This window comes from Legionella busanensis (assembly GCF_900461525.1).
GTDB lineage: Bacteria > Pseudomonadota > Gammaproteobacteria > Legionellales > Legionellaceae > Legionella_C > Legionella_C busanensis.
Genome location: NZ_UGOD01000001.1, coordinates 1 through 57,671 on the forward strand (window position 1 = coordinate 1; position 57,671 = coordinate 57,671).

A 57,671-nucleotide genomic window follows, 5' to 3' on the forward strand; every position below is an offset into this window, starting at 1 on the left:
GTGTCTGCAATTGTTTGGCAGAAATGTGCAAAGCTTTTGGAAGAAGAATATCCTCCCCCACAATTTAATACTTGGTTACGGCCTCTACAAGCTGAACTACAAGAAAATTGCTTAATTCTTTTAGCCCCAAATAAATTTGTTGTAGATTGGGTTAAAAAGAATTTTTATAACCGTATTAAAGAGTTAGTACATCAGTTTGGGGGTGATTTAATATCGTCAGTGAGTATAGAGGTAGGAACTAAAATAGCTCAGCCAGTTACGGTTGATAAAGTACCAGTTTCTACAGTCTCAACTGCTACTTCCAAAGCGCCACCTAATAAAACTGCTGATTATAAAAATAGTTATTTAAATAAAAAATTTGTTTTCGATAGCTTTGTTGAAGGGAATTCGAACCAATTAGCTCGTGCTGCTTCTCTGCAAGTTGCTGAAAGACCAGGTGACGCCTATAATCCTTTGTTTATTTATGGTGGCGTTGGATTAGGGAAAACTCACTTAATGCATGCTATTGGAAATGCTATTTTAAAACATAATCCTGAAGCAAAAGTTCTTTATTTGCATTCTGAACGTTTTGTAGCAGATATGGTTAAGGCATTACAAACGAATTCTATTAATGAATTTAAACGTTTTTATCGTTCTTTAAATGCTCTATTAATTGATGATATTCAATTTTTTGCTGGTAAAGATCGCTCACAAGAAGAGTTTTTTCATACTTTTAATGCTCTTTTAGAAGGCCAACAACAAATTATTTTAACCAGTGATCGTTATCCTAAAGAAATAGAGGGCGTCGAAGAAAGATTGAAGTCGCGTTTTGGCTGGGGATTAACGGTCGCTGTAGAGCCGCCTGAATTAGAAACACGCGTAGCTATTTTGATTAGTAAAGCAGAGCAGTCAAATATCGAATTACCGTATGAAGTGGCTTTTTTTATTGCTAAGCGTATTCGCTCGAATGTGAGAGAGCTAGAGGGTGCTTTGCGACGTGTTATTGCTAATGCTCATTTTACCGGTAAACCTATTACTATTGATTTTGTCCATGAAGCGTTGCGTGATTTACTTGCTCTTCAAGATAAACTAGTCACCATTGAAAATATTCAGAAAACAGTAGCTGAATATTATAAAGTTAAGGTTGCTGATTTGCTATCTAAGCGCCGTAGCCGCTCTATTGCACGTCCGCGGCAAATGGCAATGGCTTTAGCTAAAGATTTAACTAACCATAGTTTGCCCGAAATTGGGGATCATTTTGGCGGACGAGATCATACAACCGTTATACATGCTTGTCGTAAAATTAAAGAATTAATCCAAATTGACAATGATTTTGCAGAGGATTTTAAAAATCTAATGCGCATTTTATCGTCTTAGTTGAGAATTATTATGTTTGAAATTGCTATTCCTAAGAATGAATTACTTCCACGTTTGTTAATGGTGGCAGGTGCTGTTGATAAACGCCAATCACTTGCAATTTTAGCTAATATTTTAATTTCGATTAAACAAAAACGCTTAGTACTAACCGCGACTGATTTAGAAATGGAAATCTCAGCCTTTTTAAATTGTAATGATTGCCTTACTGAAGGGGAGATTACAGTTCCAGCTAAGAAGTTTATTGATATTATTCGATCACTTGATGATGAAGCTATACCCACAATCAAGTTAGACGAAAATGCTGTAATTTTAAAGGCTGGACGTAGTAAATTTAAATTAGCAACTCTACCTGCAGAGCAATTTCCTAACAGTGATCAAGAACAGCCTGATATTGAACTTAAGTTACCTAGGGCGGAATTGCTTTGGTTGTTGCAATCAACTCATTTTGCTATGTCTCAGCAAGATGTTCGAGTTTTTTTAAATGGCTTACTTTTTGAGCTTGAAGGAAGTACGATTACTACTGTGGCAACTGATGGTCACCGGATGGCTATCTGTAAACATTTGTCGGATTTAAATTTCCCCAGTCAGCGCCTATTGATACCACGAAAAGGTATTCAAGAAATGCTTCGTCTTCTTAACTCTGTTGATGATGAAGAAATTAGTGTTATTGCTGGAAAAAATTACTTCTGTTTAATTACGGCCGATTATAAATTTAATTCAAAATTAATTGAAGCTAGATTTCCGCCTTATGTAAGAGCGATTCCTACCAATAATGATAAATTTATTTTAATTGAGAAGGATCTCTTAAAACGTTCGCTGCAACGAATAATGATTCTTGCTCATGAAAAATCACGAGCTGTTTTGCTTCATATACAACCTTCTGGTGTCACCTTAGTAGCAAATAATCAAGAAAAAGAAGAAGCAACCGAATCGCTTGAAGCTAATGTTGATGGACAAGAGCTTAAAATAGGTATTAATGCTGGTTATCTTTTAGATGTTTTAAACATCTTACCCGGTAATTTAGTTCGCTTATCCATGTCTACTACTGATCGCAGTATTTTAGTTGAGTCTCTAGAAGATGAACAATATCAATATATCATCATGCCTATGAAACTATGAAGCTCAATGCTATTCAAATAACAAATCTTCGTAATATTTCTCTCGCTAAATTAAATCTTCATTTACATTTGAATTTCATTACAGGTAATAATGGTAGCGGTAAAACATCTTTTCTTGAGGCAGTTTATCTTCTTGCTAGCGGACATTCTTTTAGGAGCCGAGAAATCTCGGCATTAGTTTCGCATGAGCAGGATAGTTTAGTTGTTTTCGCAAATACAATTGATAATCAATATATAAGTATTCAAAAATCACTACGTTCTCCCACTATGGCTCGTATTAATGGCCAACCTTGTCTAACTAGCAGTGAGCTCGCTTTTTTTTTACCTTGTCAGGTTATCTATCAAGATATTTTTCAAATTATTGATGCTGGCCCTACTGTGCGTCGAAGTTTATTAGATTGGGGATTGTTTCACGTGGAACATCCTTATCATACAATTTGGAAAGACTATCGGCGCGCATTAAAGCAACGTAATGCTTTATTAAAACAACGTGCAACAAATACAGCATTAATTCCGTGGAATAAAATACTTTCTACCCTTGCTGAGCAATTAAATAATTATCGGCAGAACTATTTTCTAAAACTAGTGGAAGCTTTTAAAATTATTTTACCGCAATTAACAAATGTTGAATGTTTGCTAAACTATTATAAGGGGTGGGATAAACGTGATGAAGGTAAAGATTTAGAAACTATACTTACTGCAAGTTATGATATTGATTTGGCTCGAGCCCAAACTCACTACGGTGCACATCAAGCTGATTTAACCATTACAAGTAATGATATAAAAGTAAAGCATTTCCTTTCCCGTGGTCAACAAAAAATGATTCTATTTGCGCTGAAATTTGCGCAAACTGGCTTGGTTAACGGCAGCTGTATTCATTTGATTGATGATTTTACTTCTGAGTTAGACGAAGAGCATTTGCAGCGTTTGTTAAACTATATTGTCCAAAGCGAAGATCAGTTTTTTATTACTTTACGAAAAGGATCAAAAATAATTGCGGATTTTGATTTCCCTCATCAAATTCTTCACATGGAGCAAGGTAAAATTACTAATCAAATAAAATAGCTAAAATGTTTCACGTGAAACAAATTAAATAAACTTGTTAAATAACGTTTTCAAAAAGATATTATCTCGCATAGTCAAATTGTTAGTAAGTGATATAAACCCTATATAAATAATGATATAATCACTTTTTGGTAAAATGTATATTAGGTAAGAGGATACTTATGGCCATTGATGCTAATTATGATTCGTCTAATATCAAAGTGTTAAAAGGATTAGATGCAGTAAGAAAGAGGCCTGGAATGTATATTGGCGATACCGATGATGGTACAGGCCTGCATCATATGGTTTTTGAAGTAGTGGATAATTCAATAGACGAGGCATTAGCCGGTTATTGTAAAGAAATCCATGTTATTATTCACGCTGATGAATCGATTACAGTAAGGGATGATGGTCGTGGTATTCCTGTTGACATACACCAAGAAGAAGGCCGCTCAGCAGCAGAAGTAATTATGACTGTTCTTCACGCTGGTGGAAAATTCGATGATAACTCTTATAAGGTCTCAGGTGGTTTACATGGTGTAGGTATTTCAGTAGTAAATGCCTTATCAGAAGAACTCCATTTATTAATTCGACGAAATGGTCAAACACATGAGCAACACTATCGGCATGGCGTGCCGGACGCTCCTTTATCAGTTACAGGCGAAGCATCTAACACAGGTACGCAAGTATGGTTTAAACCAAGCGCTGATACATTTAATAACATTGAGTTTCATTATGAGATTTTAGCAAAACGTTTAAGAGAACTCTCTTTTTTAAATTCAGGCGTTTGTATTCACTTATATGATGAGCGTACTGAAAGACGTGATACTTTTCGTTATGAAGGGGGTATAAAAGCATTTGTTGAGCATCTTAATCGCAATAAAACACCTATTATTCCTGTGGTTTTTTCATTTACTGCCGACAAAGAAGAGGTTGTAGTTGAGTTAGCTATGCAATGGAATGACTCCTTCCAAGAAAATATTTTTTGTTTTACCAATAATATTCCGCAACGTGATGGCGGCACGCATTTGGCTGGCTTTAGGGCCGGTTTAACTCGTACTTTGAATAATTATATTGAAAAAGAAGGGTTTGCAAAGAAAGCCAAAGTAGCTACCACTGGGGATGATGCACGTGAAGGATTGACGGCCGTTCTTTCTGTCAAAGTGCCTGACCCTAAATTTTCTTCGCAAACAAAAGATAAATTGGTTTCGTCTGAGGTGAAATCAATAGTTGAATCCCTTGTAAGTGAAAAATTTAATGATTTTTTACTTGAAAATCCAGCTTGTGCTAAAGCAATTGTAGGTAAAATGATTGATGCTGCTCGTGCGCGTGAAGCTGCGCGACGTGCTCGAGATATGACAAGGCGTAAAGGTGCATTAGATATAGCTGGGTTGCCTGGCAAGTTAGCCGATTGCCAAGAAAGAGATCCTGCACTGTCAGAACTATATATTGTAGAGGGAGATTCAGCAGGCGGTTCTGCTAAGCAGGGGCGAGATCGTAAATTTCAAGCTATTTTACCGCTTAAAGGAAAAATACTGAATGTGGAGAAAGCACGTTTTGATAAAATGCTATCTTCGCAAGAGGTAGCCACCTTAATAACTGCTTTAGGATGCGGTATTGGTCCAGATGAATATGATCCTGATAAAATTCGCTATCATCGCATTATTATCATGACAGACGCTGACGTTGATGGCTCACATATCCGTACTTTATTACTTACCTTTTTTTATCGTCAAACACCAGAGCTAATTGAGCGTGGATATATTTATATTGCTCAACCGCCACTTTACAAAATTAAACGCGGTAAACAAGAACAATATGTAAAAGATGACGAAGCGTTATTTGAGCACTTAACGCAAAGTGCACTTGATAATGCAGAGTTATATCCTTCTAAAGATGCACCATCGATATCAGCAAGAGCTTTAGAAGAATTAGTAATGCAGTTTAGGAAATTAGAAAAAATTATTAAAAGACTTGCTAAGCGTTATAACGAAAATCTTCTTAGACAACTAGCTTATTTACCAAGTTTACAAGGACAAGATTTTACTAAGAAAGAATCTGTTGCAGTTTGGGTTGAACAGTTAAATCACTATCTAATTACTATAAATAATAAAGCATTACAGTATCGAGCGGAAGTGATGCATTTAGCTGAGCAAGATATTTATCTACCGCAGGTTGTGATTACCCAACATGGTTTAGAAAACTATTCATTATTGACCGCGGAATTCTTTAGTTCTAAAGATTATCGAGAAATAGTTCAATTAGGTTCAAATTTAATAAATCTAATTGAAGAAGGCGCTTATGTAAAACGCGGTGATAAAGTCTTAGCTATTAAAAATTTTGCTGAAGCTTTAATGTGGCTTATGGACGAAGCAAAACGTGGTCAATCTATTCAACGTTATAAAGGTCTTGGTGAAATGAATCCAGAACAGCTCTGGGAAACTACAATGGATCCCACTGTTAGACGCATGTTGCAGGTTAGTATTGAAGATGCTATTTCAGCAGATGAAATATTTACAACCCTAATGGGGGATAATGTTGAACCACGGCGTGATTTTATTGAAAGTAATGCCTTAGAAGCTGAGAATATTGACGTCTAATTGGAGTATCAAGTAAAAAGCCGCATCCTTGCGGCGGAGCACATCCTGTACTGGTCCCTTATCTTTGACTTCCTGTCAGACAAATCCTTGTCATCCTTTATTGACAAGTATATGTATAATAATAAATTTAACCTAAAGTTAATTGCGGTTTAAACTATAAGAAATATCTCAAAAAAGGGCAGGTTACAGGCCTGATTACTGAAGTTGTCAAAAGATAGGTAAATTTATAGTTAAAATAATAATTTCATGTCTAAATTGGCGTAATTTTTAAATTAAGCAAGTTATGGCAATAGCCTGTAATACAATTTTTGTAAGATTGAAACTATAGCGTCTTTAGATAGAAAAAACTTTAAGTTATGTGAAACTTCAGCTAATTTTTATGCCTATATTTTATAATGCTAACTTTGAAACCAATAATCTGCTAAAGAAGTATTTTTATAATGATTAAGGTAAGTAAAAAAGAAATCCTGGGATTTTTGGTATTGATTCGTTTTTAATAAACAACTTAGAAATGTTTGCGTATAGATTTCATTCTGAGCGTCACTTCCACCTAGTTGAAAGCAGTTATGGATAGCAGGCTGCATTAATTCATAAGCAGTTTGATAGTCCTTTTCTGCAAAATGTTTAACACCAGAACTTAAAGGAAAAGCGATATTTTGCCATAAATTACGATCATGCTCCGAAGCTAATGTGGAAGCATAAGAGTTAATAGATTGTAATGACTGATTTGCTAAATCAATTTCACCAGCTCGAACTAAACAATAAATAAAATGCACATTATTAAAAGGTATATAATGTTCAAAAGGATGAGAGCCAAGGTAGGGCGTAATTTGCTGAAAATAGTTATCTTGTGGCAGGCCTGCTAAATCCATACGCCATAACAATGAAATAGCGTCAATTTGCTCTAAAACTGTATGAGGTAAACTACCAAAAATATAGGGGAAAAGTTCTAATACTTTCTCCTTATTGCGATTAGCCAGGTAAAATAATGCGAGATGCCATGTATTATGTCCTTTTAAAAGAGGTAAAATCTCTGAGTTAATTAAAGGTAAACTTTCTAAACAATGAATACCTTCCTCTATATTACCCTCCAACAAATAGGTATGCGCTAAAGTATGGTATGCCCAGGGGAAATTAGATTCACTTAAGTCTATAGCTTGTTTAGCAATTTTTTTAGCTTTTGTATAATGTCCACAAAGTTCTTGTGCAAACGAATAACTCGATAAAAAAGCAGGATCATGTTGGTTTTGTTGCACACAACTTTTACATAAATTAAGGAAGTAGCCACTTTGATAAGATTGCCCAGTGCAATAAAAAAGCCACTCCGCAAATTTTAATGCTAGGACATCTCGAGGAAATTGTTTAATAATACTAGTAAGTAAAGTGATTGCACACTCGTAATTTAAATCAGCCCAAGCACGGATTGCGTAATAGGTTAATCTTTCTCGTAAATTTGATTGATATAGCAGTTCTTCTGCTTCTTTAAGAATTTGTAGTGCTACTTTGGTAGCCGTATCTTCTTGCGCATAAAGATAAAAAGCAGCAGCATAGGTCTGAATAAGCAAATTATTATGATGCTCTTGGGCTGCTTTAAGAATAATGTCAGCATGAACTCCTGAATTTAAAATTTCATTATTAAACGAATCAATGGCTTCTATTACGTGTCGAGACTTAGTAGTAACATTTAAACCTCGTTGAGTTTTCATAATATATAATTTAATAAGAAGATATATAAAGAATCATAGCAGATAGAATAGACCTCTTGCCTAACCGGTCTATTTTACGCGATTATTGTGTTGCAAAGTTTTCTCCGGTGCTTATTTACTTCGTGTAAACGTCGTTCCTCAAAATCCTTGCGCTTTGCACTCACGCAAAATAAACCGGTTAGGCAAGAAGGTTTAATTAAGCTGTAGATAAAGACAATAATTGACTTAATTTAAAACATAGTAATTTATGTATTATTTTGCGATAATAATAACTGTTTTAGCCCAAGCTTTAATTCTTTAATTACTATTTAGTCACAGTTAATAAATTTACCATACTTGAAATCATAGTCATTTAATTATAAAGGGATAATAGTTTGATGGGTATGAAGTAACTTCCAATGAATTTTAGGTAGTGTGTTTTTTATGATGATATCGAACGTTGAGCAAAAATCGCTTACAGAGTTTACTGAAAAAGCTTATCTTGATTATTCTATGTATGTCATTTTAGATAGAGCTTTGCCAAATATTGCGGATGGTTTGAAGCCTGTACAAAGACGTATTGTATACGCTATGTCAGAACTTGGCCTTAAAGCAACAGCTAAACATAAAAAATCAGCGCGCACGGTTGGAGATGTATTAGGTAAATTTCATCCGCATGGTGACGTGGCTTGCTATGAAGCAATGGTATTAATGGCTCAACCATTTTCTTACCGCTATCCCTTTGTTGATGGCCAAGGTAACTGGGGGTCGCCTGATGATCCTAAATCTTTTGCAGCGATGCGTTATACGGAAGCTAAATTATCAGGCTATGCAGATTTATTACTAGCAGAGTTACAACAAGGGACTATTGATTGGGTAGATAATTTTGACGGTACATTAACAGAACCTTCTTTGTTACCAGCACGCCTACCAAATGTTTTATTAAATGGTGCAACCGGTATTGCTGTCGGTATGTCATCAGACATCTTACCACACAACTTAACTGAAGTTGCAAATGCTTGCGCCTATTTACTCGATCATCCAAATGCTAGCTTAGATAAAATTTGCAAACATATTAAAGCACCAGATTTTCCTACAAATGCTGAAATTATTACACCCACAGCTCAAATTCGAACAATGTATGAGACGGGAGTTGGCTCAATCAAAATGCGTGCCGTGTATAAAGTTGAACGACATCAAGTGGTAATAACAGCGCTTCCTTATCAAGTCTCAGGTGCCAAAGTAATAGAACAGATAGCCACGCAAATGCAACAAAAAAAACTTCCTTTAGTAGAAGATTTACGTGATGAATCTGATCATGAACACCCTACTCGTTTGGTTATTATCCCCAAATCGAATCGAGTTGATATTGATAGTATGATGTCACATCTTTTTGCTACAACAGATTTAGAGCGAAGCTATCGAGTTAATTTTAATATGATTGGCTTAGATGGTAAGCCTAAAGTAAAAAATTTATTAACTATTTTAACTGAGTGGTTAAGCTTTAGATTGACTACGGTTGAAAAAAGATTACGTTATCGTTTAAATAAGATATTAGATCGCATTCATGTTTTAGAAGGGCTACTCATCGCATTCCTTAATATTGATGAGGTCATCGCAATAATTCGCGAAGACGACAATCCTAAACAAGGTTTAATGAAACGATTTAAGCTAAGTGAACGACAGGCTGAAGCGATTCTTGAAATAAAACTACGCCACTTAGCGAAGCTTGAAGAAATAAAATTAAAAGGTGAGCTCGCTGAATTATCAGAGGAACGTGATTCAATTCAGGCAATTTTAGAAAGTGAAAATGCTTTAAAGCAGTTAGTTAAGAATGAAATTATTGCTGATCGAAATAAATATGGTGATAAGCGTAAATCGCCTCTAGTAGAGAGAAGCGAAGCACAAGCCTTGAAAGAAACTGATATCATACCGAATGAGCCAGTTACAATTATTTTATCTGAGAAAGGATGGATTCGTGCAGCTAAAGGTCATGATGTAAATGGACAAGATTTGAGTTATAAAGCTAATGATTCTTTTAAAACTCAAACAAATGCACGCAGTAATCAGCAGATTGTTTTTTTCGATAGTATAGGTAAAGTTTATACCTTGCCTGCGCATGTATTACCTTCAGCACGTGGACAGGGTGAACCCTTAACAGGAAAGTTAAATCCTGCTAATGGTGCTACTTTTGAAGCGGTTGTTGCTGGTGATCCACAAGATTACTTTTTAATTGCGAGTGATGCTGGTTATGGTTTTATAACGCAATTAAATGATTTATATGTTAAAAACCGCAATGGTAAAGCTTGTTTAAAAATGACTGAAAATAGTTTGGTGTTAACGCCACGTTTAATTAATCAACAGGAAGCAGCGAGTATAGCTTGTGTAACCAACGTTGGTCGATTATTAGTGTTCTTAGCAGAAGAATTACCCATTTTAAATAAAGGTAAAGGCGTTAAATTAATTAATATACCAAGTGCAAAATCTGTTCAACGTGAAGAATACTTAATTGACGTGCAAGTTTTAAGTAAAAAAGATCTTTTAACTGTTTATGCTGGCAAGCGTCATTACACCCTAAAGCCTGCTGACTTAGAGCATTATCAAGGCGAGCGAGGGCGGCGAGGTAACTGTTTACCCCGTGGCCTACAGAATGTGACTGCTTTGCGCGTGACTAAATCTGAAACTTAAAAACTATAGTGTTGTCCACTAAGCTTTTATACTTCGTTTCAAGTTCACTTAGTCATGTACTTTTTTGTACACTCCTTCGCCTTGCTCACTGATGTTTTGTCTCAAGATTAGGGAGCACTACTATAGCATGTTGAGAATTAAAATTAATTTTAAGTAAAAATTATTCAGTTAACATGTTAATCAATAAATTTTTTTGGGTTAATGATAGGTTAGTTAAAGGGAGTGTTTTTAATGAAAGTAATTTGTATAAGGATAGAGTTGGTAAATTTTTTTGTGCGTTAATATGTTTCGCGATGGTATTAATATCTCCTCTCACTAAAGGTCCTGTAAGGGCTGCTGTTAAACTAGGCGCGCATTGAATATTGGTAAGGCTTGTTTGCATTAAACGTGTAATAATTGGTTTGGCTTCTTGCTCAGCAATGCCAGCTGCAACAAATAATTCTATAGCTTGTGCTGCCAAGGTAACTAAATGGTTGGCAGCAAGAACAGCTGCTGCATGATAAAGTATTTTTTTACTTGCATCGACTGTAACTAGATTTGCCCCTAAAGGCTTAAACAGTGTTGATAAAATTACTATTGCTTGTTCGTCCCCTTCAATTGCGCAATCACAATTCTTAAAACAATTTTGATCAACCACATCTGCTCTGAACGCTTTTAATGGATGAAAGCTTGCAATATAACAGCCTTGCTCTTGCAAAGGTTTTAATACCTCAGAACTTAAAACACCACTACAATGGACAACTGTACTTCCTGGTCGGACGATTTTTTTTTGAGCAAGCTCTAAAGCAATAAGCGCAATATCATCATCAGGGGTTGTAATAAAAGTAATATCTGCTGATGGTAAATCCATTATAGAAATTAAAGGTTTGCCTTGATTAACGAGGGATTGAGTTTGTTCTGCACTAGAAAATTTCTTATTAAGAATTGCTCGCAAAGAAATTTGCCCTGAAGAAACTAAGCTAAGTGCTAGATTTTTTCCTAAACGGCCGGCACCAATTAGATTAAAAAATAAAGATTGCATTAATTAAAATTAATTCCTGAGCAAAAATTCAATTTAGTTGTATTAGTATAAAGAAGTTAAAAATTATTTCTAATTATTTCCGTAGAAGGGCCCGTTTAGCCGATCAAGCTTAGGCCTTTGTTAATAAAAGAGTATATAGACTTATAAGTATTCATTACTCTTACACCAAAAATTTCAAAAAAGTGGAGAGCAATTTTTTAGTTATTCGTGTAAGAATTAATTTATTTTTAGATCATACTAACATACTTCAGGCCAAAAAAGGGCCCATGGAAACCATAGCTACTAGAAGGAATTACATTGGAAGGAAGGCTAAGTGCTTGAAAATAATTAGTGGCCATGTATCCAGCATCTACAATAATTTTACTAATGGGTAAATTATAGGTATAGGCTAAACCTAATTTAGTGTCTAATTCAGGCACTATAGTTGTAGTAGATGAATTCAAGGGAGGATTGATATTTGCAGAAACATCAAGGGAGCTAGCGTCACCTATCAAGAGAGAGCTTGCAATATTACCAAAAACACTAAATACCTCATTAAAATGATACATTAAATCCATACCTACTCTTGGCCCTAGTCCTTCAAATTTCATGGTCTCATCATTATAGGAAGGTGTTAAGCTACCAGTTTCAGTGCTTATTATATTTACTGGGCCATATTCTTTAGTTTTTAAACGGGCATACTGTAAGCCAGCATGAAAGCGCACATCTTTAAAAATACCAAAATTTGTATGTTGGCCAAATTCAGCGTTAACCGCATCCCACTTATGGGTATTATCATCATAAGCAAAAGCTAAATTGCTACCCGATACGAGGCTAATGTATGTATTGCCACGCGTTGTAATATGATCATTTAAATGATACCAATTTATATTGAGGTCAGATCCAGTACCAAAATGATAAGAAACCTCTAGTTTAAAGCCCCACAACCAATCATCATTTTTCTCTAAGAATTTACCATTTGTATTATAGCCTAAATAGTTATCATAATAAGTATTTCCATTTAAAGCTGGACGTAAATATAAAGCATGAACACCAACATCAAAACCAGTAGCTTCACAAGGAACTGTTACTTGTCCTGGAGTACAAACAGGTCCCATAGCACCACCAAAAGCAACATTACCACTTAAAGCGAGTAAAGGTAAAAAAAACTTTTTCATTATTAAATATTATTCCCTACAAAATTATTTTTATTTAATCATTAATAAAAGGAGGCAATATATTATAATTACAACTATAAAATATGAAGTCTAAAGTCATTATTTAATTCTTCATTTGCTTAAAGTACTTATAGTTAGAGAAAGTATTATTTGGACTCTCTTGCGCTATAGTAGTTTCAATAAATGTTGGAGGCTCAAAAAAAACACCAATTGAATTGGCTTTTTTTTCAGGTTTATTTTGGGGCGTTTTTTCTTCCATCGATTTTTTTGGGTTTAAATTTTCTAATAAAGTAACTATTTCTTGCTGTTTTAAAAATTTTGCAAGCGCTAAAGGCGTTAATTCTAATTGTTTAGTTGTATCGTCAGGTTGCCTTAACTCATAGGTCGCTTTTGTTTCAAAATGACTATCAACGTTAAATTTAAGTAAGATCTTAACTTTATCGATGTCAGCTGTTAATACAGTATGATGTAGAGGCGTGCAATCTTTTGTATTAACTATATAAGCAGGATAATACGCTGAACTTAGATTACTTTGCTTCTTAGCTTCAATCGCTTTAATTATTCTTTCAACATCACCTAGTTTAGCTAAAATTATTTTTTCCTCGCTTTCCTTGTTAGGAAAAATATTAAAAATAGAAGTATTACTTTTATAAGCTAAAGTACAAGCTTTAGTCTCTCTATTTACATAATAGATACTCCAGTCCTTCGTTCTAACATAAGCAATTTTTGTCGGAAATGGCATAGATAATAGCTTGGTTTCATCAACAGGCGGCATTTCATGTAAGTAACATAAGCTACAAGGTTCTACTGTTTGTATTCTAGGGTAAGATATTTTTAAATTGAGTTCGCCATACTTTAGGTTACTTTCTAATTGCTTATTATCGCCAATATCAAGCCAGTAAAATATTCCCTTAATAACCTTATTTTCGGTTAGATCAGTAAAGTAAGATTTATAACTAAATTTTCTTACCCCCAGTTGATTCATATTAAAATAAGGAATAGCTGAAATAGTCTGGTTTGGGCTATCAAATGCATGTATATTTGGTGTTTTTTTCCACTCATTAAATACAATTAACATTCTTGGATCAGCACGAACTGGTGAATACATCATAAAAAAATCATTAGATCTCTGAAAGCCTGACCGAGCGGTAGTCACTTCACAATGCCCTAATAGGGATATCGTTTGCCCTTCCTTAGGAAAAACGTTGGTATCAAATACATAGTTTCCCTGGCTAATTAATAAAAATATAGTAAAAATATCTTTGCAGCTCACTCTACTAAAAATACTATCTAAATCATTTAGATTTTTAGCCATATACATTTGAACAAATTGTGCCAGTTCTTTTAATTGGCCATCCATGCATTCTTGATTTAATAAATCCTCAGTATTACATACCTCTATATCAACATCTTCTTCATTAAATTGCTTTTGGTAACTAGCTACATATTGCTTTAGACACCAAAATTTAATAGGGTTGCTAGGTTTACCTTTTGCTTGCGCTTTAAGTTCTCTAGCCATTTCAATAGGCCCAGCAATATCATGTCCTGCTATTGCAGTTAGCTCATTTTTAGTCGGCGGACCTATCCAAGAATAATGTATAGTTGGTAACTTCATAATAAAATACTATAAGTAAAAAAGAGCATAATTTGATCAACATTATATCATAAAGTTTAAATATTGTGCAAAATTAAATTAAGATTTATTGGTGTTAAATGAATTTTTATTTATATAAAGTTCGCAAGGCTATTTGGGTAGATAATATAGCTCATGATATAATAGATAAAGCCTTGACTATATATTGAATCATCAAGGCTACTTTAGTTAAGCCAGTCGATTAAATAATCCCTTTAAAAAGTTCTATATAATTAGGTCTGTTTTACCACATGAATCTTCTAGCAATGGCGTGTTGTATTTAATGTTGTTACTAGGATTATATACATCACCTTTCTTATATCCATCATCAAATGTTATTCGCCCATCCGGAATTAAAAATACTATAGGCTGTATTAAAGTAATAGCAGGTATACATAGTTTTGGAAATTTTGCTTCTTCTGCATAGGGGGCGACTTCATAAATTGAAATTTGGTCGGTGCGTGTTTTTCCTAGAACAATTTTAACATCTTGCATTTGGTCAAATAAACTTTGACTTAAATTTTTTACAAAATCTTGCATCTGTTCTTGAGAAATTTGTTTAGCCGCCTCCAAAGTTGCTTCAGTTATTTGGTTATTTGAATTAATAACAGGTACTGCCGCAATTAAGTGATGTAAAAAGTATTTTGCAAGTGATTGAAAGGCTTCGAGTGGAAAAACTTCTTGGGCAGGTTTTTCAACTTTGTTAAACATACGCATACAACAACTCCTCAACTTAGATTTCTTTGCTCATAAATAATGTAGTGAGGAGTATGATCTCTTAATTTCTTTAGAATTAATAGTAACTGATCATATTATTTTATGGTATATAGTTACTGAGGACGACCTCCTATCCTAGGTAAATAATACGGGACGACCCGACTTTTAACGAGAGTAAAATATGGCTTGGGTTTATCTCTTTCTTGCAGGGATCCTTGAAATAGTTTGGTCATTCATGATGAAGCAATCTGTTGGCTTTACGAAACTAATACCGTCTGTGGCAACTATTATCACAATGGTAGCTAGTTTCATTCTTTTATCTATCTCTATGAAAACACTTCCGCTAGGAACAGCTTATACAATATGGACAGGTATTGGAGCGGTTGGCGCATTTTTAATAGGGATTATAATTCTAGGTGAGCCAGCTAACGCATTACGAGTTATAGCTGCAGCCTTTATTATTTTCGGATTGGTAATGATGAAATTTTCTTCTACATAATAATTCGCGTAAGAGACAGCGTAGCATAATCAAGACTACACTGACTTTACCCTCTTTAACTATTAGGAAATTGATCAAATTTTTGAACCTCAGCTAAACTATCTTCCCATTTGGCTCTACTCTGATAAAAAATGTGCGCAGTAGGGGATATAGGCGGTTCGAATTCAATACTGCCAGCAGGTAAAACAAGCATTTTACCTTCGTACATGTAGGGTAAAGCGGAGCCACAGGTTTGGCAAAAACACTTTGTATGTCTTGTTCCCTCTAAATTATAAATTTTGGTATTTTCTTCCCCACTTAACCAATGAAGTTTTGCTGAATACGATATTAGATTTGCCCCATGTATCGTACCGGTATCCTTTTGGCAATATGTGCAATGGCAAAACAAAAATAGATCAAAATTGCCTTCAATTTCATAGTTGACTTGGCCACATAAGCAGGCGCCGATTTGTTTTTTTGCTTTACTGTTCAAGTTCATATAGAAGATTCCTACAAGGATAGATGACGATTATCTTTTGTTAGTGTGTTAAGCCCAAAAGTCAGGAGATATTAGGTGATGAGTATAACTCAGTATTAATTTACTGGAGGGCGGTTGATTCTAAATCGAATGCATGAACAAAGCTAGGGTCTTAATCATCGTTAGCATAAATATAATAGGCCACTTAAACCCATAAGAGATAAATAAATACAATGACTAGTAAAATGGGTACAACATATCGTATTAGAAATTGCCAAGTAGCAAATAATTTTGGCCCAAAATCTAATTCAGTTTGTGCTACTTTTTGATTTAGCCGCCAACCAACAAAGATAGCAATTAAAAATGCGGAAATAGGTGTTAAAATTTGCCCTGCAAGCTCTTGCACTACTTCACTCATAGGCCAGGTTACTGGCAGAAGGTGGGTTGTAAAAATAATAAGTGCACCAATAATTATAGCTAATAGAGTAATAATACTCGTAGCAATAAGTCGTTTTAGCGAAAAGCGCTCAATTATGGTAACGGCGGCGCTTTCAGCAAAAGCAATGGCAGGCATCCAAGAGGCAAGAACAGTACCTAATAGAAAAAATATAGCAATCCAAAAACCGCCAGAAAGCTGTAACATTGCTTGTAAAACCATGTCTAAATTTAAGTGAGAAAGCTGCGTTATATTACCTTTAGCCAATAATATGGGAAAAATAATAAAATAAGACAAAAGGGAAGCGATAAGATCAAAGCCAACAATAATTAAAGTGGATTTGCCCAACCGTGTAGTAGCTGGTAGATATGATCCATAAACAATCATCGAGCCCATTGCTGTATTGAGTTTAAAAAAAGCATAAGCTAAAGCTGAAAGTAGTAACTCAGAAGTGATGGGGTGAGTGAATTGAATTAAATAAAGAATTGCATTTTTAAAACTGCCAAAATAGGAGGCATAAAGGGCAAGTAGAAAAAATACAATAAAAAATAAAGGAACGGCAATACGAGAAATCTTCTCTAACCCGCGATTTATTCCTCGTGCAACAACCACCATGGTGAGCGCTAGAAAGATAAAGAAATATAAAAATGACAGCAGGGAGGTGATTGGACTAATTATTAAAAATTGGCCTATTTCTGCTCTTAACTGATTTAATCCAAATAAAGATGAAAGATAAGCTGAAACATTTAAACAGTAATAACCTAAAGTCAAAACAAGAATAGTAAAGCAAATCCACCCCAGCCACCGCCAGCGATAATTAGCGCCTGATTCCATTGCAAGAAGACTAAAGGCGCCTACGGGATTCTGTTTAGCTCGACGTCCAATAAAAAATTCTGCCAAAACAAGAGGAATGCTAATAAATAATTCGCAAAAGAAATAAACAAGAATAAAAATACCTCCAAATTTGGCTACAAAAAAAGGAAACTGGAAAATATTTCCAAGTCCAATGACCGAACCAATTGTCACCAGGAGGTAATCAGAATTTGAATCCCATTGTGCCCGGTATTTCAAAATTTTGTTATCCATAGTTTTCCAACTAGTTAAATTAAATGCTATTAAGCTCGCTTCCTTTAACCTATTGCCTTAATACTCTATCTTCGTTACCAATCTCTTTAACTGTAAATTTTTCATGTTGCTCAGTATGAGTAGATTTCACCTTTTCGCCAAAAAAGCCAAATAACTTACCCTTAGACTGGTGATTTTTCACAGAAATCAATTCATCATTAACGTAAATATTTAGGTTCTTGTTATTGTAGCCTACCTGAGAGATTGTTTGAGCTATTGCCTTTCCTACTTGTCCTTGAGAGGCATATATATAAATGGATTTAGCTTTCTTCATCTCTTTTATTGTACGATTTGCTACAAAGCTTCTAACATCATCCGTTAATTTTAAAGGAAGCTCATAGGCAGTATTATTTGGGGTTTTTGTAAATGTAAACTGTGCCTTTGTATCATCATTGTTGGCAACATACGTTGCCCCAGTTACTTTCTCCAAGTACGCTACATCTTCTATTGGGTTAGAGCTAACTAAAAAATATTGTCTTTGAGATATTTTATGCAAAGACTCCATTTTTTTGTTAATGCTATGTAATAGCTCACCAATTTTGCCCCCGTTACTTACCTTATTGACAATACCTTCTAAGAACCGTTTATCTTTAGTTAACATACTATAAACTGCCTCTAGAGCCTTATCATCAAATTGGAGCATCTTTCCAAATGTCAGCTGCGTTACAATTTGTTCAATACGAGCTGTAACAATAGCCAAAGCAGATTCATCAGTTGGACCCATTGAGTTTGGTTCAGGCGGAGTAATAATATTAATTGATTTACTGGAAAGAAGTTTTTTAATACGCTTTACGCCTTTTTTCATACTATCAATGATCGTTTCTATCTCAGAAGATGAGTCTTTTGTCTCCGCTTTTGATTGAGAATAGGTGATTAATTCATCAGCTGCTTTTATAAATGCATTTTTTAAACGGTTTAATACTGGATCTTCATCTGGGAAAGTTGATATTTCTTCTGTGTGAGTATTAGGCGCATTTATTTCAGGCGTTTGTGTAGCTTTAATTGGTTTTCCTCTTTCTCGATCAAGCATAGCCTCAAAATGTTCAAAGGATAAATCAGGGCGATTTTTATTATTGAGAATCCAAGAATTAATAAAATTTTGTATATCTGGTGGCGTCGTATCGGGATGCTGGATTAAATTTTTAAACGCTTGCAAGGCATTGTTTATCCATTGTTGCCCATCAGAACTCTCTTTGGCTTCCTCTTTGAGTGCTTTTCGTATTTTATTTTTGACTGATACGGCAACCTGATTGTGTACAATAACTTTAAATCCCTCAGCAACATTTCGCTCTTGTGCTTCAGTGATGGGTGGTAGAAGCGCTAATGCCTGAGCAGCAATACGTCGTTTTTCAGGGTCAATTTCAAGTAAGCCAAAAATAACAGGCTGCAATTCAGCAGGAATTTTATGCAGTGATTCTGACTTTATTTTTTTAAGTTCGGTGTTGAAGTGTTCTAGGATAAGTTTATCTAGTGGTTTTCCCCTTGTATTTTGTTTTAACTCCTCTATCCAACCTAATTGTAGATTGCCAAATTCATCATTCGTATTATAAGGTGGCCTTAAAAGGCCTTCGCCTTCTTTTATGACGCCACAAAGCTGCAGGAGGGTTAAACCTAGGCGCCAATTATCATGTAAGGCGTCACCAGGTACAGTAGTGTTAGGTAAAGGTTGACCGAGTGTCATTGCGATATGAAATTCGGGTGGAAAATAACGTCTATCAGACACGGAAGAAACAGCGTATTCATTGCCACTTTGGTTTAAGGCTGCGGCAATTAATCCAGCGTTTGAAGTTGATGCAGAGCCAAAATCAGCTAAATAAATCTCGCCTGTGGCACTAACTAAAAGATTACTAGCTTTAATATCACGATGATAAATTTGCTGTTTTTGCATTTTAGCTGCTGCTTCTAATAAAGAGCGGGCTGCATGCCTTAAAACAGCGGTACGTTTTTCCTCAGAGGGCAGATAACTAATTAATTTTTTAAGATTCTCACCATCGCCTAGCGCTGCAACGTTATCCATAAAAAGATATAGCCTTTCATGGCCTTGTGCATCGGTTGAAATGATTCCATCGGTGCTATAAGCAACATGCGGTATATTTGCTGCTTTAAGAATGCGACCAAAGTCATATTCTTTAAAAAGGGCTTCTCTATCCTCATCTGATTTTATATCTAGTTTTTTAACTGCTAGAAATTTACCTTCTTTTTGTGCTAAGCGTACCTTGCCAAAAGTGCCTTGATTAAATAGTAGCCTCTGCCTCTGGGCATCTTTCTTAGAGGTAGGTAGACTTCCTTTTTCTAAGGACAGCTGCTCAAGGACTAAGTTTTCTTGCTCTGCTGTTAATGAATTCCATAGCTCATAGGCTCCTTGCGCAGTAGTGATCGTGGTAAATTCCTGGATAGTGTCTTTATTCCTACGAGTTTGCATGTAACTTCTCTTAGAATTTAAAAAAATAATGGCTCGTATATTTAAAGATATTACAAGCTTTTTTGGTCAATAACTTTATTATATGTTCAATTATAAGTCATTTCAAATGTTAACATTGGTTATATGACTTTTCTAAAGCTCTCTATTTAATAACTAATCTTAGCGATTTAATGATTGACAGTGCCTTAGAAAATATTAAAAATTCCTAATAGGGCTGATAAGGAATAGTTAGGTTGACAAAAGAAGAAAAGGATTTGGAACGAGCTGAGCGTCGTGCCAAGCGTGAAAGTCGTAGGCAAAAACAGCGTGAGGCTAATATTAATCGAGCGCAGAAAATGCACAATGCGCGCATGGCTTCTGATTTAATCAGCCTTACACCAGACCTGCCAGCTATCAATGTTGGATGTTCTGGTTGGTTTTACTGGCACTGGCGGGGTAAATTTTACCCTGAAGATATGCCGACCAAAAGCTGGTTTAATCATTATAGTGAACATTTTAAAACGGTGGAATTAAATGCCCCTTTTTATTCTTGGCCAACGCTGGCTAATGTAACTACCTGGCAACGTCAGGCAGGTCGCAAAAAATTTATTTATACCGTAAAAGTCTGTGAATTGATTACGCATATCAAGCGTTTTACTGATACAACAACATTGGTGTGCGACTTTGGCTATATTGCTGATTTATTACAAGCACGTATGGGATGTTTTCTTTATCAATTACCTCCTAGTTTTCACTATACACCTGAGCGATTGCATAATATTGTCACACAGCTCGATATAAGACGGCGTAATGTTATTGAATTTCGACATATCAGCTGGTGGAATGAAGACGTTTATACTGCTTTTCGTGAAATGGGTATCATTTTCTGTTCATGCAGCGGCCCCAATTTGCCTGATGAGTTAATTTCTACAACGGATGAAGTTTATATCCGATTTCATGGTAAAAAAAAGTGGTACTTATATGATTACAGCGATGATGAACTTCTTGTTTGGGCAGAGAGAATTTCTCAAAGTGGTGCTAAACGGATTTGGGCTTATTTTAATAATGACGGCGAAGGCTATGCCATCCATAATGCACAAACGTTTATAAAAGCTCTCAAAAAAATCATCTAATGCGTAGCCTTATAGTTTACTTTAAAGTGTGCCAATAAGGCTCAGATAGGTCTTTACACCGTTTTAATTAACTCACTATGCTATATTATTTAGTAAAGACTTATTGTAATACCTAGCTAAGCAAGCATTTGAAAAGTAATATAAATTTGCTAAAAGGATCAATGATCGTGGAAGGAATGTTTATTAATTGCTTAAAATTAAGGCTTAATGAAGACCAAATTCTTGTTGATTTAAATCAAATTCAAATGGTTTTAGCGCTTCCAGAATTAGATAAACTACCTACTGAAGATGATGCGGTGGCTGGTTTACTTAACTTCCATAGTCAATTTATTCCTGTTTACCATCTTGCAAGCCTTGTTGACGAACAAAAACCAATTTATGATTTAAATACTCCTATTGTTATTTGTTCTTTAATAAGTGGATTAATAGGATTATTAGTATCTGAGGCAATAGAAGTATGTTTTATCTCAATGGATAATATTCAAAAATCTGCATTACTTTCACCTTATCCTTATGTGGCCGGTATATTAGAAGGCGAGAAAGTATCTTCGTGGCTTCTTAATCTAGAAGAACTAATGCATTTTCATCAACTTAAACTTAAAAATCATGAATCCCTTTCTTCTAAAGCTTGAAAAATGGGCTAACAAACATTATGGCCTCTATATTCACAGTCATGCCCTAGAGCCAATCCAGCATAAACTAAAAGAGTTATTAAATAAAAGAAACTTAAATGAGAGAACTTTTTTTGAACAATTAAATACTGGTCACTCAGAACTCATTAAAATCACAATTGATATTTTAACTGTTCCAGAAAGCTATTTTTTCCGAGATAGTGTACTTTTTGCTTATTTAAAAAATCATTATTTACCAAATTTAATTCTTAAAAAAAGACTTAATCACCATTTAAATATAAATATTTGGAGTGCGGGCTGTGCAAGGGGAGAAGAAATTTACTCCATTGCCATTCTTTTAGTAGAACTTTTACCTGATTTAAAGCAATGGACTCTTAATTTGCTTGGCACAGATATCAATAAAAATATCCTTGATGAAGCAAAAAAAGCCATCTATACAAAAAGAAGTTTACGCTCAACTGAAGCAAAGCTTGAAAGCACCTATTTTACAAATCATCACAATAATTATACCTTAGTTTCATCTATTCGCGACTTAGTTCAATTTAAGCATCATAACTTAGCTGACCCTCAAAAAATGATTCGACAATTTGATTTAATTATTTGTCGGAATGTTTTTATTTACTTAACACCAGAAGTAATTAATAGGGCATTAGATTATTTTTATGATAATTTAATCAAAGATGGGCTATTATTTTTAGGTCATGCAGAATACCCGCACCAAAATTCATCAAAATTCACCATTAATTTAGAAAACGGCGTTTGTTTTCTTAAAAAGGAGCCAGAAAATAAAAAAGTATCTCTACCAGCAACCATTCAGGAAGATAAAAGGGAATTTAAATTATCACGTCAATCATTGCTAGCAACTATTGAGTCTCATTTAGAAAAAAAGAACTATACTCAAGCCTTAGAAGAAATTAATTGTTACCTTAAAAACTGGCCTAAAACGAGCTCTCTATTAAGATATAAAGGGGAGTGTTTATTACAGCAAAATGAATTGCCTGCTGCACATTTGTGTTTAATAGAATCCCTTAAACTTGATTCTCTTAATCCAGTTAGTTTCTTTTTTAAAGGATTAATCGAACTTGAGCTAAGAGACATAATTGCGGCGATGACTTCTTTAAAAAATGCTTTGTATATAAAGAATAATTTTCCAGAAGCAGCTTATTATCTTGGTTTGGTTTACTTACAACAAGGTAATAAAAATCAAGGGGCTAAATGGCTTAGGAAAGCCTTACAATTTGCTAATAAATTAAATGAGGGTTCTATTTTATATACTGTAGATACTCGAGAAAATTTTATTAATGCCATCCATTCGAGTATTTCCTATTATGAGAGATAAAGCCATGAAGGATGAATTATTAAGCAGTGAAAAAGCTAGAGCTATTTTAGCAAATCGAAAAGCAATTATTGCCAAAAAAAAGCTAGATTTTACCTTTCAAGAAGAGAGCTCACTTTTACTTTTTAAAATAGATAATATTCAAAAGTATGCCCTTCCTTATCAACAAATTGAACGTGTAATCCCTTTCCAGCAAATCACTTATATTCCTGGAGCTAAGCCAATTTTTCTAGGTATAATTTATTATAATACTGAGATATGGCCAGTAATCAGTTGTAAGCGCCTCTTTCAACTACAAGGTGAAGAGCGTATTTCATTTTTTATTTTATGTAAAAAAGGCTCGCAGCAAATTGCCTTATCAGTACATGAAGTTTTAGATCAAATTACCCTGAAAAATTCCGAAGAACTCACTCATTTTGCAAATGAAAAAACAATAAATGGAAGTACTTACATTCGTGGAGTTTACAGAACTGATATAGCAATAATTGATATAGAAGCTATATTTAATATAGTGAACTAATTCAAGGTGATTTGATTTAAAAAGGAAATGAATTGTTTAACTAAAGTCTGCATAACTTTTAGTATTTTATTAAAGAACGTTTCAGCAAACTTATGAATGGAAGCAATCATGTTGGAAAGCCAGAAAGAAAAATATAAGAGTGGCCCGTTTAAAATAAGTGTCGGACTTACAATTTTTTTAGTGATTAGTTTTATTATTCGTTGTATTAATTTTCAGTCTGACCATTTTTTGCTAAAATCCATCAATTTGATAATTTTATTATTATCTGTTTTGATGGCTTTATTGCTTATTTATTCTTTATATAGACTTAAACGGTCTGATGAAGATTTGTTTGATGTATTAAATGCTAAGCTAGATGCTATTTCAAGATCGCAAGCCATCATTGAATTTAACATGGATGGCAATATTATTACGGCGAACGAAAAATTCTTAGAAACCTTAGGATATACCTTAGATGAAATTAAGGGAAAACATCACAAAATTTTTATTGATGAAAAATATAGCTATTCGGAGGAGTACAATAATTTTTGGTCAAAATTAAATCGAGGCGAATACATTCAAGCAGAATTTAAACGAATTGGCAAAAATAATAAGGTCGTATGGCTATTATCGTCATATAGCCCAATTTTTAATCGGCAAGGTAAGCCAGTAAAAGTCATTAAAGTGGCTACAGATATTACAGAACAAAAAAAACAAAGCATCGATTTGGAAAACATGTCTAAGAAATTAAGAGAAATCGGTGTAAAAATCATGGAAGAAAGCAATGAAATCTCTGTAGGTGTAAAACAACTTGAATCTACAGTATCTGAACAAGTTACTAGTGCTTCACAGCAAGCTGCTGCCGTCACTCAAATTAGTACGACTATTGAACAGATAAAAGCTACTACAAGTCAAACAAAGGAAAAAGCTAAGCAGTTAGGCGAATCAGCCAATATTACTACGTCAGTTAGTGAGAAAGGTCGTCAAGCCATTAATCTTATGACCACTTTTATTGAAACACTGCAGAGTAAAATGCAGCAAATTTCAGCAACAATTTTAAGTTTGAATGATAAAACGCAGCAAATTAGTGAAATTACCGAAGCTGTAGCAGACATTGCCAAACAGTCTAAAATGTTAGCCTTAAATGCCTCTATAGAAGCAGCAAAAGCTGGCGAATCAGGTAAAGGTTTTGCTGTCGTTGCCGGAGAGGTTAAAGATTTAGCGGAGCGCTCCCAACAATCTACTGAGCGTGTTCAAAAGATTTTACAAGATATCCGCCAAACTGCCGAACATGCCGTTATGGTAACTGAAGCAGGTAACAAAAGTGTAGAAGAAAATTCTAAGCAGGTTAAGCTCACTGATGAAATTATTAATTCTTTAGGCAATGTTATTGAAGAGACATCGATAGCGTCTATGCAAATTGTTTCTGCCGTTCGTGAAGAAGCTATTGCTATTGAGCAAGTAGATGCGAGTATTAAGGAAATCAATAAAGTAACTAATTTATTTAGTTCTGCTACCGAGCAAACCAAAGATTCAACTATTAACTTAAGCAAAATTGCTGATTCACTAAAAAAAACAGCAAGTCAATATGGGCTCAGAGAGTTGCAGGAAGTAGACAGAAGATAATATATGGATGAAAAACTTCAAAAAATTCTATTAGAAACTTTCAAGATTCAATTGCAAGAGATTCATCAATCACTTATTAATGCTTTACTCTCACTGGAAAAAACCACTGAAAAGAATGAATTAAAGGCGACATTAAAAGAATTATTTCGCTATTCTCACAATATCAAAGGAGCTGCAGCTTCGGCATCTATTCCGGCTATTGCAACGATAGCTCATGGTTTAGAAGATTTATTTCAAGAATGGCGAGAAAAAGACCACACTCCTTTAAGAGAAGAAATCGATGCTTGTCTACAAGTCTCCGATAATTTGTTAGTAGCTTTGAATTTATTCGACAAAGGGGAAGCTATTGATGTAGATTATTTTCTAGCGCCGCTTAAAGGAAAAAAAGCAACGGAGTCAATTGAAAGCACCAAATTTGATGAATTTATCAAACTTCCTCTTAATCGCATTGAAAGGGTAAATGCAAAAGCCAATGAGTTTATTATATATCGTCTGAAATTAATGAATTGGTTTAAAACTTTAGAGCTTTGCGTTAAAGAAATGAATAATTCAGTGGAATTTAAATCCTTATTATCATTGCCTGCTATTAAAACGTTAAATAATATGTCAGCCGAAAGTGGACAGTTTTTAGGCGATTTTTCACGATCAATACAAAGTTTACAAGAAGAAGTGAAAACGATGCGAATGATCCCTGCATCGATGTTGTTAACGCCCTTAAGTAGAACTGTTCGTGATATCTCAACAAAATTAAATAAATCCGTTGAATTTGAAGTCTATGGCGGCAATATTGAATTGGACAAAGCTATTTTAGATGCTGTCAAAGACTCATTACAACATTTAATACGAAACGCTATTGATCATGGCATTGAAGAAGACCAGGAGCGCAAAAAGGCAAACAAACCAATTCCTGCCAAATTACGCATGGAAGTATCCCAAAGTTCTGGAAAAATTATTTTAAAAATCATTGATGACGGAAAAGGAATAAACCTTTCGCAAGTGAGGCAGCATGCGATAAAAATGGGGCTATACTCGGAAAATGAGCTATTACATGCAAGCGATGAAAAAATCTTAGATTGTCTTTTTGTATCTGGATTTTCCTTACATAAAGGAGTGACTGAAATTTCTGGACGGGGAGTTGGCCTTGATGCAGTTAAAAATGATTTACAAAAATTAAAAGCAGATATTGAAGTTAAGACCGTTGAACATGAAGGTACTTGTTTCACTCTCACACTTCCTCTAACTCTCGCTACAACACGGGGCGTATTTTTCAAATTAAGAGAACAAATTTTTATGCTCCCCAGTTTATCCTTAAAAGCACTCTATGATCTAAAAGTTAAAAACTTAAAATGGGTTAATAATCAGTTAACTTATGTCGTTAATCATCAACCTATTCCTGTAGTGAGTTTAAATTATCTTTTAAATCGTGAAGAAGAAACGTTAGAAAGTAACCAAGATTATTGCGGTTTATATATTGATTACCCGGGGGTTGATCTTATTTTATGGGTTAATTCTATTGTTAATGAACACGAATGTGTCATTAAGCCTCTACCATTGCCTTTCTCCCAATTACCACAATACATTGGGACAACATTAACTGGAGATAGCACATTGGTTTTAGCTTTAGAGCCCCAAAAAATTATTGAGCTGGCTTTGTTAAAAAACCTTACGAGAGAAAAATTATATCAAACTCAAGGCTCGAAAGAACCCCAGCGCAAAAAAGTGCTTATTGTAGATGATTCCTTTACAACTCGTAGCCTTTGTGCAAATTCATTAGAAGCTGCAGGGTTTAGTACTATGACTGCTATCGATGGAAAAAAGGCCTGGGATTTATTACAAAAAAATTCCTTTGACTGTGTAATTACAGATCTAGTCATGCCAAATGTTGATGGTTTTGAACTTACTAGATTAATCAAAAATGATAAAAAATTAGCTCAAATGCCCGTTATTATTATTTCATTATTAAATTCTAAAGAGGATAAAGAACGCGGCTTAGAAGCAGGAGCTGATGCATTTTTTGCCAAAAATGAATTTGATACACATTCATTAATCGAAACAATGAGTCTATTACTATGAATAAGCCTATTAAAGTACTCATTGCAGATGACTCAAAAGTCTCTACCCAACTCCTTGTCTCTATACTTGAAGAAACGAGTGATATTCAAGTAATTGCCACAGCTAAAGATGGGATTGAAGCAATTCAACTGACAAAACAACTTAGACCTGATCTCATTACCATGGATATTTTTATGCCGAATATGGATGGGATTGAAGCCACACGAACTATTATGGCAGATTGTCCTACGCCTATTATCATCATAAGTTCGCAATATAATAAAAATATGGCTGAGAGTAGCTTTAATGCATTGGAAGCAGGCGCTTTATCCATTATTGAAAAACCTAGTCCCTCTTCAAATGATTTTGCAGAAGCTAAAAGATTTATTCTTAATTCGATACGTGCCTTAGCTGGCGTCCCTGTGGTAACACGAAAACGAACTCTACCATTAGATTCAGTCTCGGCGGTACCTAAAATAGAACAAACTTTTAAGATTTTAGCTCTAGGCTCATCTACAGGAGGTCCTGCAGCACTGAATTGTATATTGCAAGGCTTGCCAGCTGATTTCAATATTCCGATTGTCATAACTCAGCATATTACGAAAGGATTTTTAGAGGGATTAATTAGCTGGCTGCAATATCAGACTTCATTAAAATTAGAAGTTGCTAAACACAATCAAATGCTTAAACCTGGGCACGTCTATTTTGCACCAGATAATTTTCATCTGACTATCACAAAAGGCTTAGAGCCGATTGCGATACTAAAAGATAGTATTCCAATTAACCATTTTAAACCTTCTGCAAACGTATTATTTACATCCGTTGCAGAAAGTTATCCAAAGGAAGCTATAGGAGGTATTTTAACTGGTATGGGTCGAGATGGAGCTATAGGACTACTTTTGATGAAGAAAGCTGGCTGCTACACTTTTGCTCAATCGAAATCTACTTCTGTCGTATTTGGTATGCCTGGAGCCGCTGTGGAAATGCAAGCGATTAATAAAATCATTGATCTTGAGCAAATTTCCAAATTTTTAGCTAAAATTTGTAAATAATGGAGGAGAAATGAAAATTTTAATCATGGATGACAGTGCTACTGCGCGTGCTTTATTTAAAGCTTGTTTTCGCAATAAACCAAATTATGAAATCATTGAAGCAAAACAGATAAATGAAGCGTTAGAAAAAGCCAAAATGAATCAAATGGATTTAATTGTTCTAGATTATAATATGCCCGATCTTACCGGGAGTGAAGTTGCCCAAATAATGAAAAAAAATGGTGTAAAAGGGCAATTTGTTCTCTTAACAGCTAATACACAACAATCTGTTATTGATGAAGCAAAAGCTTTAGGCTTTTTAGATGTGATTGAAAAGCCCATTTCTCCAGAAAGTATTGATTCATTATTAGCAAGGTTAACATGATCCTTACAGCAAGCCAGGAAGACGCTCTTAAAGAGATTGGGAATATCGGGGTGAGTAAAGCAGCCAAACAATTAGCTTCATTACTGCAATCACCGATTAAAATTTCAATTCCTGAAATATCTTTTGTGAAATTACAAGAAATTAATAACGTTGGGCCAAAAGATGAAGCCTTTTCTTTTGTTTACCAGTTGCTTTCAGAAGATTTACAAGGCTACGTTGCTTTAGCGTTTAAACGTGAACAAACAAACCTGTTAACGATGTCGGTTTTGGGCAAAATTCCCCAGCTGACTCAAGAAGAGGCTCGAGCATGTGAACAAGAAGCTCTATTAGAAATCGGCAATATTATTATCAGTTCATGTATTACTGCGATAGTAGATTTAACATCAAAAAAAGTGGGCTTAACTTTACCCTATTATGATGAAAATAATATTGTGACTTTGCTGAAAAATCTATGTACTTCTTTCCCTAATCTATTAGATGAGGTGCTTATTGTATCTACAATTTTAGATATGCAAAAAGATACGCTTTCAGGACATTTATTTTTAGTTTTAACTAAAGACTCTACTAAAACTTTATTAATAGCAATTAAAGAATTGATTGATGAAAACAATTAACCAAACTGTTTTTGAAAAAATTTATAATAGCTTACCTTTTGGCCTTATGATTGTCGATAAGGCGCTTACAATTAAATCATGGAATGCATGGTTAAAAGATAACACTCAGATTCCTGAAGAACAGGCTATTGGAAAATCTTTAAACTCCATTTTTGGTGAAAGTTACTTTAGCTCTCGTTTTAACTGGGCCTTAGAACAAGTGCTCAACTACAGTCATCCACAAATTTTATCGTCTATGCTGAATGAATACCTTGTTCCTGTTTCAATTGTTAAAGGCCCATTTGGGGAGCTGGATAAAATGCAGCAGGAAGTTTATATTTTGCCCATTGATGATGATGACAATATGGCATTAATAATAATTAAAGATGTCACTCAAAGAGTTCACTTAAAAAATACGCTTATGGCAATCGCTGCAAAATTTGAACAAAGCAGTTTCGTAGATATGCTTACTGGCTGTTATAATAGACGTTTCCTTTATAAATATTTAGACGCAGAATTAAGTAATGCCATACGGGGCGGTTATAATATCTTTTGCTTCATGTTTGACATCGACTTTTTCAAAAAAATTAACGATGAGCTTGGTCATGACGCAGGCGATGAGGTATTAAAATCTTTTGCTAAGATAGTACGCTCTCTTATACGCCCCAATGATTATTTCTTTCGCTATGGCGGTGAGGAATTCATCTCAATAAGCTCACGACTTAACATTCAAGATGCGATAACTATAGCCCAGCGTATACTAAGAGAACTGGAGGGCACGAAAAAACATGGTAGTGTTAAAAAACAATTAACCTGCAGTTGTGGTATATCTTATTGGACAACTGCTTATCCTCTCATTTCGGGGGAAGAGCTAATTAGTTTAGCGGATATTGAGTTGTATAAAGCTAAATCTCGCGGCAGAAATTGTATCAGTATAGATGACAGAATCGTGTAAATTTTGGCTTTTAAATATATGCCTATAATATTTATATAATCGGGAGGGATGAATAGAAAAATAAAGGCCAGAATAGCACTGTTTTTCTATTTTAACTTAAAAATGTTCTTTAATTTCAAAATTAAAAAGGGTAATTAATATCCTGAATTATATAATTTATTTGAGTCAAAGCTAACCTTTGTATTCACACTCATAAAAAACCATAGTTAACAAACTTGTCATTTTTTTGGCAAATAGGAAGCAATTAAATCGCAAGTTTGCTTATCTAATTGGGTGCTTGCCTTAATATATTGCTTAGTAACGCTATCATTCAGAGCAAAAAATCCACAAGACACTAAAAATTTTGTAGCAGGCTTTTCTGCCTCTGACGCCTGATCCTCTGACGCCTGATCTGCTGCAGATGCATCAGCTTTCCATTTAATATGACAAATTGGTTGTTTTGTAGACCAAAAAAAAGTGCTTTGAAAATGTTCAATTATTCGTTCATTCCATAAGTCACCGTAATGGCCACTCCATTCAGTAGTGATAAAATAACCATTTAAAAAGGCAATTCGGCCACCAGCGATTGACCCTCTCCTGGCCTCACTTCCTGTAGAGCCAGGCGTTAACAACGCATCAGCAATGCCATCATGTCCAAATGGATTTAGATTCTTACTAAATGTTAAGCCAATAAACCCGGTTTTATGATCAAATACAAAATCGATAAATCCATATTTAATTCCTTCATCCTTTCTGCCGTTTAAAATTAAAGCGTCAATGTCTATAGCTTGTTTAATAGAGTTGCTTTTTATAACGCCTAAAGGATAGCCACATTGCTCACCTAAAATAATTGCAGTTACCCCATTCCTGTTACCCCATTGTGTGCGTGCAACTACTTTATCTAGGAGCTCATTTTTCTCTTGCATATAATTTCCTTATTTCAATGAAAGAAGATCCCTATAAATTAATTTTAGGTAACGCAGATTAAGGCAAACTTAAGTCAAGGAAACTAATATAATTACGAGCTTGGATGAATAAAGGGAGGATAAAAGCATTTGATTTTAAGTTATTAAATTGCCTGTTTAGGTTACGTAATTTGTTCAATATTTGTCTTTTTAAGAGAATTTAGTATAAATAAATATAATTCCATGGAATAATTATCAACCAATTACAATAATATTTATCTATTTTTATGAAAATAAAGGCAATTATTTTTCTGTTCTCTATTTTTTTTCCGGTTATCTTATTTGCTAATATTACAACTTGTCCTTTATTAAATGGAATCAATGTCCATACTGAAGAGCAAGTTTTAAATATTTGTAAAAACGGTACTATCGTTAAGACTTTTAAAGTAGCTCTTGGCTACAAAGGCGTTGGTAAAAAAAAAGCAGGCGATAATAAAACACCAGTTGGTTTATACAGTCTAGCTTACCCCAGGAAGTCTACCCAATTTAAAATCTTTATTCCAATTCTTTATCCAACTGCACAACAATTAGCAGCAGGATATACTGGTAGAGACGTAGGAATCCATGGGCCTACCCAGTCATTTATATTGTTTAATTGGTTAAATAACTTACCAGGCTCAACGCGTGGGTGCATTGCAGTTGGTAAAAATAACTATATTGAATATGTGGCTAATTGGGTAAAAGCTCATCCTGGGACTAAGGTTTTAATTATTTAAATTTAGACCAATTTACTTTAGAAGGCCTAAATTTAAGTCAAAATGAGCTAAGAATTGCAGGAAGTAAAATCGCTAGTGGGGTAGTAACTCCATTGTTTTTAATCTTATATTTTCCGTGTATTTATAGGTTTATTAAAATAATTTCAATAGCAATAATCTAAATGGCCTTAATAATTTAAATTTATAACTTTATGGCTATTTAATTAAATTTCCATAATTAAACGTTATAGGTATATCACTTAATATTTACTTAATTTTATTGTAGTAAAATTGAACAAATTGTTTTTAATATATTCTTTGGGTTTAGTGATATGTTAAGTGTTCAAGATGACTTAAAAGTAATTAATGAGTTTTTAGCAAAGATTTATCCTGACTATTTTTCTTTAAAAGAGCCTGCGTATAGCGCCTCATCAAATTTTTTTAATAAAAAAGGTACGTCAGTTCCAAATGTACAGACTGATTTAAAAAATAATTCTTCATGTGGCAGTTCTAATCCATCTCCATCTTCTATTGTCAAAATAGAAAATGATATTGTACTTATTGAAGGTATAGATGATTTTGAGGAAATTTCTGACGAACTATCTAAACAAACGCTAGATGATTTTGAGGAAATTTCTGACGAACTATCTAAACAAACCATAGAAGATGATTTTGAGAAAATTCCTAAAAAATCGCCTAAACAAACGCTTAAAGAAAATAGCTTGGTTTATGCATTAGAGATGTTAAAAGAAATTTTAAAACTAAATTGCCCAGACGAATGTTTAGATTCAACTCAAATTAAGCAAATAAAATTAACCAAGGATAAAATATTAGAAGTATTAAATTTGGAAATGCAGCAAAATCAAGATCCTATGACTAAATGCTTAATAATGGCTACAATAGGTCGTATAGATTTGTTAAATAAACATATTAGCAAGATTAAACCCGAAAACTCGATTAAAACTAGGCTATATTAATTAAAGAATAGAATTGTTTAATAATTAACTTAATAAGTTTATTTAATACTTTAACTTAACATCTTCTATATATATAAACTCTTTATCTGGACTATATCCTCTTTCTGGTCAAGATTAAATAAAATTCAGAACGTATTCCTTTTCTTACTAAGATGCTAAATTGTAAACAATTTTTGCGAAAAATTAACTTATTTAAAAAAGGAGTTAAGCTATAATGCCGGCTCTCTGATATTAAATGTAGTTAGTATGCTGTATCTCATTAAAGGAACGAGCGACAGAATTTATACAGCTTTTGGCTTATCAGCATTATTACGCTCTGGAACAACAAGCAAAGATATTGAAAAAGATTTATTTCGTACTTTATTCCTTGGTAGTAAAGAAAACTGTCAATATCATATTAATTCCTGGATAAATCATACTAATAGTGATTATAAGCATTATAGTCAAGGTAATATGTCAGCAGGAAATTTATTTCTGATCTTTGGCCCACAACCTTTTTTTAAGGAAAATGAGGAACTAACTAATTACTACAATAATAATGTTAATCTGCATTTTGCTTTTATAGATCAAAATAAGGCTTTATGTGGTTTAGGTGTATATTATCGGCGTGATGATCCAACAAAATGGATGATTGGACTTATAAAGCATACTAATTTAGTATCAAACCAACGCCAAATTTGCATTTTAACCAGCGTTCATCCGCGCCCCTTTATTAAAAATAAAAAGACTAAAATCGGAAATCTAATTTCAATTACCGAGCCAGCACTTTTTACTGCATTACTTGAGCATCCCTTCCTTTCTTGTCTTATTAATTTAAATATCCTGCCTGATGGCCAAATAAATCCTAATTTCGAGGTTATTGGCCAGTTTTTACAAAATGTAGCTGTAAATGATAATTATCAAGATAATCAACAATTACTTACCACGTTAAGAAAATCACCTAAAAAAGTCTTTGCCAATAAAGCATTACAAGTAGCACAGCAGTTAGACCTAAGGCTGTCTATCCCGCAAATTTATAAATGTTTAGATGAGGCAAGCTTACTCTATCAAAAGATATGTTACTTATCGCAATTTAAAGTAACAAAGGCGAGACGATGGTGCGATCTGTTATTACTCTTAGACCAGTTTGGGTTAATCGAAAAATGGGATCTCCTAATACAAAATAAACTATTAACAAAGTATTTGTTTGCTAGAATTGATAGTTTACAAGCTGCTTTCCTTAAAAATGCATTAACTGATGAAGCTATTTCGTCTTTATTGTTTCTTATTGATCATAATGAATTTGCTGCTTTTTATGAAAAGATTAATAAAGTAGATAGAGAGACTGAAATTATATGGCGCAATTTAGGTTGGTTAACACATTTAAAAGAAAAATTACCAAATGATACATTTAAGCAAGCGCTCTTATGCAAGTTAATATTTTATATAGTGGATGTTTCTTCTTTTCAGGACTTAATAAATAGTTTGCAGGGCAAAAATTTAAATATAGAAAAAGTTTTTAGCCCTGCTGAATTCGCTCAGTTTTTAACAGCAGGTTTTTATACTAGCCACCTAGCTTGGCAAGACATTATTAATTTAGCACTTTTATGTCAAACTACTGAGCAAGCACAGGTTTGTCATAGTTTATTTAAACTAGGATTTGATAAAAATATAATTTCTTCCTTGCTTATTAATTCTCAGTTATTATCTATCGTCAATAACTTAACGATGTTTGAAATAAATAAACCTATTATTATTAATTTTCTGGCTTTTTTAAAAAACCAAAATGATCTTGATATAAAATCCTTTTGTGAGGCTGTTGCACTGTTAAATCTTAATAAAAAGTCAATTTCGCCGTTCGTTGAGGATTTAAAAAAGGAACAATTGTTTCAATTAACTGGTTTCATTAAAAAGCAAAAAGTAGCTTTACAGCCAGACTTAATGAAAGTAGCTTATGTTGCTCTTACAACAGGGAATATAAAAACATTACAAGCAGAGCTTACGCAATTAGAGGCTAAATCAAGTCCTTATTTTATGTATCAATTTATCAATGTCTTAAAAATAATGAACTCCTTAGCGGTATTACAGCCTTATGACAGTAGGAAAATGGTAAATTGTTTAGTGCAGGCAAGCAAAGAAAACGCTCTTTTTATAAACGTAATAAATATGCTTGAATATGAATGTCATAAAATTAGAGTGCGACTTAAACAAGAACTACCCGATAAGTTAGACAAGATTGAACAAGAAGAAAAGCTTTACCGTAGAAAGATGTACTTGATAATATTTAAGCAAATTAATTCCCCTAATTCAGAAAAAAATTTACTTAAGGCAATTAAAGAAGCAGAGGAGCCTTTGCTTGCTATTGCTAATATTGATTATCATCCCTGGCTAAGATGCACACTAGCTATTATTACTAATTCGGTTGCTTTATTATTAACAGCTGGCCTAGCTAATATTTGTCATTATAAACGTTCAGGAGACTTTTTCTTTTTTCAACACACTGCCTCTTGCGAAAAAATAAAAGCGTTGGATATTAACATCACGGAGCAACTGAAAATTACTTTAACTGCTTAACTTATTAACTTTGATATTACTTACTTAATTAGAATAAGATGTAAATAGATGCCATCTTTTTTATAAAAAAGTGCTAATATCATATTAAATGAATAAAATTTAAGTTGTTATTTTTTAAACAAATTTAATTTAAAATAAACATTGGTAATCAGCAAATGATTAGTATGTTAGCAAGTCTTTTTAAGTCAGTGCATGTTTGTTATTAAAAATACTATTGAATAAAGATGCATTTTCTGCTTAATATGAATATATTCTGCTGATACCAGAAAATAAGGAAATAGAGCCATGCCCTTGCCAAGTAAGGCTTTACGATATGGCCAGTTAGTTTTCAAAAGCGCCGGAGAAGCGGTGCCTACTTCAGGCCATGAAGTTTTCAAGGTCGAGTTTATTGACACAGCTGGCGAGATAAAAAAAGGATTCTATAAACCTCTCGCTCCCTCATATCCCCGGATACTAGCTCAGTACTCTGTTGCCAGTAGTGTTTTTATGAGCACTTTTGTCGATCGAGTAGCTGAAGAACGACTGGTGTTAAATGACCAAGATGAAGTTATTGGCACTGCCTCAATCGCCATTCCTGACTTTAAACCTTTATTACAATGGACTGATCCTACTCCTACGGATCCTCAAGAGAAAGAGTTGGTATGTCCTAGTGTAGAATCACTTCTTTTAGAAAATTTTGCTGAATTTATAGCCATATTACTTACAATTGGCGAAGATGACGAGCATCCTAAAAATATATCTACTAGAGGATTAATTGATCGTGATATGAGTTTTTATGATATCACCTACATTATGAAAGGGGGGCGATTAAGCGATAGTTTTTTAAAGGATCCGCCAGAAATATTGATGCGTATAAGAGGAAGCCAACTAGATAATTTGCCTAATTCGCTGCCAGGAACCCATTCACCAGCTCGCACAATTCCTGCAAATGGTAATGTTACAAAGATTTATAAAAATTTTGCTGAGTTTCAAAAGCTAGCTACTAATCCAAGTCTTCTTACAGAAAAAGGTACTATTTCATTTCAAGATCAACTCTTTCATGCTTTCTTAAAGCAACTTATTCTTTTTGATCCAGAATTAATACGTGCTCGACTTGAACATTATTTTGGTGATATTAAATTTGATTATTCTTGTCTAGATGAAAAGCAAAGATCTGAATTAAAACGGATTCATCCCACTTATTTTCAGCCAAAATTTGAAGGTCAAGAAACCTTTATTGATCACATGATGAAGGTTTTGTACGATCGTTATCAACAGTTATATAAAGCTGTTGTTTTCTACCCAGGCTGCCCTAAAAATGAAAGTGGCGTCTCGGTTGTCTCTTTCAGTGATTACCTTCGTAATAAACCGTCTGCCTTTGGACAGATTATGTCCCAAGTGGATAATAAAAATGAGAAGATGAAACAGGCTTGGGACGCTCATCAAGATGTCTCTGATAAAAAAAATGATGAGGATTTTATTTATATTAAAAAACCATCAGATATGGATGCTTTTTTATTTAATCCTAATGCTTGGTTTAAGTCAGTAAAAATAGAGCAAAGATATCATCAGGTTTGGCGAGATTCACTTATTTTCTTAATCAAAGATAGTTTATCGCAAGCCAAACAGTTAACGAAAGAATTAATTGATAAATTAAGTATTAAGCCTATAGTTTCATCCCAAACAGATAAAATCAATATCACGTTAGATGATCCAACGTTAATTAAAGCTGCTCAGCTTTTAGAAGAAAATGATCTAGATATTGATCCCCTTACAACTAATTGTGATAAAGAAAATAGCATCTTGTTAGGTTTACAAGAGTTGATTAATTTTAGAAAAAGTTTAAAAAAGGCGGCATTAGATTATTATAAGTTAGAGAGACATGAGCTTACTATAGAAAAAAACCAGGAGTTTTATCAGCTTATATCGGCTGCTATTGGAAATTATGAAAATAAAATTCACCAATATTTAAAAGGTACAAGCTGGTCTATAAAGTTTGGTGAATTAATGAGTAAAATCTTAAATCTCTATGGTACTTTTAATTTACAAAGGCACTTAAGTTCTGTAGATGCACCTATTGAGAGTAAGGTTAGACATAATTATGCTGAATTATTACAGATTCCTCACACTCATGAGTCCGTTGTTTCAGAAGCAATTAAAGCTTTATTTGATTGGGTTAATAAATTAGATAAAGAAACTTTCAATGGTGCTATATCATCTATTATTACTGAATACTATTCTGCAAGTTCATTAAATATTTTATCTAATCGTTATCGGGAAGAGCCGGTAACCCAATATTTAAAAACTAGTACAGATAATAATGCTAATAAATTGGCTTTTATATTAAGTTCTGGTGGGCACTCTAGCACCTCTTTAAATACTCAACTAATAAAACACTTAATGACATTATTTGTTTCGAAAACGATAAGCTCTTATACAGTTAGTAGTATTGAAGACAAAACTTTAGGCGCAATAGATGTCAATTTAATTAGTGTTGAGTATGCCTGTGAACGTGGAAATTTTAATGAAAATATTTATACATTACATGCAATTAAATACGCTAAAGAAGATCAGCGATTTACTCATCTCTATTCGGACTATTCATTAACTCGGTTTAATAAATGGATGTATAAATGGGTAGATAGCTTAGAGCGCTCAGCTTTTGAAGATATAATTAAAAAAGCGTTAAAGGAATATGAGCCTCTGTTTAGCTTTTTTAGTAGAAGGCAACGGGGCGAAAATATAAATCAAGCGCTAAAGGATAAAAACCATTCAAATTCAGGCATCCTTGCTAATATCTTTACGCAAGGTGAAACAAACAGTAGCTCCTTTAATACAATTTTATTTAAGTTATTATTAAAGATAATGCAAACAACTATTTCAATTAGCAAAGGTCCTAATTTAGATGCACAACTAGTTATGCAAGTTGCTAGAGATGATATTCATATCCAACATTATTTAAAGTCGTTGGCAACTTATGCAAAAGATCAGACTTGGGAATTACGCCCTGCTTTAACAGGGCACCCTAGGTCTATAACGACGAATGTAGCAGTTTTATAAGCCCACAGAATTTATAGACTGACTTGGTAAGGATTGAGTACTAGATTTAATTAGATAATTAATATCTTTAATAAGCTCTTTTAAATTTTTCAAGTCATTTGCAGTAGGATTTAATTTATTTTTTAGCTCTTTTAAGGTATTGATATATAGATGAATTTCATCTTCACTATCAGTACCTTCTATTGCATGAGCCAAAATAGCTAGTTTATCAGCCCCATAATTTAGTAAATTAGTAAATTTCTCCTTATTAATGGCGTCATGATTTAAATTGTTATCTGAAGTTTGCCATTTATCATAAATAATTTTTAATATTAAAAGACCAATAGGTAATAGAAAAAGAAAACTAGTTACCCAGATCATAGAAGAGTTGTCTTGCCTATTAAATGTTGAGTTCAGATTAGCAGGAAGTGAAGATCGATTAAGGGGATAGCAAGACTTATGCGTTGTATTTAATTCAGGTAAAGGCCCATTAGTTGATAACATATTAAGTTTAGGCTTGGCTGATTTACTAAACAATGTATTAGGAGTTGACTTAAGAGCGAATGATTTTCCTGGAGGAAGTTGGCTACTTTGCCTATTTTGGCTGTTATCTGTACTTAATGGAAGGCTTAACTTTTTGGGTATGGTGGGTAAACCCTGCGAGATACGTTGATGATTTACCCAAGCATGCATAGAATCTATAAGTTGCTCTATTAAATTTTTGACATCACTAATTAACTTAAGTTGCTCATTTTGATTTTTTTGTTGATTTAAATGATTAATAACTTGGTTAACTTGTCCAAGTAACTCACTACTGGCTAAATGTAAGTCGCTTGGCGTTGTTGAAAAGCGAGCAAGGTTATCTTGATTGCTAATAAAATTATCAATACGAGTTTGTTTATTTTTTGCAATTTTATCCCACCAAGTTAAATCTTGTTTTTCTTGAATATATTTATGGTACGCTTGTGTATTTGCCTCTAGAACGAGCAAAATATTCTTTTCTGATCGTAGAATGAATTGCTCTATACCTTGTAATAAATTATGCATTTCCTCACTAAATTGGATCATTGTAAATACTTCACCTGCTCGATCAAAAGTTTGTAAGAGCTTATCTAAAATCATTTGAATACGAACGATTTCTTGTAGGTCAGCAATACCTTTACCATATGCTGCTTTTACTTCACTAGGTAAATTTTCTATAAACTTAAATTCTGGACAGTTATCTAGGATTTGCTCATTAACAGTGACTGGTAAAAGTGTAGAGTCTAGGGCAAACTCCGTTAACGCTGCCTGATTAACCGTCGCACAGGCTTTTGCAGCTAAGGTAGGAAATTGAGCATTGGAGTCTAAAGACTCACCATTGATAAAGAGTTCCCAATAAGGATGTGGATTAACAGGCTCTTCAGCTAAAGCAAAGTGTAAGATAATATGACGTAATTCTCCAACCTTATTAAGTTGTGATTTTACCGCATGAAGACGTTTTTCTAATTGCTGGGTGATAAGATTATGGATAATTTCAGATTCGACTTTAACCTCAATACTATAACGGCAATCTGCTAAAAACAACCGGTCGCTTCCGGCTGTGGGGGGTATATGTATTTCTATAGCACGTAAATATTGCCGCAACAATTGTAATTGTCGGGCAACGTAAGTAGGATTATCAATCGTAGCTAATCGCTTTAATATTTGCACGACATCGAGCAAAACATAATTCATAGGTTGGTTAAAGTGCTCAGGTGCAAGGCGACTATTACGTATTAAGAGATAATCACCAATATTGCGCATAAGGGTACTTAATCCTGGCCAATTTAAACGTTGATTATCAATTAAGCCAATATGAAAATCATCCGAACTAAGTTCTTGCCGCGGTCGAAATTCATTATTTAGAAACCAGGAATTCTCATTTTCATTAATAAAGGCAATTTGTTTATCTTCTGCAAACCAACTACTGCTTGTCTGTAATAATTCTGTATCAAGTCCACTTGTAGCTCTTGCTGTAAGTATCCGTTGTCTAAATTGTAATTCAGTGGGTAGATAACAAGCTTCATGATGAAGAGGCCAACCAAAAAGGCCAAATCTTGATTGAGCAGGCATAGGGCGGTAGGGTAACTTATAGTGTCCTTCATGCATAAGACTCTCCTGATATTAATTAAACATGCGGGCTTTCCTCTAAACAAATGAACAGGGTTTACGAAGATTTAATAAAATAATGCTTGCATATGGGTCTATCGGCAAATTATTCGATTATGTTGACTATTATTCCTATTAACTGTCATTAATTCTATAATTAATTAGCCATAGATTTTTACGGTTGTAAATGTTTAAGCAAGGTAAAATTGTTGAATAGGAACTAACTGAAAGCTAAGTTGGGAGAGAAATTACTGATTTATATCTATAAAACATGACAAAGTGCTTTTTTTTCCGTTATGATGCCCTATACTTTAATTGATGTTTATTATGTTTACTGATTATTTAAAAACCCTACCTCAGTATTTTACACCTAAGCATGCTTTAACTAATTTTGCAGGTTTGCTTGCTGGCGTAAAAATTCCTGTCGTTAAAAATCACTTAATTCGTCAGTTTGTGCAGAAATATAATATAGTTATGAGTGATGCTTGCGAGGAAGATCCCTTTAGTTACGCCTGCTTTAACGATTTTTTTATTAGACAATTAAAACCTGAGAAAAGACCCTTAGCTGCAGCTGATATTGTTTCACCTGTCGATGGTATAGTTAGCGAAGTAGGTAGAATCAATAAAGGCCAGATATTACAAGCTAAAGGTCGTTATTATACTGTTGAGGAATTTTTAGCTTGTGATCACAAGTTAAGTGATCAATTTATCGAAGGGCGTTTTGCTACTTTATATTTGTCACCTAAAGACTATCACCGGGTGCATATGCCATTAAAAGCGACCTTGCTTAATATGGTTTATATTCCAGGCAAGTTATTTTCTGTGCAGCCAACAACAGCTCGCGTAGTGCGTAAGCTTTTTGCTCGCAATGAGCGGTTAGTAACCTTTTATGAGACAGAAGTTGGTTTAATGGCCATGGTTTTGGTTGGAGCGACTATTGTTGGGGCTATTGGAACAAGTTGGCATGGAGAATTGTCACGTGCTAAAAAACACCAACATTTTGATTATCGTAGCCATCCTAAAATATTAAATAAAGGGGATGAAATGGGCTACTTTAAGTTAGGTTCGACGGTGGTACTGCTATTTGCTGACGGCCAGAAAGTACACTGGCTTGATACAATTAAAGCAGGCAGCATTATTCAGTATGGCCAGGCTTTAGGGCAAATAAATAAAGTTTAAATTATAAGGAAATGGTGCCGAGAAGAGGACTCGAACCTCCACGGAGTTACCCCCACTAGCACCTGAAGCTAGCGTGTCTACCAATTCCACCACCTCGGCATTAATGCAGCGTAAGTTACTGAAGAACAATAAAACTGTCAACCGCTATTCTAACTTTTTTAAAGTATAGTTCTGAATAAATATTTCTAATTTAAATGATAGATAATTCATAATCTTTAATATTAAATAACGTTTCTTATTCTAAGGAGTGCATTTATAATAAATACGCTAAATATATAACATATATATTGGAATAATTTATGATATTGCTTGACTGGTTGAGTATGGGTATTGATACTTATTTCGCCTGTAAACGACAAACCAAACCACATGCCAATGTGATTGATAAGACAAGATTAATAGCGCATCGAGGTGCCCATAATCATAAACAGTCTTGCCTAGAAAATACTGATAGTGCTTTTGCAAAAGCGCTTGCCTTCGGTTGTTGGGGTATTGAATTTGATATTCGAGCAACAGCAGATCAAAAGCTTATTGTTAATCATGATCCCACTTTAAAGCGATTATGGAATAAGAATTTAACAATTAATACGTTAACATTAAGTCAACTTAGACAAGAAGCGCCTTTGGTACCTACGCTTACAGAAGTCATTGGGAAGTATGGTAAAAAAATGCATTTATTTATCGAAATAAAAGCACCTTTTTCCGATGTGGAACCGCTTATTGAAGCATTAAAACCGCTCACGCCTATTCAAGATTATCATCTACTTGCTTTAGATGAGTCTCTATTTACTCTAATTGAACATGCTTTTCCTAAAGAATCACTCTTATTAGTTCCTCTGCATAATAATGTTGGCCATTTCTGTAATTTAAGCGTCCAAAAAGGATATGGCGGTGTTTTGGCCCATTACTTATTGTTAAGGCAATCTCAAATTACTAATTTACGTAATGCTCACCAGAAAGTAGGGGTAGGGTTTATTGATTCAAAGAACGGCTTATACCGAGAATTAAATCGAGGTATAGAGTGGATTTTTAGTAATAATGTTGAGCAAGTAAGTGCTTATTTACAAGAATTAAGACTGCTGGCGTCAACTTAATGATTTTGTCATTTCCGCGCAGGCGGAAATCCATCCTAACATTTGAACTGTGCCTGCATAGAAATGGATTCCCGCCTGCGCGGGAAAAACCAAGTCATTATATTCTTTAACTATATCTTGTGAACAATTACATTGTTTACTTTGGTGCTATCATTTCCTCAGGTTTAACATATTCTTTAAATTGCTCTTTTGTTAAAAAACCGAGTTTAACCGCTGCATCAAGTAAGGACGTATTTTCATGATGAGCTGTTTTCGCTATTTTTGCAGCTTTATCATAACCAATATGCTGATTTAAAGCGGTAACAAGCATCAAAGAATTTTCTAAGTAATAATTAATTTGCTCGCGATGTGCAGCCAACCCTTCTACACAAAACTCTCTAAACGAGCGACAAGTACCTACTAAAAGATTAATTGAGTTTAAGAAGTTAAAAATAATAACAGGCTTAAATACATTAAGTTCAAAGTTTCCTTGGCTACCTGCAACACCAACAGTCGTATCATTACCTATTACCTGGGCGCAGACCATTGTCATGGCTTCACATTGGGTGGGATTGACTTTGCCTGGCATAATGGAAGAGCCAGGTTCATTTTCTGGTAAAATTAATTCACCAATTCCACATCGGGGGCCTGAACCAAGCCAGCGAACATCATTAGCTATTTTCATTAATGCGCATGCAAGCGTTTTTAAAGTACTATGCGCAATAACTAATGGCTCATGCGATGCTAAAGCAGCAAATTTGTTAGGCGCAGAAACAAAAGGAAGGCCCGTGATTGTTGCAATATGAGCTGCAACTTTAGTAGCAAATTTTGGATGAGTATTCAGCCCTGTGCCTACTGCCGTACCACCAATTGCTAGTTCAAATAACTGAGGTAAAACAGCTTCAATCCAATGCAAGCAAGCATCAAGCTGCGCAACATAACCAGAGAATTCCTGACCTAAGGTGAGAGGAACTGCGTCTTGCAAGTGGGTGCGACCTATTTTGACAATATCTTTAAACTCATCTTGCTTTTGAGCCAATGCATCACGTAAGCGGCGGACTTCTGGTAATAAATTATGATAAACAGCTAAAGCTGCTGCAATATGCATAGCAGTCGGAAAGGTATCATTAGATGATTGTGACATATTGACCATATCATTGGGGTGAATAGGTGTTTTACTACCTAAATTCCCGCCTGCCAATTCAATTGCTCGATTTGCAATAACTTCATTGACATTCATATTTGACTGAGTCCCACTGCCTGTTTGCCAAACATGCAGAGGAAAATGCTTATCTAGAAGACCTTGGCTTACTTCTTCCGCTGCTTGAATAATTAGCTTAGCTTTATCGTCTGCTAATTTACCTAATTCAACATTAGTAAGGGCTGCTGCTTTTTTTAAAATACCAAAGGCATGTATCACCTCAATAGGCATAATATCACGGCCAATATTAAAGTGATGCAGTGAGCGTTCGGTTTGTGCCCCCCAATAGCGATCAGCGGGGACCGCTATTTCGCCCATACTATCGGATTCTAAACGGGTGGTGTTCATATCAGTAATTCTCCCATAAAGCATTGACGCTTTGCAGCGCTTTTGTTTTAGCGTCATTCAAGAATGAAATAAATGGGCTCAAGGTAATTGGTAAGCTTTAATTTGTCAAATAGGTAATTAAATTAACGTGAGTTCGACATACAAGAGACAGAGACTCTTTTGTGTCGCTAAACGAACATTATCCCGTAAAATGCGAAGCATTTGTACAGGATCCAAATTAAATATAAATAAATTTGACAAATCTAATTTAAGCTAAATAACATGCTGAGGCAGTGAAATTGTATTAATATTAGCTTACTTTAGTGAGGAGCTTAACTAACTATTAACTTAGAAGAGGTAAGCAATAAATTGTGATTATGACACTCGATAACCTTGCAGTAGAGCAAGTTAAGCAATGCACTGCTGCACTAAAAAGTATATTAAAAGACCGTCTTCTCGGTGTCTATTTGTATGGGTCAGCTATAATCGGTGGTTTACAGAAATATAGTGACCTTGATTTATTTGTTGTTGCTAGCCATTCAACTACGTCGCAAGATAAAGCCAAATTAATTACTGAGTTCTTGAAAATCTCTGGTATATATTTAAAAAGTATTAAACGCTCTATTGAAATAACAATTGTTGTAAAATCTGCCATTAAACCATGGCGTTATCCACCACTTTTTGATTTTCAATATGGGGAATGGTTACGAAACGAGTTTGAATCTGGTAATCATGTACCTTGGTTAACTAACAAGATGCCAGATTTGGCTTTAATTATTACCCAAGTACTATTAGCCAGTAATACCTTATTTGGGCCTAATCCCACTCAATTATTACCTTGTATTCCTTATTCAGATGTGATTAAAGCTAGTTTAGAGGGATTGGGTGTTTTAATTGCTGATCTTAATCATGATACCAGAAATGTGTTGTTAACTTTAGCTCGCATTTGGTGTACGGTAAGCACGGATACAATCCGCTCTAAAACTGATGCAGCTACATGGGCCATTGAACATCTACCTAAAACTTATCAGTTAGTTATGCAGCGAGCTAGAGCAATTTGCTTAGGACATGAGAAAGAGTATTGGACTGATATCCAATCATTAGTCAATTCCTGCGCTAATATAATGGTCAGTAATATTAAGCAACATACTTCTTTATTAGCGGTTGATAACTCGAAATCAATTAAAGTTATTAAGTGATGAACGCAAAAGGTGATTACACTGAATAACCATTATTTTTCATTATTATTTTAAGTAGGCTAAAGAGTGAGAAAAATACGCATTTATCAAGCTGGTGAATATGATATCGGTCAGCAAATTGAATTAAGTAGTGAAGCAGGGCAGCATGTGGGGGTTGTCTTACGTATGCAGCCAGGTGAATCTTTAACTCTATTTTATGGTAATAATTACGAATTTAATACAGAAATTGTTAGTGTTCATAAAAAGAAAGTTATAGTAAAAATCTTATCTAGCCAAGAAGTTAATCGTGAATCGCCATGCTTGATTCATTTAGCGCAAGCTATTTCTAAAGGTGAACGTATGGAAATAGTGGTGCAAAAAGCTGTTGAGTTAGGTGTGGCAAGTATTACTCCTTTAATTACCGAGCATTGCGCAGTCAAGGTCGATTCAGAGCGGTTTGAGAAAAAGCGTTTGCAATGGCAAGCTATCGCTATTGCTGCTTGTGAACAGTCGGGCAGAAATAAAATACCAAAAATTAACTCAATTATTTCCTTGCAACAATATTTAAGACAGCCCCTACCTAAATTAAATGTTGTCCTTACTCCGGATGCTACACAAAATTGGAAAGACTTAGAGCAAAAAAAAGTACCGGCGATTGGACTTATTATTGGGCCTGAAGGTGGGTTAAGTGCTGTTGAGTTAGATTATCTTATTAAACAGCAATTTCTTCCTATGAGTTTAGGCCCTCGCATCCTGCGGACAGAAACGGCGGCAATTGTTGCATTAAGTGTGTTGCAAGCGGTTTGTGGTGATCTATAATGGTTAACAGCAACTTTAATTTAGCGAGGGTTTCTTTATGAGTGATAATATTAAAACTGTTACTGATGCAAATTTTGAGCAAGAGGTGCTGAAATCAAGCAAGCCTGTTCTTGTTGATTTTTGGGCTGAATGGTGTGGTCCTTGCCGCGCTCTGACGCCAATTTTAGAAGAAGTGGCTGCCAATCATGGTGAAAATGTTACCTTCGCTAAAATTAATATCGATGAAAATCCTAGAATGCCTTCACAATATGGCGTTATGAGCATACCAACGCTTATCCTTTTTAAAAATGGGCAAGTTGAAGCTGTTAAAATGGGCCTTTTATCTAAATCACAATTAAGTGCATTCATTGAAAGTAACAGTTAATAATTTAGCCATTTGATTATTCCCGTTTAACGACGGGAATAATTTAGCAGTTTCTCAAAATTTTTAATCATTTTTATTTAAATTCAAATGATTAAATCTTAATTTTCTTATTTTCCTCTAAGTAAACATGCTCTAAAAATAACGCCAGTGTATAAGTGATGATTAATTTTTAATTGACGTGGATTAAACATACGTGTAGTTTTTAGGCATTTTGTTAACAGTAAATTAAAGGAGTAACATGCTTTTTGACTTAAAAAAATTCAAATTGCTTTGTGTATTGCTGGTTGTAATTTTATTTCCCTTATTAGCTGGTCAATACATACCAACTGAAGTTAAATCAATCAGTTATGCCCTTAGTCTAAGTATGAAGACGATACTTGAATTTTTCATGCCTTTTATTATTTTTAGTTTTGTTTTTTCTTGTTTAGCTAACTTACAAAAGGGCGCCCTCCTTTTTGTTTGTTTATTAATTACCTGTGTATTTATTTCAAATTTTACAGCTTTAATGGTTGGTTACTCTGCCGGATGTGTAGGTCTTGAACTTTTTCATTTTAAAGCCCAAGCTACAACTACAGCCACCCAATTATTACCAGCTTGGCAACTCCATTTGAAAAAACTAATTTCAAATGATATTGCTCTTTTAATTGGGTTTTTTACAGGTATTTTCTTTTCACTATGGCCAACAACTTGGTCTAAGCAAATGGGAGTCGTATTAAATAGATTAGCCAATAACTTCTTAAAAAAGGTATTTATTCCTTTATTACCTGTCTTTATTTTAGGTTTTCTATTTAAATTGGAGCATGAGCAAGTTTTACATACTTCTTTGCATCTATATGGTCCAATATTGATTTTAATTATACTAACTCACTGGCTTTACTTAAGTTTTTGGTATCTTATTGCTAGCCAGGGCAAATTTAAACAATTCATTTTTTATTTAAAAAATGTTTTACCGGCTACTTTAACAGGACTAAGTACAATATCTAGTGCTGCGGCTATGCCAGTACTACTATTATCAACAGAGAAAAATCTTAATGCAGAAAAAGCTAGAATGCTTGTCCCTGCCATTATCAATATTCACACAATTGGTAGTGCCATTGGTATACCTATTCTAGCGCTAGCGACTTTATCAACATTTCATATGCCGCTACCGTCTTTATCAACCTTTGTTATCTTTGCATTTTATACAGCACTAGCAAAATATGCAGTTGCCGCTGTGCCTGGTGGGGTAATTATTGTCGTAGCACCTATTTTAGAAGCACACCTAGGCTTTTCTAATGAAATGATCGGCCTAATTACAGCCATTTATTTGCTATGTGATCCCTTTGGAACAGCTGCTAATGTGACAGGTAATGGTATATTTCCTATTTTATTTACCAAGCTTTATGAAAAGCTTAGTAATATTAAATTACCAGCTACGCCCAGTACTCGAAAAATATTAGTATTAAACAAAAATTAATACATACAAAATAGTGTTTATTATTTACCGCAGGTTGCCTGCGGTATCTTTTTTAGCTAGTAGGTTGATTTACTTTTGAAGTGTTAATGCTTACAAAAGGACTTAAATTATAATGAGCTTTGCCTAACAATAATAAAACTGCATTGAACATGAAAGAGCATCGTTATCAAGACTTAATTACTATCTTTAATGCCTGTTTTGCAGAGAAGTATAATACTCAATTAATAAAGGGCATAGATGAGCCTATTTATCTTCCTGCCGATAAAGATCGTTTATATCATGCTATTTATTTTGCGCATGGATTTTTTAGTAGTGCTCTTCATGAATGTGCTCATTGGTTAATTGCTGGCAAAGCACGGCGAACATTAGTGGATTATGGTTATTGGTATATTCCTGATGGCCGCGGCCCTGAAGAACAAGCACTCTTCCAGCAAGTTGAGGTTAAACCTCAAGCACTTGAGTGGATTTTATCAGTAGCAGCTGGCTATCAATTTCAGTTTAGCATTGATAATTTAAATGGCACTTCGGTTAATACTGATAGTTTTAAACAAGCAGTTTATGATCAGGTCATGATTTATTGCAAACAAGGTTTAGCTAAGCGAGCAAATCGATTTCGTTTAGCCTTATGTCATTTTTATCAAACCCCACTAGATTTTACTAGGCAACAATTTGTCTTTGCTCGGTAATGGTGAGAAGGCTAATTGTTATCATTAATATTATTAATAATGGCATTTGATTGATTTATTTCTGGCGTATCTTCAGATGTAAAAAACTTAGCATATGATTTTAACGAGCTTAAATTCTTAAAATTTCTCAAAGAAGCTGGATTCTTAAATGTTTCTAAAGTTAATTCATCGCTTAAAAAAGCTGCAGCAATGGCTCGATCTCGTAGCTCAGTAAGTTCTTCTGGAGAAAGTGCTTCTAGGTCGCTTATCGTTAATTTTCCTTTGCTGATTAGCTGGTATATATTGTATCCCTTAACTATTTCAATAATACCTGAAGCACATAGTTGTTTAAATTTCTCAACCGTTAATTTTCCTTCTTGTAACAAGTCAATTACTCTAAAATTAAGTTGTTTAAATTCATCGCCGCTGAGATTAACTAGGTCTATTAATCGTAATTTTTCACTTTGAAATAAGTTTAATGGGTCATTTTCTTCTTCTAAGCTATTAATTCTTTCTATAAGTTTCGTCAATTTTTCTGAAAGCTGGTCCGTGCTTAATTTGCCTTCTCTTATTTCTTTAATAATTAACGAATGATACTGTTTTTTATTTTCTAATAATAAAGCAACTTCTTTAGTGAAAAGGAAAGGTTTAGTGCCTTGAGATAACTGAAGGTATCTACCTTGCTTTTCAAATTTGACATCATCTAAATTTTGAGCGGGTAAATTAAAATATTGAGCCATCATCATTGCAACTTGTTTTACTGGTGAAGCTTCCCTGTCAAGGGCTAGTTTATTTTTTTGAATACAATTAATCATGTCTTTATAAAAAGTACCTTCAGGAAAAGCATTTTCATCAATCGAAAAAATTTGCCAGTTTTTTTTATTTAATACGATATCTATCATGAGTAACCAAGTTGTTTCAATAAAAGGTGAGTCTGTAAATAACCCCATAGGTCTGTCTTCAGTGTAGACCTTAGCATTTAGTAGCCTAGAAAAGGTTTGTGTTCTTGCATCTGATGAGGGTTGATCTCGGAAAGCCTGTGTTTCATTTAAGAATTCACCAACCTCCATATCTAAGGTATCCCAAATTTCTTTCGACCATTTAGTATTTGTTTTTTCTCGAATCACATCGATAGCTTGCAATAAGGCATCAAAAGCAAAGTTTGGAATAGTGGAAATAAGTCTGCGGTGAGCTTCATCATGTAAAGTAAGAAAGAAAACCCGAGCGATAACTTTATGAAAAGAAGTTTCATCTTCTACGCCTGGATAGGCTGTTGATGCATAACGACCATAATTTCTAATAGAGCGTTCAATATCATCAATATTAAATCTGCCTAAACTTGCATAAAGTGATTTAGCATGGGTACCATAAATAGCTTTGGTTAGGGCGTCTCTCGCACCTGCACTAAATACAATTGTAGGGTAAAATTCCTCTTGCTCTTCTTTTTCTCCTTCTTCTAGCTCGTCTGTTAATTGTACATATGGAGTATATTCTGGCTCAATTACAGGCGTAGGCGATTTTAGTATTATTTTAATATTATTACTGAGCTGTAAAAGCCCATTAAGCCGCTTAGTATTTTCATCATTATTTTGCAGTAATGAGCGAGGAATGTTAACAACAAAAAAACATTGATCTGAACTAGGCTTTTCTTTAAGTAAACTTAAAAACCTTTCTTTTTCTTCCGAAGACAAAAAATGAGGTAATAGACTTCGAGCCTCTGGTGTTAATTGCTCATTTTTATCAAAAAACTGTCCAACTCGCACCTTATTGCGAGTAGCATCAGACGCAGCAAACCCTAATTTCATTTCTCTAAACTCAAGGATACTACCTAACTGCTCTCGTGGAATATTACCCTCTAAAAATGCATAGGCTGCAGCTCGAGCTAACTGATCAACATTTCCATTAAAATTTTTAATAAGAATTTGATCATAGGAACGGCCTTTAGCTAACTTAGCAACAAGCTCTTTAGCGCTCTCTAAATCTAAGTTAGTAAATTGAGGTAAATAAGCTCTAACAAAATCAGCCGTCTCTTTAGATTTAGAAATTAGTTCTTCAATATATGGGATTTGGGCAGACATATTTAATTTCGTTCTATAAAAAAAGAGAATAAATAAAATTTTAGCAAATTTTAGGCCTAATTACTAAGTTAATGCTCTTTTTGTTACATTTTTAACCTTATAAATAAGCTTAAGGATAGAATAAAAATCCATTATTTCTCACTATTTATATTTAAATTTCGTTTAGAAAAATAGGTTGTGTACTACATATGAAAATTTTTTTTCTTATTTAAGTTAGAAAATTATTATAAACAACTGGATCTCCCCTAAAAGCTGTGTTAGGCTAAATATGTGGCCGTTTCCAACAGGTCGGCAATCTCAAGGTTACCTCTTTATTGATATCCCTGCTAATTAGGCTAATACATTTGGTAACTAGCATTGGCAATGAAGCCTGTTGACGACAACTTTCCACGTTGATCTTCCTAATTAAATTATCTCGGAATCCCATTTCGTTTAAACAAACAATACATCAAGTGAGTAGTATGAATCTTAGAGAACTTAAGCAATTACCTATTGCCGATCTTGTTAACATAGCTCAGGAAATGGGAGTTGAAAATACTTCCAGCAAACGTAAACAAGATATTTTATTCGCAATTCTAAAAGCACACGCTAGTAAAGGTGAGGATATCCTCGGTGGAGGTGTTTTAGAAGTATTACCTGATGGTTTTGGTTTTTTACGCTCTGAAGACGACTCGTACTTAGCTGGCCCTGATGATACCTATGTATCGCCTAGTCAAATTCGCCGCTTTGGACTTAGAACCGGTGATACGGTTTATGGCAAAATTCGCCCACCAAAAGATAATGAACGTTATTTTGCTTTATTAAAAGTCGATCAAATCAATTTTGATGCACCAGACAGCACAAAACGTAAAATATTATTTGAAAATCTAACACCTCTCTTTGCAAATCAACGCCTAGTGATGGAGCAAGGTAATGGCAGCTCAGAAGACTTAACAGCTCGTGTTGTTGACTTGTGTGCACCTTTTGGCCGAGGCCAGCGTGGATTAATTGTTTCACCACCTAAAGCTGGTAAAACATTAATGCTCCAAAATTTAGCTCATTCCATTGAAAAGAGTTACCCAGACTGTCACTTAATTGTATTATTAATTGATGAGCGCCCTGAAGAAGTAACTGAAATGCAGCGTTCAGTTAAAGGCGAAGTTGTTGCAAGTACGTTTGATGAGCCTGCTAATCGCCATGTTCAAGTCGCCGAAATGGTTATTGAAAAAGCAAAACGTTTAGTTGAACATAAACGAGATGTTGTTATTTTACTTGATTCCATCACTCGTTTAGCTCGAGCCTATAATACGGTTATTCCTTCATCAGGCAAGGTTTTAACGGGTGGCGTGGATGCTAATGCTCTGCAAAGACCGAAACGACTTTATGGCGCTGCACGTAATATTGAAGAAGGCGGCAGTTTAACAATTATTGCTACAGCCCTAGTTGATACTGGCTCTAAAATGGATGAAGTTATCTACGAAGAGTTTAAAGGGACAGGTAATATGGAAATACACTTAAGCCGTAGTATTGCTGAGCGTCGGGTTTTCCCTGCAATTAATATTAATCGTTCAGGAACACGTCGTGAGGATCTCTTATTAAGTCCTGAAGATCTACAGCGTACTTGGATCTTACGTAAAATTCTCCAATCTATGGATGAGTGTGATGCAATTGAGTTCTTGCTAGAAAGAATGAAAAACCATAAAACAAATGCAGAGTTTTTTGACGCAATGAAGCGTCAAGAATAATTAACCTTCAATTAGGCTATTCATAAGATGCCAAAGAGAAGGTTTCTTGGCATCTTAAACATCCTCGATTCTCTAACTATTTTAAAGATTGGCCAACGGCTTGCTCGATAAATAATCTTTTTAGAGGTGTAAATTGATTACAAAAGGTTAAGCCTACTTGGCGAAGAGTAGCAACTGGAGTTAGAGGATTAGCGAATAACGTTTTTAACCCACCCATTAGTGCAATGACTTGCCATACAGCATATTTTCTTTGCCTCTGATACGCATTTAATACGTTAGTTGAGAAGTTTTTACCAGCACTTTTATCTAGACAATTTAACCATGTACTAATATCCGCTAAACCTACATTTAATCCTAAACCAGCTAGAGGATGAATAGTATGTGCAGCGTCGCCTAATAATAGCCAATTTTTACCTACATATTGCTTGGTATGACGCATGGTTAATGGAAATTGATGTCGGGTGCTAACTACATGCGCCTGCCCTAATTTATAGGCAAATGCCTTACTAAGTGCTTCATTAAATCTCTCATCTTCTAAAGTTATTAATTGATTAACTTGCTGTGGCGTTGTTGACCAAACAATAGAACATAAATTTTTATCAACTAAAGGTAAAAAGGCAAGGGGGCCATCTGGATTAAATACTTGATAAGCGGTCTCTTGATGTGGCTTCTCAGTTCTTACGGTTGTAACTAAAGCATGTTGATGATAAGGCCAGCTGGTAATTTGGGTGCCTAACATTTTGCGTATGGGTGAATTGGCTCCATCTGTAACTAATAGTAAATTACTTTGCCATATTTCTTCATTGCTTATAAGAGTAATTAGTTCAGATGTGCTATTTACTTGCGTAATTTTATGCTTAGGAAATAAGGTCACTTTTTGTTCATTTGCTAAGCGTTTTAAGAGGGCATTTTTAATGATAGTTTCTTCTATAATAGTCCCTAAGTTAGAGCTGGCAATTAGACGCGCGTCAAATTCAATACAGGCTAAGGTAACAGCGTCCCAAACATACATATGCTGATAAGGTGAAACTCGTGATAGATCAATTAATTCCCAAGCACCTAATTGTTTAAGTAGATTTTGTGACGCATGATTTATTGCATAAACGCGTAAATCTGGTTTAGCTAAGGCATTTATTTCTAAATCTCCGGCATCAAGAAGGGCTACTGAAAAATTACGCTCTGCCATGGCTAGAGCTGCAGTCAAACCAATAACGCCTCCACCAGCGACAATAACATCAAATTGATGTGACTTCATTTTACCCCCGCCTTATAAATCAATACCGCACACTAAATCAGGAACTATCCCTGCAAAACCTCGAGCATGGTGTGTGAGAATCCGCTTTAATAAATTACTATTGTCAAATATCGATAAACCAATACTACGTAGAAAGCCTAGGCCAGGTAATTTAGATGTAAATAATTCAACTAGGTCGTTCGTTGCTCGGGAAATTATTTGTTGGTCGTATTGACGCATGGCTTGATATTTTTCAAGCATTTCAGAAGTTAAGCCATATTGGACAATACATTGAGCTAAAGCCGCGATGTCTCGTAAGCTTAGGTTAAAGCCTTGGCCTGCTACAGGATGCAATGTGTGTGCTGCATTGCCAATGAAAACGAACGGCCAGGCAATCGTATTAGGCATAATAACTTGTTTTAACGGATAAAGTGTTCGCTGACCTACTTTTTTGAATTGTCCAAGTTTATAGCCAAAAACTTGTTGTAAATGGGTTAAAAAAGCAGAGTCGGTAAGCTTACTAATGCGATCGGCTTCATTAGGGTTTAATGCCCAAACCATTGACATACGCTGTTTGGTAATAGGCAATAAAGCTAATGGTCCAGATTGAGTAAAACGCTCGTAAGCGTCATTTTTATGAGGACGGGCTAAACCAATATTAGTCACAATAGCTTGTTGTAAATAATCTTTAATTTTAATTCCCTGTTCAAGATTTGCTAATTGCCGTATTTTTGATTGGGAGCCATCTGCAGCAACAATCAGTTTCGCCTTAATGTGTAAGGGTTCATTATTATGATGAACTGTGATTGCTGGTGTTAATTTATCAAGACTAATTATTTCTGCGGGTGCAAAAACAGAATGATGGTTTATGGCTTGATGAAAAGCACGATTAATATGCTGCATTTCTACAACATAACCTAATGGCTTTTCATCTTTGCGGTTTAATTGAGCTTTACCAAAACGACCTTGTTCAGAAATGTAAATCTTATGAATAGGCGTTACTTCTTGCTCAAGAAGAGGCCATATTTTAAGAGTTTGTAAGATGTACATGCTCGCAGGCGATAAGGCAAGGGTACGCGCATCAAAATTAGGTTGAATCTTGTCTGTAAAGGATGAAGATTCAATAAGTAAACAATCAAAGCCTTTACGAGTTAAGGCTATGTGTAATGCAGCACCAGCAAGCCCGCCACCAATAATTAAAATATCAACTTGTTTTTCATTCACGCATTAAGGCCTCAATATCGCTGATATCAACTGGAAGCGCACCAGTTAAATTATAATGACCAGTTTTAGTCACTAAAATATCATCTTCAATCCTAACGCCAATATTCAACCATTGTTTATCGACATTAGATGTATTAGCACTAATATAAAGCCCTGGTTCAACAGTTAAAACCATACCAGGCTCTAATAGGCGCCATTCATTATTTACTTTATATGAGCCACTATCATGAACGTCTAGCCCTAACCAATGTCCTGAATTATGCATGTAAAATTGCTTATAAGCACCTTCAGCAATTAATGTTTCTACATCACCACATAAGATACCTAAATTACATAGTCCTTCTGTCAAAATAGCAACCATCGTTTCTTGAATAGTTGGCCAAGCTACACCTGGCTTAATACATGCAATGCCAGCTTTTTGTGCTTTTAATACTAACTCATAAATCGCACGCTGCTGTTCACTAAATCGTCCATTAATTGGAAAGGTTCGTGTAATGTCTGAAGCATAATTTTCAAATTCACAGCCAGCATCAATTAAAACTAAATCGCCTGATTTAAGAGGTTGGTTATTCTGGGTATAATGTAAAACGCAGGTATTTTCACCGCCGCCAACGATAGGTACATAAGCAACGCTATTAGCACCTTGGCGATTGAATTCATAGAGTAATTCTGCTTCGAGTTGGTATTCATTTTTTAATAGGGGGCAAACTTGCATAGCTCGTTTATGCGCAGCAACAGAAATTTCAGCGGCTTTCTGCATAACCGCTATTTCAGCGTCACTTTTAAATAAGCGCATTTCACTAATTAAAGGTTCGATGTCATGTATATTATCTGGTGGTTTTGTACCGCGTCTTACCTGCGTTTTCAATTCCTTTACAGCATATATAATCATTCCATCTAAAATTTTGTTACGGCCAATTTCATAAAATAGAGAAGTTTTATTGGCTAATAGTTCGGGTAATTGAGTTTTAAACGCTTCTATAGGAAATGCTTCATCCATATTTAATTGTTGACAGGCGCCATCTTGGCCCAAACGCTTTCCAGTCCATAGCTCTTCTTCTGGATAACGTGATTGATTAAACAGATAGCTCTTACCAGGTTGGCCTGCAAATAAAATTAGCATGGCGTTAGGCTCATTAAATCCTGTTAAATAATAAAAATTACTGGCTTGTCGAAAGCGATAATGTGTATCACCATTGCGAAACATTTCTTGAGCAGATGCAATAATAGCCACAGCACCTTCAGGCAGTTGCTGAATGAGTTTGCATCGACGTTGTTGATATTCCTCTTGAGTTATCATTAAAAATTCCTTCAGTGTTTAGCACGCTCATTAGTAGAATGAAGATTATGAAAATCTTCACTCAAGCGCAAGACAGCCATACGAGTATATTCACTAATGTCAACCAACGCTTTTTCATCTTCTTCACTGACATCTACATTGTTATAATCGAGTTGAGCAAATTCAACAATATGTTGTAATGCTTCCCGTGAATCTTCTTCATCAAGAAGTTCATAATTGATCCCAGATAAAGTAATGCCCTGTGTAAAGCCTTCGCACCATTGGCTAAAAGCTTGGGCTCTATAGATTAGTGGTGACTCTTCATCGGGTAAAAGTAGTTGAAAGGTAAAATCAATGTTTATAATTTGTTGCTGGGTTACTGTATAAGCATCGAAAATTGCCATAGCAGCTGCACGGGTAAATTCATCTTTTTTATTTTGCAGCGTTAAAGCTTGCAAGTAACTTTCAGCCTTTTCTGCGGCACCTGCGCAAAGATAGCCGCAGATAATGCCATGCAATTCGCTACTTGATATAGGTAGAGAGAGTATTGCAATTTTATTAACAAATTCTTGATAAGTGGGTAAGCGCGCAAGATTAGTCTCTGCTGACATATTAATACTCTTAAAATAAATTACTAATAATAGCTTAATTGTCGGAACAAGCCAAAATTGTTACTATTTAAAGAATAGCATTTGCTTAGGGCAGGATAAATTGAAAAAAAGCTAAATAAGCTGGTTTTCTTGATACCTATGCCCCGCGGGATCCAGCGATGTAGATGATAAATTTAGGGTAAAGACAGTTGCTCTAATAAAAAACTTGCTTAATAAATTGAAAAATAACTGCGCTAAGGTGCTTATGGTAAACAGCTTAAGGCGAAAAAATATGACAGCGTCGAAAACTTGTACAATAAAATTATTAAATAAAACTTACGATATTAAGTGCCCTGAAAATGAAGTTGATAATCTTCAGCTGGCTGCAGCTAAATTAAATGAGCAATTGTTACAAAATAAAAAAAAATTTAAACAATTAGATGATTTTCAAAATTTAGTTTTGGCCTCCCTACATGTTAGTCATGAGCTTATTGCCTGTCAGAAGCAGCAGGAGCAGCAAAGGCACCAAGTCACCCAGTTTATTAATTCTTTAGAAAATAAAATAAATCAGGTCGTCAATGGCAATCCTTTTGTTGAAGAAAAAATAGATTAAAGTACATTTTAATTTAGTTAAATAACTACGCTAAAATTTAAGGATTAATAGAAAGCATATTTCTTTTCTATTTTTTAACTGTTGATTTATTGGTCATGTATTATAGTCGGTGCTATACTCCATTTAACCGACAGTAGCTAGATTTATGAACCAATGCACATATTTAGGGAA

General features: G+C 34.5%; 45 protein-coding genes, 1 tRNA gene and 1 other RNA gene (1 of these 47 running past the window's edge). 30 read left to right on the forward strand and 17 right to left on the reverse strand.

Features of this window, described 5'->3' with window-relative positions; genetic code table 11:
- From dnaA to gyrB, 4 genes are all read left to right on the forward strand, one after another.
- The coding region (gene dnaA, locus DYH30_RS00005) for a chromosomal replication initiator protein DnaA (protein WP_425324437.1) at window positions 1–1,356 on the forward strand (1,356 nt) is incomplete at its 5' end.
- 12 nt (window positions 1,357–1,368) lie between these two features.
- Window positions 1,369–2,475 (forward strand): DNA polymerase III subunit beta, encoded by a 1,107-nt coding sequence (dnaN, locus tag DYH30_RS00010; protein WP_115329422.1) that lies wholly within the window; start codon window positions 1,369–1,371, stop codon window positions 2,473–2,475.
- Entirely contained in the window at window positions 2,472–3,539 is a 1,068-nt protein-coding gene (gene recF / locus DYH30_RS00015; RefSeq protein WP_115329423.1) for a DNA replication/repair protein RecF, read from the forward strand. Before dnaN ends, recF begins: the two co-directional genes overlap by 4 nt.
- 161 nt (window positions 3,540–3,700) lie before the next feature.
- Window positions 3,701–6,118, forward strand: coding sequence for a DNA topoisomerase (ATP-hydrolyzing) subunit B (gene gyrB, locus DYH30_RS00020; RefSeq protein WP_115329424.1), 2,418 nt, complete (start codon window positions 3,701–3,703; stop codon window positions 6,116–6,118).
- A gap of 398 nt (window positions 6,119–6,516) precedes the next feature.
- Here gyrB and DYH30_RS00025 read toward each other — a convergent pair whose 3' ends face one another.
- Window positions 6,517–7,824, reverse strand: coding sequence for a tetratricopeptide repeat protein (locus DYH30_RS00025; RefSeq protein ID WP_115329425.1), 1,308 nt, complete (start codon window positions 7,822–7,824; stop codon window positions 6,517–6,519).
- A 423-nt stretch (window positions 7,825–8,247) separates the two neighbouring features.
- Between DYH30_RS00025 and parC the strand changes: the two genes are divergently transcribed.
- Window positions 8,248–10,491 (forward strand): DNA topoisomerase IV subunit A, encoded by a 2,244-nt coding sequence (parC, locus tag DYH30_RS00030; protein WP_423202820.1) that lies wholly within the window; start codon window positions 8,248–8,250, stop codon window positions 10,489–10,491.
- Window positions 10,492–10,651: 160 nt separating this feature from the next.
- Here the strand turns inward: parC and DYH30_RS00035 are convergent, their stop codons facing one another.
- From DYH30_RS00035 to DYH30_RS00050, 4 genes are all read right to left on the reverse strand, one after another.
- Window positions 10,652–11,512 carry a Rossmann-like and DUF2520 domain-containing protein gene (locus DYH30_RS00035; protein WP_115329426.1) on the reverse strand — a complete coding sequence of 287 codons (861 nt, stop codon included), beginning with the start codon at window positions 11,510–11,512 and terminating at the stop codon, window positions 10,652–10,654.
- Between the two features lie 227 nt (window positions 11,513–11,739).
- Complete coding sequence (locus DYH30_RS00040) at window positions 11,740–12,669, reverse strand: Lpg1974 family pore-forming outer membrane protein (protein WP_115329427.1); 930 nt, start codon at window positions 12,667–12,669, stop codon at window positions 11,740–11,742.
- Window positions 12,670–12,772: 103 nt separating this feature from the next.
- Window positions 12,773–14,284 carry a hypothetical protein gene (locus DYH30_RS00045; protein WP_115329428.1) on the reverse strand — a complete coding sequence of 504 codons (1,512 nt, stop codon included), beginning with the start codon at window positions 14,282–14,284 and terminating at the stop codon, window positions 12,773–12,775.
- A gap of 243 nt (window positions 14,285–14,527) precedes the next feature.
- The gene (locus DYH30_RS00050; RefSeq protein ID WP_115329429.1) at window positions 14,528–15,019 is read right to left on the reverse strand and encodes a hypothetical protein; all 492 of its coding nucleotides are present in this window, start codon (window positions 15,017–15,019) and stop codon (window positions 14,528–14,530) included.
- Window positions 15,020–15,200: 181 nt separating this feature from the next.
- Between DYH30_RS00050 and DYH30_RS00055 the strand changes: the two genes are divergently transcribed.
- Window positions 15,201–15,518 carry a DMT family transporter gene (locus tag DYH30_RS00055; RefSeq protein WP_115329430.1) on the forward strand — a complete coding sequence of 106 codons (318 nt, stop codon included), beginning with the start codon at window positions 15,201–15,203 and terminating at the stop codon, window positions 15,516–15,518.
- A 55-nt stretch (window positions 15,519–15,573) separates the two neighbouring features.
- On the opposite strand, the gene DYH30_RS00060 is transcribed toward DYH30_RS00055, so the two are convergent.
- The 3 genes from DYH30_RS00060 to DYH30_RS00070 all read right to left on the reverse strand — a co-directional run bounded on the left by DYH30_RS00060 (window position 15,574) and on the right by DYH30_RS00070 (window position 19,958).
- Window positions 15,574–15,996, reverse strand: coding sequence for a GFA family protein (locus tag DYH30_RS00060; RefSeq protein ID WP_115329431.1), 423 nt, complete (start codon window positions 15,994–15,996; stop codon window positions 15,574–15,576).
- 184 nt (window positions 15,997–16,180) lie between these two features.
- Window positions 16,181–17,497: an SLC5/6 family protein gene (locus DYH30_RS00065; RefSeq protein ID WP_115329432.1), complete on the reverse strand. Its 1,317-nt coding sequence runs from the start codon at window positions 17,495–17,497 to the stop codon at window positions 16,181–16,183.
- Between the two features lie 49 nt (window positions 17,498–17,546).
- Complete coding sequence (locus tag DYH30_RS00070; RefSeq protein ID WP_115329433.1) at window positions 17,547–19,958, reverse strand: protein kinase domain-containing protein; 2,412 nt, start codon at window positions 19,956–19,958, stop codon at window positions 17,547–17,549.
- A gap of 233 nt (window positions 19,959–20,191) precedes the next feature.
- On the opposite strand from DYH30_RS00070, the gene DYH30_RS00075 reads away from it, so the two are divergent.
- From DYH30_RS00075 to DYH30_RS00120, 10 genes are all read left to right on the forward strand, one after another.
- Window positions 20,192–21,070, forward strand: a complete 879-nt coding sequence (locus tag DYH30_RS00075) for a DUF72 domain-containing protein (RefSeq protein ID WP_207385770.1) — start codon at window positions 20,192–20,194, stop codon at window positions 21,068–21,070.
- Window positions 21,071–21,246: 176 nt separating this feature from the next.
- Window positions 21,247–21,702, forward strand: a complete 456-nt coding sequence (locus DYH30_RS00080) for a chemotaxis protein CheW (RefSeq protein WP_242604700.1) — start codon at window positions 21,247–21,249, stop codon at window positions 21,700–21,702.
- A complete protein-coding gene (locus DYH30_RS00085) occupies window positions 21,677–23,041 on the forward strand; it encodes a CheR family methyltransferase (protein WP_115329435.1) in 1,365 nt (454 codons plus the stop codon). The genes DYH30_RS00080 and DYH30_RS00085 overlap by 26 nt, the downstream gene beginning before the upstream one ends.
- A 4-nt stretch (window positions 23,042–23,045) precedes the next feature.
- Window positions 23,046–23,558 (forward strand): chemotaxis protein CheW, encoded by a 513-nt coding sequence (locus tag DYH30_RS00090; RefSeq protein ID WP_160116129.1) that lies wholly within the window; start codon window positions 23,046–23,048, stop codon window positions 23,556–23,558.
- A 108-nt stretch (window positions 23,559–23,666) separates the two neighbouring features.
- Window positions 23,667–25,163, forward strand: coding sequence for a methyl-accepting chemotaxis protein (locus DYH30_RS00095; RefSeq protein WP_160116130.1), 1,497 nt, complete (start codon window positions 23,667–23,669; stop codon window positions 25,161–25,163).
- A 3-nt stretch (window positions 25,164–25,166) separates the two neighbouring features.
- A complete protein-coding gene (locus tag DYH30_RS00100; RefSeq protein WP_115329438.1) occupies window positions 25,167–27,236 on the forward strand; it encodes a response regulator in 2,070 nt (689 codons plus the stop codon).
- Complete coding sequence (gene cheB, locus DYH30_RS00105) at window positions 27,233–28,267, forward strand: chemotaxis-specific protein-glutamate methyltransferase CheB (protein ID WP_115329439.1); 1,035 nt, start codon at window positions 27,233–27,235, stop codon at window positions 28,265–28,267. Before DYH30_RS00100 ends, cheB begins: the two co-directional genes overlap by 4 nt.
- Window positions 28,268–28,277: 10 nt before the next feature.
- The gene (locus DYH30_RS00110; RefSeq protein ID WP_115329440.1) at window positions 28,278–28,631 is read left to right on the forward strand and encodes a response regulator; all 354 of its coding nucleotides are present in this window, start codon (window positions 28,278–28,280) and stop codon (window positions 28,629–28,631) included.
- Window positions 28,628–29,245: a chemotaxis protein CheC gene (locus DYH30_RS00115; protein WP_115329441.1), complete on the forward strand. Its 618-nt coding sequence runs from the start codon at window positions 28,628–28,630 to the stop codon at window positions 29,243–29,245. Before DYH30_RS00110 ends, DYH30_RS00115 begins: the two co-directional genes overlap by 4 nt.
- On the forward strand, window positions 29,232–30,179 hold the full coding sequence (locus DYH30_RS00120; protein ID WP_115329442.1) for a sensor domain-containing diguanylate cyclase: 948 nt from the start codon (window positions 29,232–29,234) through the stop codon (window positions 30,177–30,179). Before DYH30_RS00115 ends, DYH30_RS00120 begins: the two co-directional genes overlap by 14 nt.
- 218 nt (window positions 30,180–30,397) lie before the next feature.
- Here the strand turns inward: DYH30_RS00120 and DYH30_RS00125 are convergent, their stop codons facing one another.
- Window positions 30,398–31,084, reverse strand: coding sequence for a polymorphic toxin type 43 domain-containing protein (locus DYH30_RS00125; RefSeq protein WP_115329443.1), 687 nt, complete (start codon window positions 31,082–31,084; stop codon window positions 30,398–30,400).
- Between the two features lie 266 nt (window positions 31,085–31,350).
- Here DYH30_RS00125 and DYH30_RS00130 point away from each other — a divergent pair, with 266 nt between their 5' ends.
- The 4 genes from DYH30_RS00130 (at window position 31,351) to DYH30_RS00145 (ending at window position 38,387) form a co-directional block, all read left to right on the forward strand.
- The gene (locus tag DYH30_RS00130) at window positions 31,351–31,839 is read left to right on the forward strand and encodes a L,D-transpeptidase family protein (RefSeq protein ID WP_115329444.1); all 489 of its coding nucleotides are present in this window, start codon (window positions 31,351–31,353) and stop codon (window positions 31,837–31,839) included.
- 311 nt (window positions 31,840–32,150) lie between these two features.
- The gene (locus DYH30_RS00135) at window positions 32,151–32,795 is read left to right on the forward strand and encodes a hypothetical protein (RefSeq protein WP_115329445.1); all 645 of its coding nucleotides are present in this window, start codon (window positions 32,151–32,153) and stop codon (window positions 32,793–32,795) included.
- Between the two features lie 246 nt (window positions 32,796–33,041).
- The gene (locus DYH30_RS00140; RefSeq protein ID WP_115329446.1) at window positions 33,042–35,348 is read left to right on the forward strand and encodes a hypothetical protein; all 2,307 of its coding nucleotides are present in this window, start codon (window positions 33,042–33,044) and stop codon (window positions 35,346–35,348) included.
- 285 nt (window positions 35,349–35,633) lie between these two features.
- Window positions 35,634–38,387 carry a hypothetical protein gene (locus DYH30_RS00145; protein ID WP_115329447.1) on the forward strand — a complete coding sequence of 918 codons (2,754 nt, stop codon included), beginning with the start codon at window positions 35,634–35,636 and terminating at the stop codon, window positions 38,385–38,387.
- On the opposite strand, the gene DYH30_RS00150 is transcribed toward DYH30_RS00145, so the two are convergent.
- Window positions 38,382–40,496 carry a hypothetical protein gene (locus tag DYH30_RS00150; RefSeq protein ID WP_115329448.1) on the reverse strand — a complete coding sequence of 705 codons (2,115 nt, stop codon included), beginning with the start codon at window positions 40,494–40,496 and terminating at the stop codon, window positions 38,382–38,384. The genes DYH30_RS00145 and DYH30_RS00150 overlap by 6 nt on opposite strands.
- A 327-nt stretch (window positions 40,497–40,823) precedes the next feature.
- Here DYH30_RS00150 and asd point away from each other — a divergent pair, with 327 nt between their 5' ends.
- Complete coding sequence (gene asd, locus DYH30_RS00155; RefSeq protein ID WP_115329449.1) at window positions 40,824–41,675, forward strand: archaetidylserine decarboxylase; 852 nt, start codon at window positions 40,824–40,826, stop codon at window positions 41,673–41,675.
- Window positions 41,676–41,687: 12 nt separating this feature from the next.
- Here the strand turns inward: asd and DYH30_RS00160 are convergent.
- Window positions 41,688–41,774: transfer RNA gene (locus DYH30_RS00160), tRNA-Leu, on the reverse strand.
- A 200-nt stretch (window positions 41,775–41,974) separates the two neighbouring features.
- Between DYH30_RS00160 and DYH30_RS00165 the strand changes: the two genes are divergently transcribed.
- Window positions 41,975–42,769, forward strand: coding sequence for a glycerophosphodiester phosphodiesterase (locus DYH30_RS00165; protein WP_242604693.1), 795 nt, complete (start codon window positions 41,975–41,977; stop codon window positions 42,767–42,769).
- A gap of 136 nt (window positions 42,770–42,905) precedes the next feature.
- Here DYH30_RS00165 and fumC read toward each other — a convergent pair whose 3' ends face one another.
- Window positions 42,906–44,297, reverse strand: a complete 1,392-nt coding sequence (gene fumC, locus DYH30_RS00170) for a class II fumarate hydratase (protein WP_115329450.1) — start codon at window positions 44,295–44,297, stop codon at window positions 42,906–42,908.
- Window positions 44,298–44,653: 356 nt separating this feature from the next.
- Between fumC and DYH30_RS00175 the strand changes: the two genes are divergently transcribed.
- The 5 genes from DYH30_RS00175 (at window position 44,654) to DYH30_RS00195 (ending at window position 48,779) form a co-directional block, all read left to right on the forward strand.
- Window positions 44,654–45,475: an aminoglycoside adenylyltransferase family protein gene (locus DYH30_RS00175; RefSeq protein WP_115332452.1), complete on the forward strand. Its 822-nt coding sequence runs from the start codon at window positions 44,654–44,656 to the stop codon at window positions 45,473–45,475.
- A gap of 66 nt (window positions 45,476–45,541) precedes the next feature.
- A complete protein-coding gene (locus tag DYH30_RS00180) occupies window positions 45,542–46,273 on the forward strand; it encodes a 16S rRNA (uracil(1498)-N(3))-methyltransferase (RefSeq protein WP_115329451.1) in 732 nt (243 codons plus the stop codon).
- 37 nt (window positions 46,274–46,310) lie between these two features.
- Window positions 46,311–46,637, forward strand: a complete 327-nt coding sequence (trxA, locus tag DYH30_RS00185) for a thioredoxin (RefSeq protein WP_115329452.1) — start codon at window positions 46,311–46,313, stop codon at window positions 46,635–46,637.
- Between the two features lie 238 nt (window positions 46,638–46,875).
- On the forward strand, window positions 46,876–48,093 hold the full coding sequence (locus DYH30_RS00190; protein ID WP_115329453.1) for a cation:dicarboxylate symporter family transporter: 1,218 nt from the start codon (window positions 46,876–46,878) through the stop codon (window positions 48,091–48,093).
- 149 nt (window positions 48,094–48,242) lie between these two features.
- Window positions 48,243–48,779, forward strand: coding sequence for an elongation factor P hydroxylase (locus DYH30_RS00195; protein WP_115329454.1), 537 nt, complete (start codon window positions 48,243–48,245; stop codon window positions 48,777–48,779).
- A gap of 11 nt (window positions 48,780–48,790) precedes the next feature.
- On the opposite strand, the gene DYH30_RS00200 is transcribed toward DYH30_RS00195, so the two are convergent.
- Window positions 48,791–50,836: a hypothetical protein gene (locus tag DYH30_RS00200; protein WP_115329455.1), complete on the reverse strand. Its 2,046-nt coding sequence runs from the start codon at window positions 50,834–50,836 to the stop codon at window positions 48,791–48,793.
- A 461-nt stretch (window positions 50,837–51,297) separates the two neighbouring features.
- On the opposite strand from DYH30_RS00200, the gene rho reads away from it, so the two are divergent.
- Window positions 51,298–52,560: a transcription termination factor Rho gene (rho, locus tag DYH30_RS00205; protein ID WP_115329456.1), complete on the forward strand. Its 1,263-nt coding sequence runs from the start codon at window positions 51,298–51,300 to the stop codon at window positions 52,558–52,560.
- Window positions 52,561–52,636: 76 nt separating this feature from the next.
- Here rho and DYH30_RS00210 read toward each other — a convergent pair whose 3' ends face one another.
- The 4 genes from DYH30_RS00210 to DYH30_RS00225 are packed head-to-tail and all read right to left on the reverse strand — an operon-like array spanning window position 52,637 to window position 56,908.
- Window positions 52,637–53,815 carry an FAD-dependent monooxygenase gene (locus tag DYH30_RS00210; RefSeq protein ID WP_115329457.1) on the reverse strand — a complete coding sequence of 393 codons (1,179 nt, stop codon included), beginning with the start codon at window positions 53,813–53,815 and terminating at the stop codon, window positions 52,637–52,639.
- A 12-nt stretch (window positions 53,816–53,827) separates the two neighbouring features.
- Window positions 53,828–55,018, reverse strand: coding sequence for an FAD-dependent monooxygenase (locus DYH30_RS00215; RefSeq protein ID WP_115329458.1), 1,191 nt, complete (start codon window positions 55,016–55,018; stop codon window positions 53,828–53,830).
- Entirely contained in the window at window positions 55,011–56,318 is a 1,308-nt protein-coding gene (gene pepP, locus DYH30_RS00220) for a Xaa-Pro aminopeptidase (RefSeq protein ID WP_115329459.1), read from the reverse strand. The genes DYH30_RS00215 and pepP overlap by 8 nt, the downstream gene beginning before the upstream one ends.
- Before the next feature lie 11 nt (window positions 56,319–56,329).
- Window positions 56,330–56,908 (reverse strand): UPF0149 family protein, encoded by a 579-nt coding sequence (locus DYH30_RS00225; protein ID WP_115329460.1) that lies wholly within the window; start codon window positions 56,906–56,908, stop codon window positions 56,330–56,332.
- A gap of 271 nt (window positions 56,909–57,179) precedes the next feature.
- Between DYH30_RS00225 and DYH30_RS00230 the strand changes: the two genes are divergently transcribed.
- Window positions 57,180–57,500 carry a cell division protein ZapA gene (locus tag DYH30_RS00230; RefSeq protein ID WP_115329461.1) on the forward strand — a complete coding sequence of 107 codons (321 nt, stop codon included), beginning with the start codon at window positions 57,180–57,182 and terminating at the stop codon, window positions 57,498–57,500.
- Between the two features lie 122 nt (window positions 57,501–57,622).
- Window positions 57,623–57,671, forward strand: a non-coding RNA gene (gene ssrS, locus DYH30_RS00235) — 6S RNA; it runs 110 nt beyond the window's last position.

Bases quoted from the DNA above. Each gene is read 5' to 3' on its own strand.
- dnaN (WP_115329422.1), top strand. From the start codon at position 1,369: ATGTTTGAAATTGCTATTCCTAAGAATGAATTACTTCCACGTTTGTTA.
- recF (WP_115329423.1), top strand. From the start codon at position 2,472: ATGAAGCTCAATGCTATTCAAATAACAAATCTTCGTAATATTTCTCTC.
- gyrB (WP_115329424.1), top strand. From the start codon at position 3,701: ATGGCCATTGATGCTAATTATGATTCGTCTAATATCAAAGTGTTAAAA.
- DYH30_RS00025 (WP_115329425.1), bottom strand. From the start codon at position 7,824: ATGAAAACTCAACGAGGTTTAAATGTTACTACTAAGTCTCGACACGTA.
- parC (WP_423202820.1), top strand. From the start codon at position 8,248: ATGATGATATCGAACGTTGAGCAAAAATCGCTTACAGAGTTTACTGAA.
- DYH30_RS00035 (WP_115329426.1), bottom strand. From the start codon at position 11,512: ATGCAATCTTTATTTTTTAATCTAATTGGTGCCGGCCGTTTAGGAAAA.
- DYH30_RS00040 (WP_115329427.1), bottom strand. From the start codon at position 12,669: ATGAAAAAGTTTTTTTTACCTTTACTCGCTTTAAGTGGTAATGTTGCT.
- DYH30_RS00045 (WP_115329428.1), bottom strand. From the start codon at position 14,284: ATGAAGTTACCAACTATACATTATTCTTGGATAGGTCCGCCGACTAAA.
- DYH30_RS00050 (WP_115329429.1), bottom strand. From the start codon at position 15,019: ATGCGTATGTTTAACAAAGTTGAAAAACCTGCCCAAGAAGTTTTTCCA.
- DYH30_RS00055 (WP_115329430.1), top strand. From the start codon at position 15,201: ATGGCTTGGGTTTATCTCTTTCTTGCAGGGATCCTTGAAATAGTTTGG.
- DYH30_RS00060 (WP_115329431.1), bottom strand. From the start codon at position 15,996: ATGAACTTGAACAGTAAAGCAAAAAAACAAATCGGCGCCTGCTTATGT.
- DYH30_RS00065 (WP_115329432.1), bottom strand. From the start codon at position 17,497: ATGGATAACAAAATTTTGAAATACCGGGCACAATGGGATTCAAATTCT.
- DYH30_RS00070 (WP_115329433.1), bottom strand. From the start codon at position 19,958: ATGCAAACTCGTAGGAATAAAGACACTATCCAGGAATTTACCACGATC.
- DYH30_RS00080 (WP_242604700.1), top strand. From the start codon at position 21,247: ATGTTTATTAATTGCTTAAAATTAAGGCTTAATGAAGACCAAATTCTT.
- DYH30_RS00085 (WP_115329435.1), top strand. From the start codon at position 21,677: ATGAATCCCTTTCTTCTAAAGCTTGAAAAATGGGCTAACAAACATTAT.
- DYH30_RS00090 (WP_160116129.1), top strand. From the start codon at position 23,046: ATGAAGGATGAATTATTAAGCAGTGAAAAAGCTAGAGCTATTTTAGCA.
- DYH30_RS00095 (WP_160116130.1), top strand. From the start codon at position 23,667: ATGTTGGAAAGCCAGAAAGAAAAATATAAGAGTGGCCCGTTTAAAATA.
- DYH30_RS00100 (WP_115329438.1), top strand. From the start codon at position 25,167: ATGGATGAAAAACTTCAAAAAATTCTATTAGAAACTTTCAAGATTCAA.
- cheB (WP_115329439.1), top strand. From the start codon at position 27,233: ATGAATAAGCCTATTAAAGTACTCATTGCAGATGACTCAAAAGTCTCT.
- DYH30_RS00110 (WP_115329440.1), top strand. From the start codon at position 28,278: ATGAAAATTTTAATCATGGATGACAGTGCTACTGCGCGTGCTTTATTT.
- DYH30_RS00115 (WP_115329441.1), top strand. From the start codon at position 28,628: ATGATCCTTACAGCAAGCCAGGAAGACGCTCTTAAAGAGATTGGGAAT.
- DYH30_RS00120 (WP_115329442.1), top strand. From the start codon at position 29,232: ATGAAAACAATTAACCAAACTGTTTTTGAAAAAATTTATAATAGCTTA.
- DYH30_RS00125 (WP_115329443.1), bottom strand. From the start codon at position 31,084: ATGCAAGAGAAAAATGAGCTCCTAGATAAAGTAGTTGCACGCACACAA.
- DYH30_RS00130 (WP_115329444.1), top strand. From the start codon at position 31,351: ATGAAAATAAAGGCAATTATTTTTCTGTTCTCTATTTTTTTTCCGGTT.
- DYH30_RS00135 (WP_115329445.1), top strand. From the start codon at position 32,151: ATGTTAAGTGTTCAAGATGACTTAAAAGTAATTAATGAGTTTTTAGCA.
- DYH30_RS00140 (WP_115329446.1), top strand. From the start codon at position 33,042: ATGCTGTATCTCATTAAAGGAACGAGCGACAGAATTTATACAGCTTTT.
- DYH30_RS00145 (WP_115329447.1), top strand. From the start codon at position 35,634: ATGCCCTTGCCAAGTAAGGCTTTACGATATGGCCAGTTAGTTTTCAAA.
- DYH30_RS00150 (WP_115329448.1), bottom strand. From the start codon at position 40,496: ATGCATGAAGGACACTATAAGTTACCCTACCGCCCTATGCCTGCTCAA.
- asd (WP_115329449.1), top strand. From the start codon at position 40,824: ATGTTTACTGATTATTTAAAAACCCTACCTCAGTATTTTACACCTAAG.
- DYH30_RS00165 (WP_242604693.1), top strand. From the start codon at position 41,975: ATGATATTGCTTGACTGGTTGAGTATGGGTATTGATACTTATTTCGCC.
- fumC (WP_115329450.1), bottom strand. From the start codon at position 44,297: ATGAACACCACCCGTTTAGAATCCGATAGTATGGGCGAAATAGCGGTC.
- DYH30_RS00175 (WP_115332452.1), top strand. From the start codon at position 44,654: ATGACACTCGATAACCTTGCAGTAGAGCAAGTTAAGCAATGCACTGCT.
- trxA (WP_115329452.1), top strand. From the start codon at position 46,311: ATGAGTGATAATATTAAAACTGTTACTGATGCAAATTTTGAGCAAGAG.
- DYH30_RS00190 (WP_115329453.1), top strand. From the start codon at position 46,876: ATGCTTTTTGACTTAAAAAAATTCAAATTGCTTTGTGTATTGCTGGTT.
- DYH30_RS00195 (WP_115329454.1), top strand. From the start codon at position 48,243: ATGAAAGAGCATCGTTATCAAGACTTAATTACTATCTTTAATGCCTGT.
- DYH30_RS00200 (WP_115329455.1), bottom strand. From the start codon at position 50,836: ATGTCTGCCCAAATCCCATATATTGAAGAACTAATTTCTAAATCTAAA.
- rho (WP_115329456.1), top strand. From the start codon at position 51,298: ATGAATCTTAGAGAACTTAAGCAATTACCTATTGCCGATCTTGTTAAC.
- DYH30_RS00210 (WP_115329457.1), bottom strand. From the start codon at position 53,815: ATGAAGTCACATCAATTTGATGTTATTGTCGCTGGTGGAGGCGTTATT.
- pepP (WP_115329459.1), bottom strand. From the start codon at position 56,318: ATGATAACTCAAGAGGAATATCAACAACGTCGATGCAAACTCATTCAG.
- DYH30_RS00225 (WP_115329460.1), bottom strand. From the start codon at position 56,908: ATGTCAGCAGAGACTAATCTTGCGCGCTTACCCACTTATCAAGAATTT.
- DYH30_RS00230 (WP_115329461.1), top strand. From the start codon at position 57,180: ATGACAGCGTCGAAAACTTGTACAATAAAATTATTAAATAAAACTTAC.